Below are 55,126 nucleotides of genomic sequence, written 5' to 3'. Positions count from 1 at the left end.
GACTGCTCCATCCCGCGTCTGTGTGTCGGCATTCTACAGAGGAACGCCGGGGTGTCAACCTTCAATCCGGATAAAATCTGTTCTGGTTCAATTGGTTAGCGACTTTTTGGTAGGGCTGATGGGGCCGCGAGTCAGGCAGGGCAAGGGTTTCAGCTCTATTGGTGGGTTGATTTCGATTGAGAAAATAAATTCAAGGGAAGTTTCCTACCGCTGGAAAAGAAGCTTCATACCACTGGTGCTATATACAGGTGTCAGTGAGATACTGCCGATCCGGCTTGCCACGTTTCCTTTTCTGCCATGACTCAGCGAAAAATCATCCACGTCGACTGTGACTGTTTCTACGCCGCCATCGAGATGCGGGACGATCCGCGTCTGGCCGGCAAGCCGTTGGCGGTCGGTGGTTCGGCGGACCGACGCGGGGTGATCGCCACCTGTAACTATGAGGCGAGGGCTTACGGCGTTCGTTCGGCGATGTCTTCCGGGCATGCCTTGAAACTGTGCCCGGACCTGACCATCGTCAAGCCGCGGATGGATGCCTATCGCGAGGCGTCGAAGGAAATTCATACGATCTTTCGCGATTACACCGACCTGATCGAGCCGCTGTCGCTGGACGAGGCCTACCTGGATGTCTCGGACAGCGCGCATTTCGGTGGCAGCGCCACGCGAATCGCCCAGGACATTCGGCGCCGGGTTTCCAATCAATTGCACATCACGGTCTCGGCCGGCGTCGCGCCGAACAAGTTTCTGGCCAAGATCGCCAGTGACTGGAAAAAACCCAACGGCCTGTTTGTCATCACCCCGGACCAGGTCGAAGACTTCGTCAGCGGTCTGCCGGTGAGCAAGTTGCACGGTGTCGGCAAAGTCACCGCCGACAAGCTGGGCAAGCTCGGTATCAACGACTGTCTGCAATTGCGCGAGTGGGACAAGCTGGCGCTGGTGCGTGAATTCGGCAGTTTTGGCGAGCGGATGTGGAGCCTGGCGCGTGGGATAGATGACCGTCAGGTGCATAACGACAGTCGTCGTCAGTCGATCAGCGTCGAAAACACCTACGACGTGGACCTGCCGGATCTGCGCAGTTGCCTGGACAAGCTCCCTGAACTGCTGGAAACCCTGAAAACCCGTATGGCGCGGATCGACAGCAGTTACCGGCCGGGCAAGCCGTTCGTCAAAGTGAAGTTTCACGATTTCACCCAGACCACACTGGAACAGGCGGGGGCAGGGCGGGATCTGGGCAGTTACCAATTGATGCTGACGCAGGCATTCAATCGCGGTGGAAAACCGGTGCGGCTGCTTGGGGTGGGCGTGCGGCTGGAGGATTTGCGCGGCGGTTTTGAACAAATGGAGTTGTTTGAGCGGTAGCGCGCATAAAAAAGCCCGAAACAGGTTCGGGCTCCTTTAAAGCGGCTTTCAGTTCGGACCTGGATCCGCCACCAGTCGCCCGGCATCCTTGGTCAGAGACTTGAGAAACTCAGCCTGCAACTCGGGATCGTTACGCGTCAGTTCGATCAGGCTTTGCTCCAGCTCACTGGCTTCTTCTTCAAGACCCAGTTCCGACAGACGCTTGACCCGGTGAACCCACTGGCTCACTTCGTCGTCTTCCAGATCGTCGTAAATCAGCCCGTGTGCTTCCAGCAATTTGCCGCGCAGGTGACTGCTGATCGTCAGGGACGAGTCGGAATGCACGTCATCCTTGGCATCTTCGACGCTGATCTGCAGTTTGCCCACATGATTCAGATCGTTCTCGGCGAACGGACTGTCCAGCAGGTTCAGGCGCAACACACCGTTACGGTCGGTGGTCATGTCGAAGGTCTGCTTGCCGGCCTTGACCTGTACCGGGCGCTCGCTCCACGGCAGGCTCGAATACTCCATGCGCTTGTCGCGCTGGACTTCATCGATACCGGCCAGGTTCTGCTGTGCACGACCATGGGACTGCACGTTCATGAACGGATTGAGCCCGGCGAATCCGTAGCTCAGCCAGTCCTTGGTCACGCTGTCCGGCAGGGTGCCGAGGGCGAACACGTTGACCACATTCGCGCCGACACCGGCCACCACCGCCACTGCACCCAGCGGAATCTCGTAGATTTCGCGCCAGGGTTGGTAAGGCGTGTAGCGGTCATAACGACGGGTGACTTCGAACTCGGTGACTTCGAAGGTTTTCTGCTCGTTGATCTTCACGCGTCGTTGCGGCAGCTCAAGCACCTTAGGCTCACCGACATCGATCTGCAGGCTGTGATCGAGCAGCTTTCGCTCGACCCGCTCTTCGTGCTCGCTGCGCTGTGACATGTGATTGGCACAGCCGCTGACCAGCAGGGCGCCACACAAGGTGGCGCCTCCGAGGCCTAAGGTGTTTCGCTTGAACATGAGGTCTCTATCTGGTTTCAGCGGCGGATACGGGCCTGAAGGAAGGACAGCACGTCGGCAACCGGCAGCGCTTGCGCCTGGCCTTCGGTACGGCTCTTGTATTCCAGGTTGCCTTCGGCGAGACCGCGGTCGCTGACCACGATCCGGTGTGGAATGCCGATCAGCTCCATGTCCGCGAACTTGATGCCCGGGCTGGTCTTCTTGTCGCGATCGTCCAGCAGCACTTCGAAGCCGGCCGCGGTCAGTTCCGCGTACAGCTTGTCGGTGGCTTCGCGCACCTGCTCGGTTTCATAGCGCAGCGGTACCAGGGCGATCTGGAACGGCGCCAAGGTGTCGCTCCAGATGATGCCGTTTTCGTCGTTGTTCTGCTCGATGGCCGCCGCCACCACGCGGGACACGCCAATGCCGTAGCAACCCATTTCCAGGGTCACAGGCTTGCCGTTCTCGCCCAGCACTTCGCACTTCATCGCCTTGCTGTACTTGTTGCCCAGCTGGAAGATGTGCCCGACTTCGATGCCGCGCGCGATGTCCAGAGTGCCCTTGCCGTCCGGGCTCGGGTCGCCGGCCACGACGTTGCGCAGGTCGGCCACGGTCGGAACCGGCAGGTCACGCTCCCAGTTCACGCCGAAGTAGTGCTTGTCGTCGATGTTGGCACCGATGCCGAAGTCGCTCATCAGCTCGACCGAACGGTCGATGATGATTGGCAGCGGCAGGTTCAGCGGGCCGAGAGAACCGGCGCCGGCACCGATGGCGTCACGCAGTTCAGCGTCGGACGCCATGACCAGCGGGCTGGCGACGCCTGGTTGCTGGGCAGCCTTGATTTCGTTGAGTTCGTGGTCGCCACGGATCACCAGAGCGATCAGCTTGCCTTCTTCTTCGGCGTGCACGATCAGGGTCTTGATGGTCTTTTCAATCGGCAGATTGAATTTCTCCACCAGGGCCGCGATGGTCTTGGTGTCCGGGGTATCGACCAGACGCAGTTCTTCGGCCGGCGCCGCGCGGGAAGTTTCACGCGGTACGGCTTCGGCTTTCTCGATGTTCGCGGCGTAGTCGGAGCCGTTGCTGAAGGCGATATCGTCTTCACCGGACTCGGCCAGTACGTGGAATTCGTGGGAACCGGCACCACCGATGGAGCCGTTGTCGGCTTCAACCGGACGGAATTTCAGGCCAAGGCGTGTGAACACGTTGCAGTACGCTTCGTGCATGCGGTCATAAGTGACCTGCAGCGACGCCTGGTCGGCGTGGAACGAGTACGCGTCCTTCATGATGAATTCACGGCCGCGCATCAAACCGAAGCGTGGGCGGATTTCGTCACGGAACTTGGTCTGGATCTGGTACAGGTTGATTGGCAGCTGCTTGTAGCTGCTCAACTCATTGCGCATCAGATCGGTGATCACTTCTTCGTGGGTCGGGCCCGCGCAGAAATCGCGACCGTGACGGTCTTTGAAACGCAGCAGCTCAGGGCCGTATTCTTCCCAGCGACCCGATTCCTGCCACAGCTCGGCCGGTTGGGTGCTCGGCATCAACACTTCCAGAGAGCCGGCGGCGTTCATCTCTTCGCGAACGATGGCTTCTACCTTGCGCATAACCCGCAAGCCCATCGGCAGCCAGGTGTACAGGCCCGAGGCGAGTTTGCGGATCATGCCGGCGCGCAGCATCAGCTGATGGCTGATCACGACCGCGTCGGAAGGCGTTTCTTTCTGTGTGGCGAGCAAAAATTGACTGGTGCGCATGGTTGGCCGTTGTCGGTTGCTATGACTGGAAATGACGGAGCAGTGTACCGGCGAGAGCTGCCGACGTACAGAAGTGCAGGCCCGGCGGGAACCCTCCCGCCGGGTGCGAGATGTCTTACGATTCTTCGGCGACCGGCGTCGGCACGGGTTCCGGTGTCGGCGTCGGGCCTTCGCGGCGGCTCTCCTGGAACCAGTGCAAGGCGATCAGCACGAGCGTCGGGACACCCAGTAGTGCGGTGATCATGAAGAAGTTGTGATAGCCGAACTTCTCCACCATCACCCCGGAGTAGCCGCCGATGAGGCGAGGCAGCAACAGCATGATCGAGCTGAGCAGGGCGTACTGGGTGGCGGAGAATTTCAGGTTGGTCAGGCTGGACAGGTAAGCGACGAACGCCGACGTGGCCATGCCCGAACTGAAGTTGTCGAGGGAGATGGTCACGATCAGCATCTTCAGGTTCGGGCCCATGTCGGCCAGCATCACGAACAACAGGTTGGTGCCTGCCGACGCCGCGCCGCCAATGAACAGGATCGGCAGGATGCCGAAGCGCACGATCAAAAGTCCGCCCATACCTGCGCCGACCAGCGTCATGATCAGGCCGAAGATCTTGCTGACGCTGGCGATCTGGTCCTTGGTGAAACCCTGATCGATATAGAACACGTTGGCCATGACGCCCATGACCGTATCCGACATCCGATAGGTGGCGATCAAGCCCAGCAACAGCAGCGCCTGCCAGCGGTAGCGCAGGATGAAGTCGTTGACCGGGGTCAGCACCGGCGCCAGGCCACGGCGACCCATGGTCGAAAGGCACAGGCCGGTCAGCAGGGTATAGAGGATGGCGCGCAGGAAGGCCCGATCTTCCAGCAGCAGGTCCAGCGGGCTCATGGTGCCGAACAGCACGCTGGCGAAATCGGTGTTGTAGAGCTGGGTGAACATGGCCGGTACGGAGACCAGCAGGACGATCAGCACGAACACCGACATCAGTTGATGCATGAAGGTATAGCGCCCGGCCTGCAACTGGGTGCGCAACGGCACTGGCGGCTCGCGCATCAGCAGTGTGGTGAGCAGGGCAGGGACCATCAATGCGCCGAACAGCACGTAGGTGCCGGTCCAGGCGGAATGCTGATAGTTGAACCCGGTGGAGCCGAAGCCCTCAGCGAAGAACAGGGCGCCGGCGGTCGCGAGCAGGGCAGCGACCCGATAGCCGGACATATAACTGGCGGCCAGTGCGGCCTGGCGGTTGTCTTCGGCGATTTCCAGGCGATAGGCGTCGACGGCAATGTCCTGGGTGGCGGAGGCGAAGGCGACGATCACGGCGATGGCGATCAGCCAGGACAGATGTTTCTGCGGGTCGCAGAAGCCCATGCCGATCAAGCCGAGGATCACCAGCGATTGCGAAAGCACCAGCCACGAACGGCGTCGACCCAGCTTGCCGAGCAACGGCAGGCGCCATTGATCGAGCAGTGGTGACCAGACCCATTTGAAGGCATAAGCCAGACCGATCAGACTGGCATAGCCGATCGTCTCGCGGGCTACACCGGCTTCACGCAGCCAGACCGAAAGTGTCGAGAACACCAGCATGTACGGCAGGCCGGCGGCGAAACCCAGCAACAACAGCACGAGCGTCGAAGGACTGGCATAGGCGGCGAGCGCGGCGCGCCAGGTTTTACGGGGCATGGGCTGAAGTCTGCCTCAAGATTGCGAAAACAAAGCGCGCACTCTAACCGCTGTGCTCTACCGGACGCCAGCCATGACGCCGAATATCCACACGATTGTTCAGGATGGTAACGCCTTCCATACGCAATCGTGCCCGCTGCTCATCTCCGGAAGGGCTGCCCACCGGCAGGCTGATCCGACCGCCGGCACCGAGTACCCGGTGCCAGGGCAGCTTCGTGTCGCCGGGTAATTGGCTCAGGGTGCGGCCGACCCAGCGGGCGGCGCGCCCCAACCCGGCGAGTTCAGCCAACTGACCATAGCTGACGACCTTGCCCTCAGGTACTTGGGCAAGGGTCGAGTAGAGTGCCGTGCGTCGGATTTGCGGATCGTTTTCGCAGGCTTGTATCGGGTCTGTCACGTGCGCCGTTCCTGAACAGGGTCGATTCATGGATTAAAGGTTAATCCGTGATCGGGCAATTGAGAAATGAACTCAACAGAAATAGCCGAGTCATTCCTTGTCAGGGGATTATTCCTACGGATAATGCCGACCCTTTTTTCGCAAACTTGAGCTTCCGATTCGCTTATGTTGTCCAGAACCCTGCTGTGCCTTGCTGTCTTCAGTGCGTCCACGCCCTTGCTTGCCGATACCGTCTGGTTGAAGAACGGTGACAAGCTGAGTGGCAAAATCACCCTGTTCGACGGCGGCAAGTTGCTGGTCCAGACCCAGTACGCCGGCGCGGTCACCATCGACTGGAAGCAGGTGAAGACGCTGGAAAGTGATCAGGAGCTGCTGGTCAAGCAGGACGCCTACAGCGGCGAAAAAGCCAAATCGCTGACCGCCGCCGAAGACGGCAAGGTCACCCTGGCCAACGGTGAGGCGCCGAAAACCGTCGAGCTGGCGAGCATCCAGCAGATTCTCAAGCCCAAGCCCGTGGTCGAGGATCTCGTGTGGAAGGGCAATGTCGACCTGGCCCTGGATTATCAGCGCGCCGAAAAGGACACCGACGACTACGACATCGGCTTCAAGACCTCTGCACGTCACGGGCGCTGGCGACACACCGCCGAGGGGGAGTACAACCGCGAAGTCCAGGATGAGGTGGTGACCACCAACAACTGGCGTGCCGAATACGCACTGGACCGCTTCCTGACTGATAAGTGGTTCTGGCAGGGGCGCCTGAACTACAAACGCGATTACGTCGAAGAGCTGTCGCGCCAGCGGGTGGTCGGTACCGGTCCGGGCTATCAGTTCTGGGATGACGAACTGGGCGCGTTCTCGCTCGGCTCGCTGCTCAACCGCACCGACTACGAGTACAGCGATGGCGGCAAGGACAACTTCTACTCCGTCGCGATGAAGTGGGACTACAACCGCTACCTGATCGGCAAGAAGGTGCAGTTCTTCACCACCGGCGAGATTGGCAAGCCACTGTCGGACGTCGCCAACTATGCCCTGGATTCGGAAGTGGGCCTGCGCTACAAGGTGACGGACTGGGCCTCGCTCAATCTCAAGGCCGAGCGTGACATCATCAGTGGTACCAAGGATGCTGATCTGAACAAGACCCGCTACACCGCCGGGTTTGGCGTGGCCTGGTAAGGTCATCCAGGAAAAAGAATCGCAACCCTCATCAGGTTGCGATTTTTTTGTCGGTACAAAACAGACGCCCACAAAAAAGCCCCGCTTTTAAGGGCGGGGCTTTTTACTAAAGAAGCTACAAGTTAGATAACTTGTACTTCTTCAGCTTGCATGCCTTTCTGACCGCGGGTAGCGATGAAAGAAACCTGTTGGCCTTCTTTCAGGCTTTTGAAGCCGTCGGATTGGATAGCTTTGAAGTGAACGAACAGGTCGTCACCGGATTGTGGAGTGATGAAGCCGAAGCCTTTTTCATCGTTGAACCACTTAACGGTACCGGTTTGGCGATTAGACATGGTGTAACTCCTTGAACAAAGATAACTGCGACTCAGGAAGAACCCTGGCCGAGACTGAGTGCAAAGAGCAGGAAAAATTCTTGTAGATGGTTGGATCGAAATTCAACATATCGTGTAGAGATTCTCAGTGACACAAGCAGCACAGTGGCGCCACCTTAACCCTTTTTCCGGAACGTGCCAATGCTTCTTGCGAAGGTTTCTCCGTTTTAAGGATCGGCGGTGTGACGGTTCGTCGCCAGGCCGCGTAATTCCTGCATGTTCGGCGAGAATTGCAGCCCGGACTTTGAACCCGGCGGCGCGCCCGGTAAGATGCCGGACAGATTTTTTCCACCTCGCTATTCAGGACACCCCGCCATGAGCATCAAATCGGACAAGTGGATTCGCCGCATGGCGCAGGAACACGGCATGATCGAGCCGTTCGTCGAGCGCCAGGTGCGCGGCAGCGACGACAGCCGTGTGATCTCCTACGGTGTGTCGAGCTACGGCTACGATGTGCGTTGCACCAATCATTTCAAGGTGTTCACCAACATCAATTCGGCCATCGTCGATCCGAAAAACTTCGACGCCGGCAGCTTCGTCGACGTTCACAGTGACGTCTGCATCATCCCGCCGAACTCCTTCGCCCTGGCCACGACCGTTGAATACTTCCGTATTCCGCGCAATGTCCTGACCATCTGCCTGGGCAAAAGCACCTACGCCCGTTGCGGCATCATCGTCAACGTCACCCCGCTCGAGCCTGAGTGGGAAGGCCAGGTGACCCTGGAGTTCTCGAACACCACCAACCTGCCGGCGAAGATCTACGCCAACGAAGGTGTGGCGCAGATGCTGTTCCTCGAATCCGACGAGGAATGCGAAGTTTCCTACAAGGACCGCGCCGGCAAGTACCAGGGCCAGCGTGGCGTGACCCTGCCACGTACCTGAGCCGTCCATCCGGCAGTTACCGGGAATTCTTCGGCGGGTAGACACTCTATGGGGTGTACTGCCCGTTTCGCGAACAGCGGGACGGGCCTTCGCCGAGGAGTGCTCCATGAAGATCGATCCGCAAATCACTGCCGAACTGGCAAGGCTCGAGCCCAATCAGGTTGGCGTATTGGCCTGGTCGTTGCTGGCACACCCGCCCATCACCACGGCCGGCGGAATCCCTCACCAGCCTGATCCCGATACCCCCAACGAAGAGCCGACCGAACCCGGCGAGCCTACGTTGCCGGATAAACCGCCACCGGCGCCCGTTGCCTGATCCGTGAGTGAATGCATGGCCCGTCGGCTGATGTCCTGAAAGACTTCAGCCGACGGGCCATATTTCGTTATGGGGACCCTGCCGGCAGGGCTGCGGGCTTACTTGAGGTTGCCGCTGAGAAACTGCTTCAGGCGTTCGCTCTTCGGATTACCCAGCACTTCCTCCGGCGCGCCTTCTTCTTCCACCAGCCCTTGGTGCAGGAACAGCACCTGGCTCGACACCTTGCGCGCAAAACTCATCTCGTGGGTCACCATGATCATGGTCCGGCCTTCTTCGGCCAGGCCCTGAATCACCTTCAGCACTTCGCCGACCAGCTCCGGGTCGAGTGCCGAGGTCGGCTCGTCGAACAGCATGACCTCCGGCTCCATCGCCAACGCGCGGGCAATGGCCACCCGTTGCTGCTGGCCGCCGGACAGGAAGGCCGGGTACTGATCGGCCACCCGTGCCGGCAAGCCAACCTTGTCCAGATAACGACGGGCGCGGTCGTCGGCCTCCTGTTTGCTGCAGCCCAGCACCCGGCGCGGGGCCATGGTGATGTTCTCCAGCACGGTCATGTGGCTCCACAGGTTGAAGTGCTGGAACACCATCGCCAGCCGCGTGCGCAGGCGTTGCAGTTCATTGGCGTCGGCGACGTGCATGCCGTGGCGGTCGGTGACCATGCGGATCGCCTGGCCGTCGAGGCTCATCGCGCCGTCGTTGGGTTGTTCGAGAAAGTTGATGCAGCGCAAAAAGGTGCTTTTGCCCGAGCCGCTGGCGCCGATCAGACTGATCACGTCACCGGTCTTGGCCTTGAGCGAAACGCCTTTGAGCACCTGATGGTCGCCATAGCTTTTGTGCAGGCCTTCTACGGTCAGTTTGTACATGGGACAGGCATCCTCAAGGCGAAAGTAAGTAGCCGCTGCGATAGGCTTCGGCGCCCGCGACGTGGGCGATCACCATGCCGGCCGTCGCCATGCGCCGCAGCGAGCGGGCATAGAGCAGACCGGAAGCGGTGCAATGGACTGGCGTGACCCGGTCAGTGATCGGATCGATGATTTCGGCAATTTTCTGCCCGGCCTCCAGGTACTGGCCGGGCGTGGCGGTGTACACCAGCAGCCCGCCGAGCGGTGTCACGACCGGCTCCACACCCGCCAGCGGCGTGGCGGGGAATGGCAGGTGCGGCAGCGGTTTCGGCTCGCCGGCGATGGCGCCGAAGTGGATCAGGTAATCGAGCAAGGCTTCACAGTCACGGCTGGCCAGCGGATGGGTGACGTCCCCTTGACCACGCAACTCGACCGTTACCGAGAAACTGCCCAGCGGAATCTCGAAGTGTTCGCCGAAGCGCTCCTTCAATTGCCACCACAGCAGGGTGAAGCACTCATCGAACGACTGGCCGCCGGAGTCGGTCGCCAGCAGGCTGGCACGGGATTCGATGTAGCGCGCCAGCGGCTCGACCTGCGGCCAGGCCTCGGGCGTGGTGTAAAGGTGGACGACGGATTCGAAATCGCAGTGCAGGTCCAGCACCATGTCCGCGTCACAGGCCAGCCGTTGCAGGGTCAGGCGCTGGGATTGCAGCTGAGTCGTGGCGGTGTGGCGGGCGAGGGCGTTGCGCAGGCTGGTGCGGATCAGTTCGAGGTTGCGCTGCGGGTCGTCGCAGAGCTGCGATTCGATTTCGTTACCGATCTCTTCGCTGAGGTCGACGAACCAGCGGTTGAAGTTCTGCCCGCTCTCCAGTTCGTAGCGGCCCAGCGGCACGTCCATCAGCACCTGTTCGAGGCCGACCGGGTTGGCTACCGGCACCAGCACGATTTCACTGCGCAGGCGGCCGGCGGCTTCCAGCTCCGCCAGGCGCTGCTTGAGGTGCCAGGCCACGAGCATGCCGGGCAGTTCGTCGGCGTGCAGCGAGGACTGGATGTAGATTTTGCCTTTGGCCTTGTCCGGGCCGAAGTGGAAGCTGTGAATCTGTCGCGCGGTCCCCGGCAGCGGGGCCAGCAGGTCATGTATCTGGTGGCGCATTGCAGAGAGGTCCTAGTGAGTCGGCCCGAGGAAGGCCAGCCATCGGCGTTCGGCGAGGCGGAACAGGCCGACCAGCGCAAAGGTGATGGTCAGGTAGATCAGCGCGGCGATGCCGAACGACTGGAACGTCAGGAAGGTCGCCGAGTTGGCGTCCCGCGCGACTTTCAGAATGTCCGGGATGGTCGCGGTGAAGGCCACGGTGGTCGAGTGCAGCATCAGGATCACTTCGTTGCTGTAGTACGGCAACGAGCGACGCAGTGCCGACGGCATGATCACGTAGGCATACAGCTTCCAGCCGGTCAGGCCGTAGGCCTTGGCCGCTTCGACTTCGCCGTGGTTCATGCTGCGGATGGCCCCGGCGAAGATCTCCGTGGTGTAGGCGCAGGTGTTGAGGGCAAAGGCGAGGATCGTGCAGTTCATCGCATCGCGAAAGAAACTGTCGAGCAGCGGCTGGGCGCGCACGGCGGCCAGGCTGTAGATGCCGGTGTAGCAGATCAGCAGCTGGATATAGAGCGGCGTGCCACGGAACAGGTAGGTGTAGAACTGCACCGGCCAGCGGATGTAGAAGTGCGACGAGACACGGGCGATCGACAGCGGAATCGACACGATGAAACCGAAGAAGATCGAAGCGCTGAGCAACCACATCGTCATCGCCAGCCCGGTGATGTTCTGGCCGTCGGTATAAAGGAAGGCTTTCCAGTAGTCCTGCAGGAGTTCGATCATCGTACGGCCTCCCGGGCACCGGCGGCGTAGCGGCGTTCGAGCCAGCGCAGGATGACGTTGGAAACACTGGTGATCAGCAGGTAGATCAAGGCGGCGAGTACCAGAAAGAAGAACAGTTGATAGCTGCTTTTGCCGGCGTCCTGGGCAGCCTTGACCAGATCGGCCAGGCCGATGATCGAGACCAGCGCGGTGGCCTTGAGCATTACCATCCAGTTGTTGCCGATACCGGGCAGGGCGAAACGCATCATTTGCGGGAACACCACGTAGCGAAAACGCTGTCCGCGCTTGAGCCCGTACGCCGTGGCGGCTTCAACCTGGCCACGCGGTACGGCGAGGATCGCGCCACGGAAGGTTTCGGTGAAATACGCACCGTAGATAAAGCCCAGGGTCAGGACCCCGGCGCTGAACGGATTGATTTCGATGTATTCCCATTCCATGTAGTCGGTGAGCGTCGTCAGCCAGGTTTGCAGGCTGTAGAAGATCAACAACATCAGCACCAGGTCCGGCACCCCGCGAATCAGCGTGGTGTAGAGCTGGGCAGGCAGGCGCAGCAGTTTGACTTTTGACAGCTTGGCACTGGCACCGAGCAGGCCGAGCAACACGGCCACCAGCAGCGACAACGCCGATAATTTGATGGTCATCCAGGTGCCTTCCAACAGCAAAGGACCGAAGCCCTTGAGGCTGAAGGCGGAGAGCCCCAGATTTTGTAAGAGGTTTTCGAACATAAATCAGCAACCTGACTGAATGAAAAAGGCGCCCATCGAGGATGGGCGCCGGGGCATTATTTGCCGCTGTACAGATTCAGATCGCCAAAGTGTTTCTTTTGAATCTCGGCGTATTTGCCGTCGTCGTGTAACGCTTTGATACCTTTATCCAAAAGCGCTTTCAGCTCGGTGTTACCTTTCTTAATACCGACAGCGGTTTTGGCTGGCAGCAACGGTGCGTCAACCGGTTCGCTGACTGCGTATTCGGCGCCCTGCGGCGACTTCAGAAAGCCCAGTTCGGCCTGCAGCATGTCCTGAATACCCGCATCGAGACGGCCGGAAGTCAGGTCGGAATACACCTGATCCTGGTTGGCGTAGGCCTGGGTTTTCACGCCGGCCTTGTCCAGCACGGCTTTGGCATAGGCTTCCTGAATGGTGCCTTGCTCGTAGCCGACGGTTTTGCCTTTCAGGGAGGCCACGTCGTTGGTGATGCCCGAACCTTTCTTCGACACATACGCAGTCGGGCCGGAGAACAGCTCGCTGGAGAAGTCGATGACTTTTTCGCGGGCTTCGGTGACGGTCATCGACGAGATCACACCGTCGAATTTATTGGCCTTGAGGCCCGGAATCATGCCGTCGAAGTCGCTTTCGACCCATTTGCACTTGACCTTCAGCTCGGCGCAGATCGCGTTGCCCAGGTCGATGTCAAAGCCCACCAGACTGCCATCGGCCGCTTTCGACTCGAACGGTGCGTAGGAAGGGTCAACGCCAAAACGCAGCTCTTTGTATTCCTTGGCCAGTGCGGAACCGGCGGCCATGCACAACGCCAGTGCAGAAAGGGTCAGCAATGCTTTTTTCATTATTCAATCCCTAAGAACCAATATGAGCGCTTGTGGCGCAGAATTATTGTTACTGGAACGCTTACGACTTATAGAAAGTAGCAATTTCCGAACCAGAGTCCCGAACAAGTGTTTTAAAAGGTGTAGGAAGTGAGGGCGCAGCCGCAACAGTGCCCGAAAACGGGCACCGAAAAAGCGTTGCACCTTTTAAGCGCAGGAAGGGCTTTTACGGGACAGGAATCAGACCAGCAGATCCTGCAAGGTCGCCAGACTGTCCGCTTCGTCGACGGTCTTGTCCTGGCGCCAGCGCAGCATGCGCGGAAAGCGCACGGCGATGCCGCTCTTGTGCCGGCGCGACAGGGCGATGCCTTCGAAACCCAGCTCGAAGACCAGGCTGGGCGTCACGCTGCTGACCGGGCCGAATTTTTCCACGGTGGTCTTGCGCACGATGCTGTCGACTTCGCGCATTTCCGAGTCCGAGAGCCCGGAATAGGCCTTGGCGAAGGGCACCAGTGCGCGCGGGCTGGCGCCGGGCGGGCCGTCCCATACCGCGAAGGTGTAATCGCTATACAGGCTGGCGCGCCGGCCATGCCCGCGCTGGGCGTAGATCAGCACCGCGTCGACGCTGAACGGGTCGACTTTCCATTTCCACCACACGCCCATGTCCTTGGTGCGACCGACGCCGTACATCGCGTCCCGGGCCTTGAGCATCATGCCCTCGACGCCCAGTCGCCGGGAGGCTTCGCGTTGACGGGCGAGGTCGAACCAGTCGCTGCCGGTCAGCACCGGGGAGGGCAGCAGCACCGGGTTGTTGCACTGCGCGATGACGTGCTCCAGTTGTTCGCGGCGTCGGGATTGCGGTTGGTTGCGCCAGTCTTCGCCCTGCCATTCCAGCAAGTCGTAGGCGAGGACGACCACGGGCACGTCTTCGAGGATCTTTTTGTCCAGTGTCTTGCGACCGATCCGTTGCTGGAGCAGGGCAAAGGGTTGTACCGCCGGTGGCGCCGTCGATTGCGGGTCGAACACATCTTCGGTGGTGGGATGCGAGTTTTTCCAGACCACGATTTCGCCGTCGATCACCGTGCCGTCGGACAAACCGTGGACAAGGCTGTCGAGTTCGGGGAAGCGCTCGGTTACCAGTTCTTCGCCACGGGACCAGATCCACAGGCGTCCATCACGCTTGACCACTTGCGCGCGGATGCCGTCCCACTTCCATTCAACTTGCCAGTTGCTGGCCGGGCCGAGCAGGGCTTCGAACTGTTCGACCGGTTGCGACAGACCGTGGGCGAGAAAGAACGGATAAGGCTGACCGCCGCGTTGGGCGTGCTCGGTGCTGGATTCGGGGGCGATCAGTTTCAGGTAACTGGCGGCGTTCGGCCGGTTGGACAGATCGGTGTAACCCACCAATCGTTGCGCCACGCGTTTGCTGTCCAGTCCGGCCATCGACGCGAGGGCGCGGGTCACCAGCAGTTTGGACACGCCGACCCGAAAACTGCCGGTGATCAGTTTGATGCACAGCATCAGGCTCGACCGGTCGAGTTGCGCCCACAGTGCCGGCAACTGCCGAGCCAGGTACTCCGGGGTTTCACCGCGCAGGGGCAGCAGTTTCTGTTCGATCCATTCGGCGAGTCCGACCTCGGAGGTGTGCGGGTTTTCCGGCAGTACCAGCGAGATGGTTTCCGCCAGATCGCCGACGGCTTGATAGCTCTCTTCGAACAGCCACGGCTCGAGCCCGGACACCTCGACCGCCAGATCCCGCAGGATTCGCACCGGGATCAGTTGCCGTGGTCGTCCGCCCGACAAAAAGTACACCGCCCAGGCCGCATCCTCCGGTGCCGCCGTGGCGAAGAAGGTCTGCATGGCCGCGAGTTTCGCCTTGCTGGAGGTGGTGGCATCGAGTTCGGCGTACAACCCGGCGAAGTCTTTCATGGTTGCACCTCGGCAACGGCGGGTTCGACGGCGATGTTGTCTTGTTCGTCGTCACCGTATTCGGTGTTGAAGCCTTGGGCGTCCAGCCCTTGTTCGCGCAGGTGGCGGACCAGCACGCCGATCGATCCGTGGGTGACCATCACCCGTTCGGCGCCGGTCTGTTCGATGGCCCACAACAGGCCGGGCCAGTCGGCGTGATCCGAGAGCACGAAACCGCGATCCACGCCGCGCCGCCGACGGGTACCGCGCAGGCGCATCCAGCCGCTGGCGAAACCGTCGCTGTAGTCGCCGAAACGTCGTATCCAGCTGCTGCCACCGGCCGAGGGCGGGGCGATGACCAGCGCCTGACGTAGCAACGGATCGTTTTTCTTCACGTCGCCGGCGTAGATCGTCGGCGGCAGATACACACCGGCCTCGCGATAGACCCGGTTCAGCGGTTCGACCGCGCCGTGGCTAAGGATCGGGCCGAGGGTTTCGTCGATGCCGTGCAGGACTCGCTGGGCCTTGCCGAACGAATAGCAGAACAGCACGCTGGTCTTGCCGGCCTCGATATTCGCCTGCCACCACTGGTTTATTTCGCCAAACACCTGTGCCTGCGGCTGCCAGCGATAGATCGGCAGGCCGAAGGTCGATTCGGTGATGAAGGTGTGGCAACGCACTGGCTCGAAGGGCGCACAGGTGCCGTCGGGTTCGATCTTGTAGTCGCCGGACGCAACCCAGACTTCACCGCCGTATTCCAGACGTACCTGAGCCGAACCCAGAACGTGCCCGGCGGGGTGAAAACTCAAGGTGACGCCCTGGTGGCTCAGGCGCTGGCCGTACTCGAGCGTTTGCAGGTTGATGTCCTGACCCAGTCGCGCGCGCAGAATCCCTTCGCCGGCGCTGGCGGCCAGATAGTGTGCGTTGCCGGTGCGGGCGTGATCGCCATGGGCATGAGTGATCACCGCGCGTTCGACCGGGCGCCACGGATCAATGTAGAAATCCCCGGCGGGGCAGTACAGGCCTTCGGGGCGGGCGATAACAAGGTCCATGGCGTTACCGGAATGGAGGGACTTGTTAGCTATGAGGTTTGCGCGAAGTCAGAAGTTCGATTGATTTTGCGGATACCGCATGATCGTTCCCACGCGGAGCGTGGGAACGATCATGGGGGGTTACTTGCCGGGAGTGAGGGTCAACCGCGTCTTGCCATACACCCGATCAAAGTTCTGCGGCTGCATCGGCAACCCGATGTACTGGCCCTTGAGCCACGGATCGATGCCGTTCAGGTAGTTCGGGCTCACCGGGTTACCCGATTGCCCCGTACCGTTCTGGCCCATCAGCGGTTCGCTCTGACCGAAGTCGACGATAAAGCGCATCGATGGCGCACGGGTGGTGTTGAAGTCCTGACCCCAGGCAAACGCCGCCGTATTCAGCGTCGTGTGATCGCCACCGGCCGCGAGCGGGCCGCGAACGGTCTGGCCGTTGGCATTCTTCCACTCGTAGCGGTGCAGTTTGCCCCACTGCCAGGCTTTGTGATCGCCACCCAACTGACTGTCGCCGGCGCTGATCGCCGCTGCCAGACTGCGGGCGAGGATGGCCGGTTTGTCTTCTTTTTGCGGCGTGCGGGCGTCGTCCCAGAACGGACTGTCTTCGCGGCCCAGCAGGTGGTCGGCCTGGGCGGCGTAGGACAGATCGCCATTGGCGATAAACGCCTTCCACGCCGGGCTGCTTTGCGGGCCAAGCTCGTCGAGGAAGATCTGCTTCATGCTTTCCTGCAGGAACAGCTCGTAGATCGCCGCGTCAGCGGAAGTCGGGCTGAGCTTGCCGTCGAACGCCATCAGACGGGTGAAGGCCTCGCGGGCCTTGCTACGGTCCGCTTCCGGCAGGGCGTCGATCGCCTGTTTCAGCGGCTGCGCCATGCCCGGGGCTTCGAACATCTTCTTCAGCTTGGCGGCGAAGGTGGTGGTCTGGTCGTACTGCATGGCGATCATGCTGCGACCGTCATGCTTGGCGCCGCCGGCCAGTTCGGCCAGGCGCTCGCCACGTTCCGGCGCTGCCCAGGAGTTGGACAGTTGCATGCCGTAGCCGTGAGGAATGACGCGCTGGTTGGCGGTGCCGAGCCAGCCTTGGCTCGGGTCCTGATCGTACGGGTGCAGCATCGGGTCGGCGTAACCGTCCCAGTCGTAGCGACCTTCCCAGCCCGGCGATGGCAGCAGGCCTTCGCCTTCGCGGCGGTTCGGGAAACGTCCGGTGACTTGCCAGCCAATGTTGCTGGCATCGGCAAACACCAGGTTCAGCGCGATGGCGCGGATTTCCCGGCTGGCGTCGGAGGCGCGTTCAACGGTTTGCGCGCGACTCAGATCGAAAAACGCATCGAGGGATTTGTCGTCGGTGAAGCTCGGGGTCTGTAAGGCCAGGCCGAAACCTGCGCCTTGAGCTGCGGCCTGGGCGCTGTTGAGCAGCGCGCCGTGGCGGGTTTCGTACACCGCTTCGCGAATCGGCCGCTGGCCTTTGACGAAATAGGTTTCGTTGCGCACGCCCAGCGGCTGCCATTTGCCGTTGACCTCGTAGGTCAGGCTGCTGCCCTGGCGACGGATTTTTTCCAGGAACAGGTCCTGGTTGTCGCCGAACACGCTGGTCAGGCTCCACGCCACTTTGCCGTTGAATCCGCCCAGCACCATCGGCAGACCGGCGACGGTCACGCCGGCGGCCTGATATTTCGGTGCGTGAATCTGCACGAAACTCCACAGCGACGGCGCGGCCAGCGGCCCATGACTGTCGCTGGCCAGCAGGCTCTTGCCGCTGCGGCTGCGTTGCGGGGCAATCGCCCAGTTGTTCGCAGTGCTGGCGCCGAGCAGGTTCATCGCCGCCAGTTGTTCGCTGGCGTTGCTCAGTTCGCTCAGGCCGGGAATCTGCCCGTTGAGCTTGATGCCTTGCAACTTGTCGGCTTCGGCTACCGGCAGGTTTTCGTCAGGGGCGGACGGGGTCAGCCAGGCGAGTTTGTCGGTGGTGACGGTCTGCGCCAGCACCAGCGAAGCAATTTCTTCCGGCAGGTTGGCCGACTGGCTGAAGTTCAACAGGCAGAAAATAAGCGCCGAATCTTCCGGTTTCCAGTACTCCGGCTTGTAGCCACTGGAGGCCAGATCACCCGGCAACTTGTCGGCGTAGCGGAACAGGTAGGCGTTGACGCCCCGCGCATAGACCTCGAAGAAGCGCTTGAGCCGTGGCGACGAAGCCTTGTACAGCTCGCCGGCGCTTTTCTTCAGGTTGACGGCGCGCATGTAGCGGTCGGCGTCGAGCATCGACGCGCCGGACATTTCCGCCAGACGACCCTGGGCCAGCAGGCGCAGGGTGACCATCTGATTGATGCGGTCGCTGGCGTGCACATAGCCGAGGGCGAACAACGCGTCATGGAAGCTGTTGCTTTCGATCAGCGGCATGCCCATGGCATTGCGGCGTACCGAAACGTTCTGCGCCAGGCCCTTGAGCGGCTGCACGCCGGAGGTGGGCGGGAGGGTGTCCTGAGCGTTCCAGGTCTGGCAACCGGAGAGGCTCAAGACACCGGTCACTGCTGCGGCAACGCCGAACCGGGGAAGAAAATGTGAAAGGGCTGGCGAGGCCATGGCAAAGCTCCTGCGGGGGTGTAGAGGCTGGGGGCGCAATAAAGCCGCTACGTTAGTGAGCAGGAGGGGGCCGCGCAAGCGGGGCGAGCGGTTATTTCTTCCCGTTGATCGTTCCCGCGTACGGGAACGATCAGGCCGGGTGACTCAGGCCTTCGGCGGATTGATCTTCTGCACCAGCGCGTAGGCCTTCACGGTCGCCGGGCGATCCTTGATGTGGTTGAACCAGCGCTGCACATTCGGGAAGTCTTCCAGGTTCTGGCTCTGCCATTTGTGGGAGACGATCCACGGGTAGATCGCCATGTCGGCGATGCTGTATTCGCTGCCGGCGACGAACTCATTGTGGGCCAGTTGCTTGTCCAGCACCCCGTACAAACGGGCGGTTTCATCGATGTAGCGCTTGATCGCGTAGGGGATTTTTTCCGGGGCGAACTGGCTGAAGTGATGGTTCTGCCCGGCCATCGGCCCCAGCCCGCCCATCTGCCAGAACAGCCATTGCAGCGCCACCTGGCGACCACGCAGATCCTTGGGCAGGAACTTTCCGGTCTTTTCCGCGAGGTACAAAAGAATCGCCCCGGACTCGAACAGCGACAACGGCTCGCCGCCATCGGCCGGTTCAGGGTCGACGATGGCCGGGATGCGATTGTTCGGAGCGATCTTCAGGAAGTGTGGCTGAAACTGCTCGCCCTGGCTGATGTTGATCGGGTGCACGTTGTAGCGCAGGCCCGCTTCTTCGAGGAACAGGGAAATCTTGTGGCCGTTGGGCGTGGTCCAGTAATACAGGTCGATCATGGAAAGCTCCAAATCAGGAAAATGGCTTACGTGCGGACAGCAAACGCCGGCTTCAGGTTGTCCTGTGTGCGTTCGATAGCTTGCTTAGTGACAGGAAGTGATGCTCAAGTGCGGGAAATTCAATGACCCCGCGTGAGAAAAATCGCCATGGAGCTTAAGGCCAACGCTGCACTGATCATCATCGACCAGCAAAAAGGCATTCTGGAGCCGCGTCTGGGGCGGCGGAATAATCCGTTGGCCGAAGAGCGAATCCTCGACTTGCTGAACTTTTGGCGGCGCAGCGGCCGGCCGGTGATCCACGTGCAGCACTTGTCACACTCGCCGGAATCGGTGTTCTGGCCCGAGCAGTCAGGTGTGGAATTTCAGGAAAGGTTTTTGCCGCAGGACGGCGAATGGCTGATCCAGAAACAGGTGCCGGACGCGTTTTGTGCAACAAAGCTTGAAGCGAAGTTGCGTGAGGCGGGAATCGAGCAACTGGTGATCGTCGGCGTGGCCACCAACAATTCAGTGGAGTCCACGGCACGCACTGCGGGCAATCTGGGGTTTGATGCGTGGGTGGCGGAGGATGCGTGCTTTACCTTCGACAAGGCCGATTATTTCGGCACGCCGCGTTCGGCAGAAGAGGTGCACGGAATGTCGCTGGGGAATCTGCACGGGGAGTATGCGACGGTGGTCAGCAGCGGGCGAATTCTGGCGGCAGGCTGAAAGCCGCAGGTGACAGTGCTATCGCGAGCAGGCCCGCGATAGCGATCTAACGGGCGAAACGAATGTTCGCCCGAAACATCAAGCGCCGTGGCACTTCTTGAATTTCTTGCCGTTGCCGCATGGGCAAGGGTCGTTGCGGCCGACGTCTTTCAGGGCGTTGCGCACCGGTTCCTGGTGGGCGTGGCCGCAGTTCGGGCCGTGAACATGGCCATGGTCGTGATCATGGTGGTGATGGTCATGATCGTGGTTGCAGTCTGGGCCATGGACATGAGGTTGCTGGGTCATCGGGGTCACTCCGTAATCAAATCGGCGGGGATTATCACGCCATTGCGCTCCAGGTGCACGTAGTGGGCGATGAATAAACCGGTTTCCATCTCGCCCTGCAGGCGATAGGGAACCTGCTGGTGCGGATTCTTCAGCATTTTCACCACCTCTTTGACCTTCGGCCACAGGTTGGTGCGGATCGGCACTTTATAGAAAGCACTGCTTTTGGGACCGACCGTGATCCAGTGCTCATGCTCGCCCTCGGCCAACAACATGTCGGACAGATGCACGCGGTATTCCAGGCCGCGCACGGTCAGGTCACTGTCGTTGGGGTTGTCGATGCGAAAGTGCAGGATGAATTTCTGCTCCAGCAACTTGGCGCGCACCACTTCGACTTTCACCAGATGCACGGCAGGGTCGAGGGTCTCGTCGGCGAACCATGAAGTGCAGCCGCCGAGCCCCGAGAAGCTGATCCCCAGGAACATGAGCAGTGTGAAAGCCTTGAACGTGCGCCATTGACCGAGCATGGTTTAACTCCCTTTGATGCCCAGTCTAGCCTCAGCTGCCGAAATACCCCGCACAGCACTTCTTGAACTTCTGGCCGCTGGTGCACGGGCAGGCATCGTTGCGCCCCAGTTTGAGCTGCACGGTCGGGTCGATGAAGTACCAATGACCGGCGTTCTGCACGAACGAGGAGCGCTCGCGGTGGCTGTGCTCACCCTGGCTGTCATGCCAGCGTGCAGTGAAGGTGACGAAGGCGTGTTCCGGCTGACCGCCGAAGACTTCCGAGCTTTCGACGTCCAGCCCGAGCCACGTGCTCGAAGCGCTCCAGGCGCTGATCGACTGACGATCGAGCCCTGTCTGCTGGGCGGGCAGGGTGGTTGCCACCAGGTAATCGATCAGGCCCAGCACGTAGGCGCTGTAGCGCGAGCGCATCAGGGCTTCGGCGCACGGTGCCGGATGGCCCGCATGATAATGGCCGCAGCAGGCATCCAGCAGGTTGCCGCTGCCGCAAGGGCAAATGGCTGTACTCATTGCATTACCACCAGTATTTCCCGAAGTTTTCCGGATTGGCCCAGAATCGCGAGTTGAGCCAGTCGGGGACTTGTTTGTAGTCAAGCAGATCATAGGTGAACAGGGTCAGAACCTGCTCGTCGCGGGCAAAACGCTCGCTGGCTTGCAGGGCCAGTGAATAGAAGTCCGTTTCCTGCCAGCCGCTGGCCGCCAGGTCCGCCAGCACCGCGATGCGGCTGGCGTTGAGGTTGCGGATTCCGCCCAGCAGATTCAGGCCGTCGCGCTTGGGCAAATGTTCCAGGCAATCGACCACCAGCGCCAGGTCGAAACGGCGTGCCGCCAGTTCCGCCGGCAACGCGCCGGGCGCGGCGTGGGCGACGCAAGTGTCCGGGTGCGCGTCCTTGAACGCCGCCAGTGCGGGGAATTCGCTGGCGCCGATCAGCAGCAGACGGGCCGGGGCGTAGCGGTCCAGCAGGGCGGCCAGTGCCTGCTGTGGCGTGCGGGAAGACAGGGCGACGTTCATCGAAGTTCCTCAATCAGATCGCCAAGACTAGCCTGCCCGGGCGTCGAGGCCTAGATCTCTGTCCTGCGGGTTTGCGCCAAATGCGCCGAAGTCCTGTGAACACGCTCGCAAACAGCAGTGGCCTATTGCTGGCGGAGATTAAAACTCCGGTCTTTACTCCCTGAATCGGTTCTAAGCCGATCCCTCAGGAGAAAACTAGATGAGCATAGTTCGGACAGCATTACCCTTGGTTCTGCTAACCAGTGTGTTGACTGGTTGCGCAGGTTTGCAGAAAACCGACTGGCCGACCTGTGCGGCAGTCGGCGGTGTCGTCGGAGCGGGTCTCGGTGCGACGGAAAGCTCTGCATGGGCAGGCTATGGCGCATTACTCGTCGGCGGTACGGCAGCAGCCTATTGCTGGGTGCACGGTGATGGCGATGAAGACGGCGATGGTGTGCCGGACAGTCGCGACAAGTGCCCGCATACGCCTAAAGGCGTGCAGGTCGATGCTGACGGCTGCCCTCCACCAGCCCCTGCACCAGTGGTTGAAGAAGCTGTAGTGGTCAAGGAAGAAACCATCGTCATCCGCGATGTTCACTTCCAGTTCGACAAGGCCACCCTGACGCCTTCCGATAAACAGGTACTCGACAAGGTCGCCACGCGCCTGAAACAGGAATCGAGCACCGCGCGACTGACCGTGACCGGTCATACCGACAGCGTGGGCAGCGATGCCTACAACAAGAAACTGTCGGATCGTCGGGCGCACTCGGTGGTGGAATACCTGATCCATGATGGTGTGCCACGTTCCAGCTTCGTCTCGGTGACCGGTGCCGGTGAAAGCCAGCCAGTGGCGGATAACAAAACCGCCGATGGCCGTGCGCTGAACCGTCGCACGGAAATCAAAATCGAACGCTAGCCCCCCTCGCATCCGCGGCTTGTGCAGTCGCGGATGCGGGTCTTTACTCCTGTGTAACCGGTATGGGCCGGTGACACAGGAGCTTTCACAATGAGTGTATTCTCAAGGTCCGTCTTGCCGGTGCTGCTGCTTGGCAGCCTCTTGACCGGTTGCGCTACTCACAGCGATGGCACTGCCCCCCTCAATCAACGTACCTGGCCGATCTGCAGCCTCATTGGCGGACTGGTCGGCGGCGGTCTGGGCGCGATTGAAAGCGGTGGCTGGGCCGGTGGCGGCGCAGCGCTGGGGATCCTCACCGGCGGATTGATCTGTTACGCCCAGGATGGCGATGAGGACGGCGATGGCGTGTTCGACCGTCGCGACCGTTGCCCTGACACTCCGGCCAACACCCCGGTCGATCACCGTGGTTGTCCGCTGCCGCAATACCCGGTCGCCGAGAAACCGGCCGAACCGGCCCCGCAATCCGAAGTCATCACCCTGAGCGATGCCGGTAACGTGCTGTTCGACTTCGACAAATCCGACCTCAAACCTGCGGCGAAAAGTCAGCTGGATTCGCTGATGGACAAGTTGCGCAACGCCGATGTGGTGAGCATCAAGGTCATCGGTCACACCGACGGCAAGGGTTCGGACGCTTATAACCAGGCGTTGTCGGAACGTCGCGCGAGCAGCGTGGCGGCCTATCTGCTGAGCCAGGGGCTGGCGCCGGACAAACTCACCAGCGAAGGGCATGGCAAACGGGAACCGGTCGCCGACAACGAGACTGAAGAGGGACGTGCGCAGAATCGTCGTGTGGAACTGCACATCAATCGTTAGGACGTGTCTGTAGTCCGCAGGCTAGAGCTGTCGGGCGATGTTCATCGTCGCCCCGGCAGACATCCGACGAGTGCCCGGAACTTTTTTATTTCCCCCTCTGGCTTATCCCGTACGGAAGCCGTTACTGTGCGCCCAAAGAATAATTCGCAACACGGGGGAGCGTATGAAGGTGTTCTGTGGGCTGGGGCGGTTGTTGACCCTGGTGTTCTGCTGCGTGGTACTGGCCAATCAACTGGTGCCGTTTGTTCATCCGTTGCATCTGCTGGTCAATCTGGCCGCTGTTCTGCTGCTGGCGATCCATCTGCTGGAAGTGCTGCTGTGCAATCGCAGCCTCAAAGGTCGTCCGCACCCGTGGCGTGATCGCGGCCGTGTCCTGCTGTTCGGCGTTTTCCACCTGCAAACCATCCCGGCCCCGGCCGCTCCGGAGGCTTCCCATGCGTAAACTTTGCCTGCTCGCTGCATTCATCAGTCCTTTGGCTTGTGCCCAGGTGGTGAGTGTCGAACCCAATTCCCTGATGCGTTTGCCCAACACCGCCAGCACCTTGCAACTGGAAAAACTGGTGGTCGCCGATTACGGCACCTTGCTGGTGCCCTCCAACGTGACCGAGTTGAGCGTCGGCGAGTTGCAGTTGGGCCGCGAAGCGCGCATCGCCATCGTGCCGGGTGAACAGGCGCTGGATCTGAAAGTCACCCGCGCCGCACTTGCCGAAGGCAGCCGCATCACCGCTCGTGGCGCGCCGGGGACCTATGAAAAAGCGGCCCGTGCCGGACGTAACCTGAATCTGCAATTCAAGGCGCTGAATGCACCGCAGCTGATCGTCGATGCACGCGGCGGCACCGGTGCGCCGGGCTTCGTCGGGCTCGACGGTGCCAACGGTCAGGAACCGGGCTGCACCTGGGGCCAGGCCGGACACGGTTTCGATGGCAGTGACGGCAGCAATGGCCAGCCGGGCGCACCGGGTGCGCTGGTGCGCCTGGAAGTACCCCGTGAGTTTCCGGCCGAGTTGATCAAGGTTGAAGTCGCCGGTGGTGCCGGTGGCCCGGCGGGGCCTGGCGGCAAACCGGGGGCGGGCGGCAAGTCCAAGGGTTGCCTGGTGTATCGCGCCGATGGCGGCAAGAGCGGCAAACCTGGGGCTGACGGGCAGCCGGGGCCTGCGGGAGCGGCGGGGTCTGTCACCGTACAGCGCCTGTAAGCCATCCCCTGTCTGATCGTTCCCACTGAGTGGGAACGATCAGCCTCACTTCAGAACGACGGCCGCGCCGCGGCAATCGCCACCAGCGCCAAACCGACCAACAGATTGAACCCCACCACCTTGCGAATCCGCCCCAGCACTGCCGCACCCGCTGGCCAATCCTTCGCCTGCACCGCCGTGCGCAATTCGGGCAGCATCAATGCTTGAATCCGGATGAACAGCGCTGTCATCACGATGTACAAGCCCATCATCACCTGCACGTACTTCGGTGCCGTCTCGAAGCCGATGTGCTGCAGATGCAACATGCCCACCCCGGTCACCGGCAGCAGAATCACCGCGCCCCACACCCAGCGGAAAAAACCTTGAAACACTTCCACCCACAGGGTCAGTCGTCCGGGGCCGTCCAGAGCCTTCACAGCCGCCGGGCGCAGCACCATCCAGGCGAAAAACATGCCGCCGACCCACACCAGGGCGGCGAGGACATGCAGGGGGTAAACGAGGCTAAAAGGTGTCATTGGGGTACTCCGTTCTGCGCGGGACTGATTAGCGGGGTATGATAGCCGCCGAACCGAACCACTGAAAATTTATCCAGCGTTTTTGCGCCCGACAACACATGATCAGCACTGAACTCAAAACCACGATCCAGGGCGCCTATTCGCGTTTTCTAGAGGCCAAGAGCCTCAAGCCGCGTTACGGCCAGCGCCTGATGATCGCTGAAATTGCCAAGGTCCTCGGGGATATCGACACCGACGACGAAGGCCGGCGCAGTGGCGACCCCGCGATTGTCGCGGTGGAAGCCGGCACTGGTACCGGCAAGACTGTGGCCTACAGCCTCGCCGCAATTCCTACGGCGAAACTGGCCGGTAAACGCCTGGTGATCGCCACCGCGACAGTCGCCCTGCAAGAGCAGATCGTCTACAAGGATTTGCCCGACCTGATGCGCAACAGCGGGTTGAACTTCAGCTTCGCCCTGGCCAAGGGCCGTGGCCGCTACATGTGCCTGTCCAAGCTCGATATGCTGTTGCAGGAAGGCCACGCACAGACCGCCACGGCGCAGTTGTTCGAAGAAGAAGGCTTCAAGATCGAGGTCGATGAGGCCAGCCAGAAGCTGTTCACCAGCATGATCGAGAAACTCGCCGGCAATAAATGGGACGGCGACCGCGACAGCTGGCCCAACGCGCTGGAAGACGCCGACTGGGCGCGCCTGACCACCGATCACAGCCAGTGCACCAACCGTCATTGCCCGAACTTCGGCCAGTGCGCCTTCTACAAGGCCCGCGAAGGCATGGGCAAGGTCGACGTGATCGTCACCAACCACGACATGGTGCTGGCCGACCTGGCACTGGGCGGCGGGGCGGTGCTGCCCGATCCGCGCGACACCATTTATGTGTTCGACGAAGGTCATCACCTGCCGGACAAGGCCATCGGCCACTTCGCCCATTACACGCGTCTGCGTTCCACCGCCGACTGGCTGGAAACCACCGCCAAGAACCTCACCAAACTGTTGGCCCAGCATCCGCTGCCGGGTGACCTCGGCAAACTGATCGAGCAGGTGCCGGAGCTGGCGCGGGAGATCAAGACCCAGCAGCAATTCATGTTCACCGCTTGCGAGCAGATCGCCGATTTCAAGCCCGGCGAAGACGTCGAGGGCCGTGAGCGCCCGCGTCATCGCTTCATCGGCGGGGTGATTCCCGAGCACATGCGCGAGATGGGTATCGAGCTGAAAAAAGGCTACGCCCGTCTCAACGACCTGTTCACCCGCCTGACCGACCTGCTCAAGGAAGGCATGGATGGCGAGGTCAACATCGGCATCGCCAGCAACCAGGCCGAAGAATGGTACCCACTGTTCGGCAGCCTGTTGTCCCGTGCGTCCGGCAATTGGGAGCTGTGGACCGCGTTCACCGCCGAAGACCCGGAAGACAACCCGCCGATGGCCCGCTGGCTGACGCTGGCGGAAAGCGGTTCGCTGTTCGACATCGAGGTCAATGCCAGCCCGATCCTCGCCGCCGAAACCTTGCGTCGCAGCTTGTGGAACGTGGCTTATGGCTGTCTGGTGACTTCGGCGACGTTGACCGCGCTCGGCACGTTCGACCGTTTCCGCATGCGCGCCGGCCTGCCGAAAAAAGCCGTCACCGCCGTGGTGCCGAGCCCGTTCCATCACGCCGATGCCGGCGTGTTGCGGGTGCCGGACTTGAAAGCCGATCCGCGTGATGCTGCCGCTCACACCGCCGCGATCATCCGCGAGTTGCCGGAGCTGGTCGAAGGTTCGCGTGGCACGTTGGTGCTGTTCTCGTCGCGCAAACAGATGCAGGACGTGTTCGACGGCCTCGACCGCGACTGGCGCAAGCAAGTGTTCATTCAAGGCAACCTGTCGAAACAGGAAACCCTGAACAAGCACAAGGCGCGGGTCGATGGCGGTGATTCCAGCGTGCTGTTCGGCCTCGCCAGTTTCGCCGAAGGGGTGGACTTGCCGGGTGCCTATTGCGAGCACGTGGTCATCGCCAAGATTCCGTTCTCGGTGCCGGACGATCCGGTCGAAGCCGCACTGTCTGAGTGGATCGAAGCCCGGGGCGGCAATCCGTTCATGGAAATCTCGGTGCCCGACGCCTCGCTGAAGCTGGTTCAGGCCTGCGGCCGTCTGCTGCGTACCGAAGAAGACCGCGGCACCATCACCTTGCTGGATCGGCGGCTGGTCACCCAGCGCTACGGCAAGGCGATCCTCAATGCGTTGCCTCCTTTCCGTCGTGAAATATCCTGAGACATCGGTGGGCAGTTTTGCCCGCCGCGTTGTCTATCTCTGCGCCATCGCTTTTCCATTGGCCATTGTTGGTCGTTAGGGAGAAATCCGTTCTCATGATTCGTCGTTCGTTGCCTGCCGTTTTTGCCCTGGTTTTCGCTGCGCCTTTGCTGGCGGCACCTGCCGGGCAGCAGACCTTGTTCAACTTTGTCCGCCCCGCCGACGTGGTGAAAGTCGCGACCGAAAACGCCGACCTGCCGCAAGCCAACGCCGAGCAGACCCCCGAGGGCGAAGTGCTGCGCCGGGTGACCTTCAATCCGGTGGCGCGCCCGACCTTGCGCCTGAGCCCGCAGACCGGTGCCTGGGACTGGTCGCAGTCCGGCATGATGAGCCTGCGCATTCAGAGTGCGATGAACTGGGCCGTGACCGTTTACGTACAAATCCAGAGCAACGACGGCAAGACCCTGGTCAGCCGCGTTGATCTGCCAGCCGGCCCGGCGCAGACCTTGCTCGTACCGTTGACCGCGACCTCGCCGCTGAGCCAGGGCATGAAGGCCGGGCCGCTGATGCCAATGACCATCGACGGGCAGCGCGTGTTGCTGGCCAGCAGCAACGGTGAACTGGATCGCAGCCAGGTGGTGTCCGTCAGCCTGTCGATGGACCAGCCGAAAGCCGCGCAAAGCCTGTTGCTGGAGCGCTTTGGCGTGCAGGACGAGGGCGAGGTGATCAAAGCCGCCTACGGCAATCTGGTGGATGCCTACGGTCAGTCGACTCGCAGCAAATGGCCAGAGAAAGTCGCCAATGACGAACAACTGAAATCCGCCGCCGCCAAGGAACAGCAACAGCTGAAAACCTGGCTGGCCGAGCGCGAAAAATCGTCGCTGGACAAGTTTGGTGGCTGGAGCAAAGGCCCGGTATTCAAGGCCAGCGGCTTCTTCCGCACTGAAAAGCGTGATGGCCGCTGGTATCTGGTGACGCCGGAAGGCCATCCGTTCTATTCCCTGGGCGTGAACACCGTCAGCCCGGAGGTCAACCAGACCTACGTGGCCGGTCGCGAGTACATGTTCGAATCCCTGCCAAAACCTGACGAGCCACTGGCCAGTCACTTCGGCGAGGGCGACAACCGTGGTGGCAATGGTTCCGATCAGGGCCGTGGCTACGGCAACGGACGCTGGTACGACTTCTATGGCGCCAACCTGCAACGCCTTTACGGCGAACCTTGCGTGACTCCGGCGGCGACTGAGCAAGCGCCTGCCACCCCGTGCAAAGCCACCATCGACGAGCAGAAGTGGGCCAGCCACACCCTCGACCGTCTGCAGGCGTGGGGCTTCAACACCGTCGGCAACTGGAGCGCACCGCAACTGAGCGACGCCGAGCGTGTGCCGTACACCTTGCCGCTGTCGATCGTCGGCGACTACACCAGTATCAGCACCGGCAACGACTGGTGGGGCGGCATGCCTGACCCGTTCGACCCACGTTTCGCCATGGCCACCGAACGCGCCGTGGCGATTGCCGCCCGCGATCACCGTGACGATCCATGGCTGATCGGCTACTTCGCCGACAACGAACTGGCCTGGGCCGGTCCTGGTGATGATCCGAAGTCGCGTTACGCGCTGGCCTACGGCACGTTGAAAATGACCACTGACGTTCCGGCCAAGCGTGCGTTCCTCAAGCAGTTGCGCGACAAGTACCGCAATCAGGCGGGGCTGTCGAAGGCCTGGGGCATCGATCTGCCGGCCTGGGAATTGATGGAGGATCCGGGTTTCGAAGCGCCACTGCCGAATCCGGAGCATCCGGAAATCGAGGCCGACTTCAAATACTTCCAGAAAGTCTTCGCCGACACCTACTTCAAGACCATTTCCGATTCGCTGAAATGGCACGCGCCGAACCAGTTGCTGCTGGGCGGCCGGTTCGCCATCAGCACGCCGGAAGCCGTGGCCTCCTGCGCGCAGTATTGCGACGTGCTGAGCTTCAACATGTACACCCTGCAACCGCAGGACGGCTATGACTTCGCCGCGCTGCGCAGCCTCGACAAACCGGTGCTGATCACCGAGTTCAACTTCGGTTCGACCGATCGCGGCCCGTTCTGGGGCGGTGTGACGCCGTTGAACAAGGAAGAAGACCGTGGCCCGGCCTACGCCAACTTCCTCAAGCAGGCGCTGAGCGAACCGTCGATCGTCGGCGTGCACTGGTTCCAGTACCTCGACCAACCGGTGACCGGACGTCTGCTTGATGGTGAGAACGGCCACTTCGGTCTGGTCGGTGTGACCGACTTGCCGTACCAGGGATTTGTCGAAACCGTGCGCAAGAGCAATCTGGCGACGATCGATCAGCTTGGCAAAGAAGCTGCGAAGGCCGCTGCGGCGGCGGACAAGGCCGGTCACGAAACCGAAGGCGGACGCAAAGGCGAGGCCGGAAAAGGCCCGGGGCAGGGCGCCGGCCATACCGGCGGGCATTCCGGCAACGGCCACTAAGACAGAACCGCCCGGCCCGCCGCTGTTCCCAAAACCCTCAAGGGCTGGAACAATGCGGGCCACTTTGTAGAGCGTTTTCGCGGGGGAGTTGCGGGTGCAGATTCAGGGACATTACGAGCTTCAATTCGAAGCGGTGCGCGAAGCTTTCGCGGCACTGTTCGACGATCCCCAGGAACGTGGCGCCGCGTTGTGCATCCGGGTCGGCGGCGAAACCGTCCTCGATCTCTGGTCAGGTACCGCCGACAAGGACGGCGCCGAAGCCTGGCACAGCGACACCATCGCCAACCTGTTTTCCTGCACCAAGACTTTTACTGCCGTCACCGCGCTGCAACTGGTGGCCGAAGGCAAGTTACAACTCGATGTTCCGGTCGCCCGCTACTGGCCGGAATTCGCCGCCGCCGGCAAGGAATCCGTGACCCTGCGTCAACTGCTCTGCCATCAGGCCGGCCTGCCGGCCCTGCGCAAACTGTTGGCCCCCGAAGCCCTGTATGACTGGCAAACCATGGTCGACGCCCTCGCGACCGAAGCGCCGTGGTGGACGCCGGGCACCGGTCATGGTTATGCCGCGATCACTTACGGCTGGCTGATCGGCGAGTTGCTGCGGCGTGCCGACGGTCGCGGGCCGGGGGAATCCATCGTGGCGCGGGTCGCCAAACCGCTGGGGCTGGATTTCCATGTCGGCCTGGCCGACGAAGAATTCCATCGTGTGGCGCACATCGCACGGGGCAAGGGTAACGTCGGCGATGCCGCCGCCCAGCGCCTGTTGCAAGTCACCATGCGCGAGCCAACAGCCATGACCACTCGTGCCTTCACCAATCCGCCGTCGGTGCTTACCAGCACCAACAAACCGGAATGGCGCCGCATGCAGCAACCGGCGGCCAACGGCCATGGCAATGCACGCAGCCTGGCCGGGTTCTACGCCGGTCTGCTCGACGGCAGCCTGCTGGAAAGCGAAATGCTTGATGAGCTGACCCGCGAACACAGCCTCGGCGAGGACAAGACCTTGCTGACCCGCACCCGTTTCGGTCTCGGTTGCATGCTCGATCAACCTGACGTGCCAAACGCCACCTACGGCCTCGGCCCGCGGGCGTTCGGGCATCCGGGGGCGGGCGGTTCCATCGGTTTTGCTGATCCGGAGCACGATGTGGCCTTCGGATTTGTGACAAATACCCTGGGGCCGTACGTCTTGATGGATCCGCGCGCGCAGAAGCTGGCGCGGGTACTTGCCACTTGTCTGTAAAGCGTTACCAGAGGTTCCAGGGCCGGAACCTCGACCGGTTTTTCGATTCAAAGCGTCTGTTTATCCGGGCGAAAGTCCTCTGATTGTCCATTACTTATTTTGTGGGTTTCCAATGTCGTCCAAACAAACTCTCGCCCTGGCCCTGTGTTTCGCGATTACCGGTTGTGCACAGACTCCGAAGAATGACGCCGATGGCGGCAGCTGGTGGCCGTTCGGTTCTTCCGACAAAGTCGCGGCCAAGGAGCCGGCTCCGGCCCCTGCACCGTTGAAACCGGCCGCCACCGCGCCGGTCGCCAAGACCGAGAGCAGCAGCCATTGGTACTGGCCGTTCGGTTCCGATGACTCGGCGGACAAGGCCAAGACCGACGTGAAGCCCGAAGTAAAACCTCAAGCCAAACCGGCTGTTGTCGCCAAGGCTGATGCCGACACGGGCAGCAAGTGGTGGTGGCCGTTCGGCGGCAAGTCGCAGGACACCGCCAAAGTCGTGCCTATGCCGGATCCAAAGGTCACTCAGGCCTGGCTGGATGACTACGAGCCACGCCTGCGCACCGCGATCAAGGACAGCAATCTGCAACTTGAGCGCCGTGAAAACGTGCTGGTCGTGATCGCGCCGGTTGAAGGCTCGTTTAACCCGGATCGTCCGGCGATGCTGCTGCCGGTCACCCTTGGCCCGTTCACACGTGTGGCAAAAATTCTCGAAGCCGACCCGAAAACCGCCGTGCTGGTGCTCGGTCACAGCGACACCACTGGCGCAGCCCCGGCGAACACCAAACTGAGCCAGGAACGCGCTCAGGCCGTGGCAGCGATCTTCCGTCTCAGCGGCTTGCAGCGTGATCGCCTGATGCTGCGCGGCATGGGCTCCGAAGCGCCGCGTGCGGCCAACGACAGCGTTGAAGGCCGTGCCCTGAACCGTCGTGTCGAACTGCTGGTGACCCCGCAAAACACCATGGTTGCGCTGCTGAGCAAGTACAACATGCCGGCTCCGGCACCAGTGACCATGGTCGCTGCCCAGGACGTCAAGCCTGTCGCCAAACCGGTCACCCCGGCGCCGGCGGCGAAGAAAGCCGCAGTACCGGCGACCAAAAAGGCTCCGGCCAAGAAAGCGGCTGCCAAGGCGCCAGCGAAGAAGGCACCAGCGAAGACTCCGGCCAAGAAAACCGCTCCAGCCAAAGCCGCCGCAAGCGACAAGAAAGTCGTTGCGACCGACGCGGCAAAACAGTAATCCGCTAACGAAAAGGAATGCGCCATGACCCAGGCTCTGGCAGATATGCGTCGTGATTACACCCGGGATGGCCTGACCGAGGCGCAAGCCCCGGCCGAGCCTTTCGCGCTGTTCCACCAGTGGTTTGCCGATGCGGTGAAAACCGAGCAGGCCCCGGTGGAAGCCAACGCCATGACCCTGGCCACGGTCGATGCGGACGGTCGACCGCACTGCCGCATTCTGCTGCTCAAGGGCCTGGACGAGCAGGGCTTCACCTTCTTCACCAACTACGAAAGCGCCAAGGGCCAGCATCTGGCCGCGAATCCGTTCGCGGCCATGACGTTCTTCTGGCCGACCCTGGAGCGCCAGGTGCGTATCGAAGGGCGGGTGGTGAAGGTCACGCCCGAGGAGTCCGACGCGTACTATCAAGTGCGCCCGCTGGGCAGCCGGTTGGGTGCCTGGGCGTCACCGCAGAGCCGGGTGATCAACGGCCGGGGTGAACTGGAAGATTTGCTCAAGGCTACCGAGCAACGCTTCACCGACACCCAGCCCGACTGCCCGGAACACTGGGGCGGCTATCGCTTGCTCCCCGATCGCATCGAATTCTGGCAGGGCCGCGCGAGCCGTCTGCACGATCGCCTCAACTACCGTTTGCAGGGCGCCGACTGGATTCTTGAACGTCTGGCACCTTAAGCAGTCTACCGAGCGGGATAGCCTGCCGCAGCGGCCTCAAGCCACTTCGGCAGGTCCCGACGCCTGATCTTCTGCGATCGGGCTTGCGCCAGCCGTTCGAGCATGAAGGCGCGTTTGCCTTCATCCTTGCCGGCCAGTGACAATGCCAGATCGCGGTCCATCCAGCGTTTGATCCGCACGTACAACCACCAGTGGAAGTACAAACCGGCGACGGTTGTGACGACAATGATGAAGTAATCCATGAAAATCCTTGGGGTCGGCGGCGCAAGCTATGTATTTTGGCGCTACTGTTGGGTGAGTTCGTGGAGGCCCTGTACCGGGCCTGAATGAAACCAAATTTATCCGGGCGGCGCCGTGACAGGCGTCAAGCTGCGGAGTTTAATGAATACCTGTCCTTTGGAGTTGATCCTATGCGTAAGTCTGTTCTGCTGGTTGCTTCCTTTTCCACGATGGCGATGTTGCTTACCGGCTGCCAATCGAGCCTGACCGGTGACTCCTACTCCCGTGACGAAGCGCGTCGCGTGCAGACGATTCGCATGGGCACCATCGAATCCCTGCGTCCAGTGAAAATCGAAGGCACCAAGACCCCGATCGGCGGCCTCGCCGGTGCAGCGGTGGGCGGTGTCGGCGGCAGCGCCATCGGCGGCGGTAAAGGCAGCATCGTTGCAGCCGTTATCGGTGCCGTGGCCGGCGGCCTGATCGGTTCGGCCACCGAAGAAGGCCTGACCCGTACCCAAGGCGTTGAAATCACCGTGCGCGAAGACGACGGCAGCATGCGCGCCTACGTGCAGCAAGTGCAGGAGAATGAAGTGTTCCGCGTCGGTGAGCGGGTACGGATTTCGACTGTCGGCGGGACCAGCCGCGTTTCGCACTAAACGGGAACGAGCGGTAAAAGAAAACCCCGATCAGGTGACTGGTTGGGGTTTTTTGTTTGGCGTTTACCAGTGATCTCGATAGACGAATGCGATTTGATAGTCATAAGAAGATGAATCAATGACGTGCTTAAAGTACGGTTGAAGAATACTCACCCAGTGTGAGAGCACATCGAATCCGCCGTTGTTTATATTGTTTTCAATTGGCATGCCGAGTGATTCGATTACAGAGCCGTCGTCACCGAAGTCCTTCGTTAATTCCTCTCCTACGCCCAGTTCGGTTTCCTTGTCATACCATTCGAGTCTGGCTTTCAGTCCCATAAAAACCTCATAAATATTTTTTGATGCTTCGCTTTTTCTTTTTGGGTGGATCTAGTTGCTTGCCGGTTCTATGGTCGTACGATCCCAAATGAGTACCGTCACTTGACCGGTACGTCTCAAGCTCACCGTGAAGAAAGTCCCATTCATATATTGTTCTCCCTTTCGCGTCTGTCCAGCGATCCCGGAGCCCACCCGAGTACGGGGTTTTCTTTTTTGCTCTCTTTAATCCCGGAAATGCAGTGATTTCGTCTGTCTCAGGAGCCGGGTGGTAGGTGTGACCAGCCTTGGCTGTGCCATGCCCGCGTACATTTAGAACAATATAAAGCGGCTTAACTCCAGAATCCGCCGGAAACACCAATATGAAATCCCGATAATCCGGAGGATAAACCGGATTCACCAGAATCCCGTCCGCCGCTTTCGTCGGCGGATACACCCAGATATGCGGCGCTTGCGGAGCAGCCTCCAGTGCCGGAATACCGAGGATGTCGGAACCGTCCACGGCGGGCGTCCAGATCAGTTCGATGCCTTCGCCGAGGTCTGCGACAAAGCGGTTACCGCGTGCGGTGAACTGCGCGACATCAACCATTTCCCAGTCGCGATTCTTGCCGGTGTAGAAACCGTAACCCTTGAGGCTGCCATCCGCCTGCTGTTCGACACGCAAGCGCACGCGGGTTCGAGCCTGTTTGAGGGCTAGCAACTGGTCTTCGGTGTAGAGGGCGCTGTCGCCCAGGTTCGATGGCATGAGCAACGCCACCAGCCCGACCAAAGGTGTCACAACGGCGGCGGAAGCCATGGCGGGCAATGCCTTGAACGCCTTACCCGCAAGGGCGAAGGTGCCCAGGCCTGCCGGGATGGCAGTGCCGCTGATTTTCTTGAGCGCAACACCACCGCTGTCATCGGCTTCACGGCCACCGAGCAGGATCAGGTCGCCGTAATCTTTCAGGCTGTCAGTCGGCACCATCCCCGAAGGATTCGAGTAATCGATGATCGCGTCCGGCAACTTGCAGGACTTGGCGAACACGCAGCCGGCACGCACCGGCTCAGGCCTGTTCGACGCGACCTCACGGCTGCGTTCGAAAGCGTCCTGTCGCGCCAGCATGGCGTCGTACTTGTTTTGTCGTTCGTCCTGATCGGCCAGCTCGGTGGCCGTCATGTAGCGGTAGGTGACGTGATGCCCGTCGCCTGCCGGTGGGTTGGGAACCCGGGGAATGTCCTTTTGACCAGCCACTGATTGTCCTTTCGTTCATGCATCGGCAGCCCCTCGAAAGGGGCTGCACGACGTTAACGAAGCAGGAAAATCGTGGCTGTAGGACGCGTCTCTAAAGACGTGGGGATTGTTCGACGTGAATCAGGGCCGACGCTAAGAGAAGTCGAGAGGACTTGTAATCTAGATCAGTTTATCCAGTACAAACTCTTTAAACCAAGGTGGCTGAACGTCTGACTTGATTTCAATCAGCTCTCCGTCTGTGATCTCTGCTACTTGTGTCAGCCCTTCGCTACCTTCGTCGGAGTTATCAAAGATATAGGCTCTGTTCGAGGTGAGGATTGCGTCCGATAGAAGCGCCAGAGACCTCCAATAACGCTTTCGTATCTTTTCAGGAGGAACGTTGTGCCCACCCTGTGATACGCGATAGGCAACCCTGGCAACATTGATTTCCGGGTCGGCTGTTGCAACGTAATAGACGTAAACCCTATAGCCGGATCTCTGGGCTTCGTAGAGCAAGTCGACTTTATCTGATGAGGACATGACGGTTTCGAACGTAAAACTGATTTTCTCTTTGATCAGAGAGCGCCGTATGAAGTCGGAAAGAGCGGAGGCTACATAGGAGTCGATCTGAGTATCCGAGAAGCTGAGCCTGTCACCTTCAATCGTAATCGAATCCAATTTTGCCAATGACTCTGGAGCTTTTTTTAGCAGGGCGTGGTTGCGGAAAAAATCGAAAATGTCATTTTTGTGAGATTCGATGCGATAGGTGGTGAAATCAAAATAACCAGTGTCTTTGATTGCACGCTCTATATCATCTGGGTTTATGTAATTTCCCAATAGATGGGCAGGAACCAGCCGATTAAAGGTGCTTTTTCCTGAGCCATTTGGTCCGGCGAATATACGTACCCTCGGTGTGCTCAAGAAACGACCTGTTTAGACAGTTTGCTGATTTGCAGGCGAGTCCCGCTTTTCAGGTTTCCATATGTGCCGATCGAGCGCAGTGCAACCGAAGATTTTTCTGTCACTTCAAACAGCTGACCATCTTTGGCGACAAGCACAGCAGCCCCATTGGCAAGCGCCATTTTGTAGGCGTTGTTGAACGCTTTCAGGGCAATGTCCGGAATATAAGACTCCTGCACGGCAATCTGACTGTCCGTCATTGGGCGCTTTTCTGCTTTGCGTGACATGGAAGGCTCCGAAAAAACGTTCTGAGGTGACGCTGCTGTCAACAGAAGATATAGCACACTTGAAAGGCTCAGGTTAAGCGCTGCGAGCAGCACCAACGGGAGATTTACCATGTCTTTGCAAGGTTCTGGAGCCCAATCATGTGTGTGGATCTTTCATTGAGTCTTGGCCCCTCCAGAGAGAGGGCCGTAATGTGCGACTTAACTGCCTTGCATGGATCCTTTTCTGCTCGCGGCCAATGTCACCGCATAACCGATCAATGCAGCGAACACTGAGCCGGTGAGAATGCCCATCCGGTCCATCCCGGCGTATTCACTGGCACCCGGCACGAACGCCAGCGAGCCGACAAACAGACTCATGGTGAAGCCGATCCCGCAGAGGATCGCCACGCCAAGCACCTGGCCCCAATTGGCGCCCTGAGGCAGGGCGGCGATGCCGGTCTTGACCGAAAGCCAGGTCAGGCCGAACACGCCAACGGTCTTGCCCAGCAGCAGGCCGACGGCGATGCCCATCGGTACATGGTGCGTGAAGCTTTCGGCGGTCACACCGGTCAGCGACAGACCGGCGTTGGCGAAGGCGAACAGCGGCAGAATGCCGTAGGCGACCCACGGGTGCAGCGCGTGTTCCAGGGTCAGCAGCGGCGAAGGCTCGGCGTTTTTGGTGCGCAGCGGGATGCAGAACGCGAGGGTCACGCCGGCCAGCGTCGCATGGACACCGCTCTTGAGGACGCAGACCCACAGGATCAGACCAATGATCATGTACGGCCCGAGCTTGACCACCCCGAGTCGGTTCATCGCCACCAGAGCCGCGATGCACGCCGCCGCCAGACCCAGCGACAGGGTCGAGAGTTCGCCGGAATAGAAGATCGCGATGATCACGATGGCGCCCAGGTCATCGATGATCGCCAGGGTCATCAGGAACAGCTTCAGCGACACCGGCACTCGCTTGCCGAGCAAGGCCAGCACGCCGAGGGCGAAGGCGATGTCGGTGGCGGTCGGAATCGCCCAGCCGTCGAGGGCAGCCGGGTTGTCGCGGTTGAGGAACCAGTAGATCAGCGCCGGCACCAGCATGCCGCCAATCGCGGCCGCGCCGGGCAGGACGATCTGCGACGGTTTCGACAGCTGACCGTCGAGGACTTCGCGCTTCACTTCCAGGCCGATCAGCAGGAAGAACAGCGCCATCAGGCCGTCGTTGATCCACAGCAGCAAGGGCTTGGCGATTTTCAACGCGCCGATCTGCGCCACCACGGGGGTATCGAGCAGGCCGTTGTACAACCACGACAGCGGCGAGTTGTTGATGATTAAAGCCAGGATGGCCGCGGCGATCAGTAACAGACCGCTGGCAGCTTCCAACTGAAAGAAACGCGTGAAAGTGCTACGCAGAGGCAAGGTCGCTCTCCATCGATAAAGTCAAAAGGTGGGACACCCTAACCCGTACCGTTAGTTGTTAAAACAAAAGTTATATTCTTTTTTGTTATATGTGGTTACAGAGCGCCCAGTCGACGTGCAGCAGAGCCTAGCAGTTGCCCAAGGGATTGAAGCTCAGCTGTATCTGTCGGTGCCGTAGGTTTTTTCCTAAGCTTGGGGGCTGAGCCTGTGAAGGCACTTCTGCCCGATTCAACGAGATCAACAGCCATGAGCGACAACCGACAGTGGGCCCGCGAAGCCATCCGGATCATCGAAGCTGACTTCCAGCGCAGCGCCGACACGCACCTGATCCCCTTGCCGCTGCCGGGGTTCCCGGGCATCGAGTTGTACTTCAAGGACGAGTCCAGCCACCCCACCGGCAGCCTCAAGCACCGTCTGGCCCGTTCGCTGTTTCTCTACGCCTTGTGTAACGGCTGGCTCAAGCCAGGCGCGCCGGTGATCGAAGCATCCAGTGGTTCGACGGCGATTTCCGAAGCGTACTTCGCGCGGATGCTGGGGCTGCCGTTCATTGCGGTGATGCCGGCGACCACGTCCAAGGAGAAGATCGCCCAGATCGCGTTCTATGGCGGCAAGAGTCACCTGGTGGACGATCCGACCCAGATCTACGCCGAATCCGAACGTCTGGCCCGCGAACACGATGGGCACTTCATCGACCAGTTCACCTACGCCGAACGCGCCACCGACTGGCGGGCGAACAACAACATCGCCGAGTCGATCTTCCAGCAGATGCGCTACGAGCAGCACCCGTGCCCGGCCTGGCTGATTTCCAGCCCCGGCACCGGCGGCACCACCGCAACCCTTGGCCGTTACGTGCGCTATCGCCAACATTGCACCCGCGTGCTGTGTGCCGATGCCGAGCGTTCGGTGTTCTTCGACTTTTACCAGACCGGCGATGCCAGCTTGCGTCTGGATCACGGTTCGCGGATCGAAGGCATCGGCCGGCCACGGGTGGAAGCGTCGTTCCTGCCCAAGGTGATCGATGCGATGGTCAAGGTGCCGGATGCCTTGTCGCTGGCGGCCATGCATTACCTGGCGCAGCGTCTGGGCCGGCATGTGGGCGGGTCGAGCGGCACCAATCTGATCGGCGCGCTGATGGCGGCGCAGCAGATGAAAGCGGCGGGGGAGTCGGGGTCGATCGTGGCGATTCTGTGCGATGGCGGCGAGCGCTACGCAGACACCTATTACGATCAGGCGTGGCTCAAGGCGCAGGGCTATGAGCTGGATGGATTGATGGCCGCTGTTGCGGCGAGTGCCGAGAAGGGTGAAGCGCTGCCGGCCTCGGTTCTGCGCGCCAATATCTGACGCCGAATACGACTGTGGGAGCGAATTCGCTCCCACAGGTTTTTGCATTGTTTCAGGTATTGCAGATCAGTCTTTCAGGCCGAGGATGTCGCGTGCGACAGCTTCCGCGATACGAATCCCGTCAACACCCGCCGACAGAATCCCGCCCGCATAACCCGCGCCTTCACCGGCCGGGAACAGACCTTTGACGTTCATGCTCTGCAGCGTCTCATCACGAGTGATGCGCAGCGGCGACGAGGTGCGCGTCTCGATCCCGGTCAGTACCGCATCGTGCAACGAATAACCGCGAATCTGCTTCTCGAACGCCGGCAGTGCTTCACGAATCGCTTCGATGGCGAAATCCGGCAACGCCAGGGCCAGATCACCCAGCGCTACCCCCGGTTTGTACGACGGTTCGACTTCGCCCAGTTCGGTCGAAGGAATGTCGTTGATGAAGTCGCCGACCAGTTGCGCCGGCGCCTTGTAGTCGCTGCCGCCGAGGATGAAGGCGTGGGACTCCAGACGCTCCTGCAACTCGATCCCGGCCAGCGGGCCGCCCGGATAATCGACTTCCGGGGTGATGCCGACGACGATGCCGGAGTTGGCGTTGCGCTCGTTACGCGAGTACTGGCTCATACCGTTGGTGACCACGCGATTCGGCTCGGAGGTCGCGGCGACCACGGTGCCACCCGGGCACATGCAGAAGCTGTAGACCGAACGGCCGTTCTTGGCGTGGTGCACCAGTTTGTAGTCGGCGGCTCCCAACTTGGGGTGACCGGCGTACTTGCCCAGTCGCGCACGGTCGATCAGCGATTGCGGGTGCTCGATGCGGAAACCCACCGAGAACGGCTTGGCTTCCATGAACACGCCACGGCTGTGGAGCATGCGGAAGGTGTCGCGGGCACTGTGGCCGAGGGCCAGGACCACGTGTTTCGAATGCAGGGTTTCGCCGCTGGCCAGCTCGACGCCGACCAGTTGGCCGTCTTCGATCAGCACGTCGGTGACGCGCTCCTGGAAGCGCACTTCGCCGCCCAGGGCGCGGATCTCTTCACGCATGGTCTCGACCATGCCGGTCAGACGGAACGTACCGATGTGCGGCTTGCTGACGTAAAGAATCTCTTCCGGGGCGCCGGCCTTGACGAACTCGTGCAAGACTTTGCGGCCGAGGAATTTCGGATCCTTGATCTGGCTGTACAGCTTGCCGTCGGAGAACGTGCCCGCGCCGCCTTCGCCGAACTGCACGTTGGACTCGGGGTTGAGCACACTTTTGCGCCACAGGCCCCAGGTGTCCTTGGTGCGCTGGCGCACTTCGGTGCCGCGTTCGAGGATGATCGGCTTGAAGCCCATCTGGGCCAGCAGCAGGCCGGCGAAGATTCCGCACGGGCCGAAACCGACCACGATCGGACGCAGGCTCAGGTCGCTCGGCGCCTGGCCGACGAATTTGTAGCTGACATCCGGCGCCACGTTGACGTTGCGGTCATCGGCGAACTTGCCCAGCACTTTCGCCTCGTCGCGCACTTCGAGGTCGATGGTGTAGATGAAGCACAGTTCGGAGGACTTTTTGCGCGCATCGTAGCTGCGCTTGAACAAGGTGAAATCGAGCAGGTCATCGCTGGCGATGCCCAGGCGTTGCACGATGGCAGCGCGCAGGTCTTCGTCGGGATGGTCGATCGGCAGCTTGAGTTCAGTGATTCGTAACATGACAGGATCCGGTTCGCGGGGCGCACAACTGCGCCAGGGCGTTTGAAGGCGGCGATTATAAGCCGCAACGGCCGGATCCCGTGAGGGTAAAACGATCAGTCGTTGCGCGAACCGCCGAAATACCCGCAACCACGCTGCACCTTGCCGTCGATCCGCAGCTCGGCACTCATGTGCTGCACGCTGCCGGTGTTGCTGTCGACGCAACGCTGCGGCGCCACCCACAACTCGATGCGCTGGTTGTTGGCTTCGCTGCTGAGGTTGAAACGACCGTCGCCCAGTTGCTCTTCGACGTAAGGCACGGCGAGCGGTGGCTGGCCTTCGCGGTCGATGACCATGCCTTTGCCGCTGACCTTGACGTTCCATTCCGGGCCATGGCCGGCAGCGCGCAGGATCAGTTGCTTGAAGTTCGGATCATCGCAGGCAGTGCCGGAACGTTCGACGCGATACAACTGGGTCAGGTCGAGGCGGTCACCGGCGATCTTCCCGCGCACGTCGGCGAACAGCTTGCCCTGTTGATCGGCCAGCGTGGCGGCCTCTTGCAGGACGCTGGTACCGCCGATGTCGTTGACCACGTATTGGCGCTGCTCGCCGCAAGCCTGGAACACCAGTTTGCCGTCGGCAGCGGTCAGTTGCCCCTGCATCCGCGTCTGGCCGACGTGGGAGGCGCTTTCCCGCGCGCCATCGAACAACTGGCACGCGGCAAACAGAGGGAGCAGGGCAACAACGATCAAGGAACGGGCAACACGCATCTTTGGCTCTCCAGACAAGTGCCGCCACGTTACGCAGGCTGACCGTTCATCACAAGGGTTTAGCCCACGTGAAATGTCTGACCTGTCTGCAAGCCTTCGACACTTTTGGCGTAGGCCAATGCCACATCCGCCGCAGGAACTGGCTTGTAGCCGCGGAAGTACGGGGCGTAGCTGCCCATGGCTTCCACCAGCACGGTCGGGCTGATCGAGTTCACGCGCAGGCCGCGTGGCAGCTCGATGGCGGCGGCGCGGACGAAGCTGTCGAGCGCGCCGTTGACCAGTGCAGCCGAAGCACCGCTGCGGATCGGGTCGTGGCTCAGTACGCCGGTGGTAAAGGTGAACGACGCGCCATCGTTGGCGAACTCGCGGCCGATCAGCAGCAGGTTGACCTGGCCCATCAGTTTGTCTTTCAGGCCGAGGGCGAAGCTGTCTTCGTTCATTTCACCCAGTGGGGCGAAGGTCACGTTGCCGGCGGCGCACACCAGGGCGTCGAACTTGCCGGTCTTTTCGAACAGCTTGCGGATCGATGCGCTGTCGCTGATATCCACCTGGAAATCGCCGCTGCTGCGGCCGATGCGAATGACTTCGTGACGCTGCGACAGTTCTTTGTCCACGGCCGAACCGATGGTGCCGCCTGCGCCGATCAACAGAATTTTCATCGTGCTTGCCTCAAGTGATTGAACGAGGTTTCAGTCTAGAGTGGTTTTTTCCGCTGATAAGCGCGCTAATGGGCAACCTTTGGTTTTCAAATGGAAACAATCCATGAGCGAGATGGATGATCTGGCGGCGTTCGCGGTGTTGATCGAGGCGGGCAGTTTTACCTTGGCGGCGCAGCAACTGGGGTGCAGCAAGGGGCAGTTGTCCAAGCGCATCAGTCAGCTGGAAACGCGGTTTTCCGTGGTGTTGTTGCAGCGCACGACGCGTCGGTTGAGCCTGACAGCGGCGGGGGCGGCGCTGTTACCGCAGGCCCAGGCGCTTGTAGTCCAGGTCGAAAGGGCGCGTCAGGCATTGGCGCGATTGAAGGACGACATGGCCGGTCCCGTGCGTATGACGGTGCCGGTGTCGCTGGGGGAAACGTTCTTTGATGGACTGTTGCTGGAGTTTTCCCAGAAATACCCGGAAGTGCAGATCGAGCTGGAGTTGAACAACAGCTACCGCGATCTCTCCCGCGATGGCTTCGATCTGGCTATTCGCACGGAAGTCGCCAACGACGAGCGACTGGTAGCCAGGCCCTTGCTTGCCTGGCAGGAAATGACCTGTGCCAGTCCGGCGTATCTTGAGCGTTTCGGCGAGCCGCTGACGCCGCAGGCACTGGTCGAACACCGTTGCCTGCTCAACAGTCATTACAGCGGTCGCGAAGAGTGGCTGTATCACCAGCAGCACGAATTGTTGCGGGTGCGGGTATCGGGGCCGTTCGCCAGCAATCACTACAACCTGTTGAAGAAAGCCGCACTGGCCGGCGCCGGCATCGCACGCTTGCCGTCCTATCTGCTGCAGGCGGAATTGGCTGACGGCCGATTGCGCTGGCTCCTTCGTGATTTTCAGACCCGGCGCATGCCTATGTACCTGGTGCATCCGTATCAGGGCGGGTTACCGAAACGTACCCAAGTGCTGGCGGACTACCTGATCGGCTGGTTCAAGCGCAGCGGCGAGGCGCTGGACCGGCTTCAGCGGTAACGGCGGGCGATCAGATGATCGATCGACAGTTTGCCCGGCCCGGTGGTCATCAGGTACAGCAGAACGGCGGCCCAGGTGCCGTGAGTCGGGTAGGCGTCGGGGTACACGAACAACTCGATGACCAACGTCATGCCCAGCAATGCCAGCGCCGAAAACCGAGTGGCGAAGCCGACGAGGATCAGGATCGGGAAAAAGTGTTCGGCGAACGCGGCCAGGTGAGCGGCAATTTCCGGTGACACCAGCGGCACGTGGTATTCGCTCTGGAACAACGGAATCGTCGAGTCGGCCAAGTGCGGCCAGCCGATCTGGAAGGTGCCGTCGATCAGGTCGATGGCCAGACCCTCGACCTTGGTCTGCCCGGATTTCCAGAACACCGCCGCGATGGAAAAACGTGCGATGAAGGCGATCAGGCTGTGTGGGATTTTTTCCAGCAGTGCAATGGCACGGGCAACGAGGCTGTTCATGGCGAAACCTTTGGGTGGAAATGAGTGAGGGCATGGCGGCTGATCAACAGGGCCAGGGTCTGGCTGAGATCGAAGGCTTCTGCAGATTCCAGCGCCTGAGTGAGTGACCGGCCGGCCTTGAGCTGACGAATGAACTGGCTGGCGCCGTGATCCACGGCGAATACCTCGACCTCCAGGCCGTTGCGCAGGACCAGCGCCTGTTGGGCCTGATTCAGATCGATCCCGGCCAGCGTGTTGTCGTGCTGGTGCGCGGCCCAGATATCCACCACGGCAAAGGCTGAATCGAGCACATGCAGCGAAGGATGCAGACCGATTCGCAGATTGCTCAGAGCCTCTTGATCAGCGAATGCAGCAGCAATCTGTTCCTGGCTCAACGGCGATGCATCGGCGGCGTGATAGGCCAGCGTACGCAGGCGCTCCAGCCGTGCAACATCTGCCAGGTAAGGAACGATCGATGCCGGTTCGAATCCGATGATGAAGTCCGCCAGATCACTGCCGTAGTCGCTCATCAACGGACTGTGTGGTGGATGGTTTTGAATGAAAACTCCGGCCATGGCGCGGAAGAATTCCTCTCCTACCAACTGCATTACCACGGGATAACTGTCGGCCAGTGCATTGCTCAACGAACCCTGCACGTTGTTGCGGTACACCGCGAATCGACTGGCTGGATCGGCCCCATTGGCGCTGCACAAACCGTCGGGGCAGGGCTGGCTAATGTCGAGGAGTGCTGCGCTGAAAGTGGCTTGGATACTCATGGCCGACCTCCTGCGCAAAGCAGAAGCTCATCGGCCTGTTGCGCTTCGGCCAACAGCACGTTGAAGGCCGGCACCTGATTGTCCCGCTCGATCAGCGTCGCCACCGGGCCGACGCGTTCCAGCGCTTGCCGGTACAACGACCAGACGGCCTGATCGATCGGTGCGCCGTGATCGTCGATCAGCAAGCGATCACCGAGGCTGTCGGAATCTTCGGCAAAACCCGCGAGATGAATCTCGCCGACGGCGTGCAATGGCAGTGCGTCGAGGTAGGCCAGGGGATCGCGCTGATGGTTGATGCACGAGACATAGACGTTGTTCACGTCCAGCAACAAACCACAGCCGCTGCGCCGGATGACTTCACGGATGAAGTCCGCTTCGTCGATCGTCGAGCGCTGGAATGCCAGATACGTCGCCGGGTTTTCCAGCAGCATCGGGCGCTTGAGAGTGTTCTGCACCTGGTCGATGTGATCGCAGACGCGATTCAGCGTCGGCGTGTCGTAAGCCAGGGGCAATAGATCATTGAGAAACACCGGGCCGTGGCTCGACCAGGCCAGGTGTTCGGAAAAGGATTGGGGTTGATAACGCTCGATCAGCGCGCTCAGGCGTTTGAGGTGTTGAACATCCAGCGGGCCTTCGGCACCGATGGACAAGCCGACGCCATGCAGCGACAGCGGATACGCCTCGCGGATCAAACCCAGAAAGTGATGAAAGGGGCCGCCGGCCACCATGTAGTTTTCGGCGTGGACTTCGAAGAAACCGATGTCCGGTAAAGAACCGAGCACTTCACGAAAGTGCCCGGTCTTGAGCCCCAGCCCGGCACGGGGCGGGAGCCCGGGGAGGGCTGCCCGAGTGCGGGTGGAGGCATGGTCGCAGGAAGTGATCATGGTCGACACTCGGACAGCCGCCGGATCAGGACTTGGCCTTGAAGGCTTCCATCTGACCGAAACCGGTCGGCGAGGTTTTGCTTTCGGTGGTGGCGCAGGTACCTTTCGGAACGAACTTCCAGGAGTTGGCCTGGTAATCCATTTTCGCCGTGCCTGCGCAGGTGGTGCCGGCGCCGGCGGCGCAATCGTTATGACCTTTCATGGCCACGCCGAAGCATTTTTCCATGTTGGTGTTGTCGGCAGCCTGGACGGTCGAAACGGCGGCCATGCTCAGGGCGGAACCGAGGGCCAAAACCAGGGCGGTGGCGGACAGGGTGCGGGTGGTAGCAGTCATGATGTTTCTCCGGTTTCAACTTGGGTTGGAACAAGCGATGTGCGCTTGCTTACCCCACTAGAGAAACGACCTGGCGATGCGTTACAGCGATCGCGAAAATAATTTTCAAAGCGCAAAAAAAACGGCCCGAAGGCCGTTTTTTGCTTAACGCAATCGATCAACCGCCGAGATACGCCTCGCGCACTTTCGGGTCGGTCAGCAGCGCTTCACCGGTGCCTTGCATCACCACCCGGCCGTTCTCAAGAACGTACGCACGGTCAGCGATTTTCAGCGCCTGGTTGGCGTTCTGCTCAACCAGGAACACCGTCACACCGTCCTTGCGCAGCTGTTCGATGATGTCGAAGATCTGCTGGATGATGATCGGTGCCAGGCCCAGCGACGGCTCGTCAAGCAGCAGCAGTTTCGGCTTGCTCATCAGCGCACGGCCGATGGCGAGCATTTGCTGTTCACCGCCGGACATGGTGCCGCCGCGCTGGTTGAAGCGTTCTTTCAGGCGTGGGAAAAGTCCGAGAACCTTGTCCATCTGTTCCTGATAGTCGCCCTTGTCGGTGAAGAATCCGCCCATGGACAGGTTCTCTTCGACGGTCAGTCGGGCAAACACCCGACGGCCTTCGGGCACCACGGCAATGCTCTTGCGCATGATCTGCGACGATTCCTGGCCGACCAGTTCCTCACCCATGTAGCGGATGCTGCCGCTGTGCGCCTGCGGCGAACCGCACAGCGTCATCAGCAGGGTGGACTTGCCGGCACCGTTGGCGCCGATCAGGGTCACGATCTCGCCCTGACGGACTTCGACGTTGACGCTGTGCAGGGCCTGGATCTTGCCGTAGAAGGTGGAAACGTTTTCGAACTGCAGCATTTACGCTTCCCCCAGGTAGGCTTTGATCACTTCAGGATTGTCGCGGATCTGTTCCGGCGTGCCGTTGGCCAGAGGCGTGCCCTGGTTGATCACGACGATGTGGTCGGAAATGCTCATGACCAGTTTCATGTCGTGTTCGATCAGCAGCACGGTCACGTTGTGCTCTTCACGCAGCACGCTGATCAGCGCCTTGAGGTCTTCGGTTTCCTTCGGGTTCAGGCCGGCGGCCGGTTCGTCGAGCATGAGGATCCGCGGACGGGTCATCATGCAGCGGGCGATTTCCAGACGACGTTGCTGACCGTAGGCCAAGGTGCCGGCCGGACGGTTGGCGAATTCCTTGAGGTTGACCTTGTCCAGCCAGTATTCGGCGTATTCCATGGCCTCGCGCTCGCTTTTGCGAAACGCCGGGGTCTTGAACAGACCGGCCAGGAAGTTGGTGTTCAAGTGACGATGCTGGGCGATCAACAGGTTCTCGACCGCTGTCATGTCCTTGAACAACCGCACGTTCTGGAAGGTACGCACTACGCCTTTGAGGGCGATCTTGTGGCCCGGCAGGCCTTCGATCGACTCGCCGTCGAGCACGATGCTGCCGCCGCTCGGCTTGTAGAAACCGGTCAGGCAGTTGAACACGGTGGTCTTGCCCGCGCCGTTCGGCCCGATCAGTGCAACCACCTCTTTTTCCTTCACGGTCAGGGCCACGCCGTTGACCGCCAGCAGGCCGCCGAAGCGCATGCTCAGATTTTCGACTTTCAGGATCTCGCGGCTCATTTGCGCAGCTCCATGTGAGGACGTTGCATGGGCAGCAGACCTTGAGGTCGCCAGATCATCATCAGCACCATCAGGGCGCCGAACATCAGCATGCGGTACTCACTGAACTCACGCATCATTTCCGGCAACAGGATCATCACGACCGCGGCCAGTACGACGCCCAGCTGCGAGCCCATGCCGCCGAGCACCACGATGGCGAGAATGGTCGCCGACTCGATGAAGGTGAACGACTCCGGCGTCACCAGACCCTGACGGGCAGCGAAGAAGCTGCCGGCGAAACCGGCGAAGCAGGCACCCAGGGTAAACGCCGAGAGCTTGATGATCGTCGGATTCAGGCCCAGCGCGCGGCAAGCGATTTCGTCCTCGCGCAACGCTTCCCAGGCACGACCCAGGGGCATGCGCAGCAAGCGGTTGATGACGAACAGCGCGAACAGCGACAACAACACCGCGATCAGGTAAAGGAAGATCACCTTGTTCACCGGGTTGTAGGTCAGGCCGAAATACTCGTGGAAGGTCTGCATCCCCTCTGCGGCCGTCTTGTCGAAGGTCAACCCGAAGAGGGATGGCTTCGGAATGTTGCTGATGCCGTTCGGGCCGCCGGTGATGTCGGTGAGGTTACGCAGGAACAGACGGATGATTTCACCGAAGCCCAGCGTCACGATCGCCAGATAGTCACCGCGCAGACGCAGTACCGGGAAACCGAGCAGGAAGCCGAAGGTGGCCGCCATCAGTCCGGCGATCGGCAGGCAGATCCAGAAGCTCAGGCCGTAGTAGTGCGACAGCAGCGCATAACTGTAGGCGCCGACGGCATAGAAGCCGACGTAACCGAGGTCGAGCAGGCCTGCCAGGCCGACCACGATGTTCAGGCCGAGGCCGAGCATCACGTAGATCAGCACCAGCGTGGCGATATCCACCGCGCCGCGAGAGCCGAAGAACGGCCAGACCAGTGCACCGATGATCAGCGCAATGATGATCCAGCGCTGGGTGGTCGGCAGGGTCAGGAAGCTGCTGGCCTTGGCCGGCATCTTGGGCAGGTTCGGTGAGGATTTCCACGCCGCACCGATCTGCTGGTCGAACAACACTCGCAGGAACATCAGTACCGAGCAGACGGCAATGGTGATCAATGTCGAGGTACTGGTGCCATGCACTTCGAGGTTGATGCCGACGATGGTCAGCTTCAGACCGAGTACCGGGTAGGCCACCGCCCACACCAGCAGGGCGCTGAACAGCGCCTGTTTAAGATTCCTAGTCATACTTTCTCAACCTCCGGACGACCCAACAGGCCGGTTGGCCGGAACAACAGCACCAGAACCAGCAGGCCGAACGCCACGACGTCCTTGTACTGGTCGCCGAAGATATCGGCACCAAAGGCTTCCGCCACACCGAGCACCAGCCCGCCGAGCATGGCGCCGGGGATGCTGCCGATGCCGCCCAGTACCGCGGCGGTGAAGGCCTTGAGGCCGACGAGGAAACCGGCGTTCGGGTTGATCACGCCGTATTGCATGCTCAGCAGCACGGCCGCGATGGCCGCCAGCGCAGCACCGATGACGAAGGTCAGGGCGATGATGTTGTTGGTGTTGATGCCCAGCAGGTTGGCCATCTTGATGTCTTCGGCACAGGCACGGCAGGCGCGACCCAGGCGAGAGCGGGAGATGAACAGCGTCAGGCCGAGCATGGCGACCAGGGTCACCACGAACACCACGATTTGCATGTAGGAAATCAGCACTTCATGTGCGCCACCTGGCCCGATGGAGAAGTTGCCGGGGATCAGGTTGGGGATGGATTTGTCCTTGGAGTCTTGCGCCAGCAGAACCGTGTTCTGCAGGAAGATCGACATGCCGATGGCGGAAATCAGCGGGATCAGACGGTTGCTGCCGCGCAAGGGACGGTAGGCGACGCGTTCGATGCTGTAACCGTAGGCACTGGTCACGACGATGGTTGCGAGAAAAGCGGCGGTCATCAACAGTGGAACACTGTCGAGTCCCATCATGGACAGCCCGGCGATGGCGATGAAGGCCACGTAGGAGCCGATCATGTAAACCTCGCCGTGGGCGAAGTTGATCATTCCAATGATGCCGTAGACCATCGTATAGCCGATGGCGATCAGGGCATACGTGCTGCCAATGGTCATGCCATTAACCAGCTGTTGGAAGAAGTGATAGATGTCAGGCATTACAGCGCTCCTAAAAACCTGATACGCATTTCACTGGTGGAGTCATTTTCCCGCCCGGCCCCGTGGATCTTTATCCACTTCGAATCCGGGTTTTGCCAGCGAACCGCTGATGACGGTTTTGAGATTTTCAGGTGGGGAGACTGGCGGATCACGCCAGCGCGGCCCAATACATTCGTAAAACAAAGCCCACGGCACGCCGTGGGCTTTATTGGCAGTCAGTCAGGCAGCGCCTTACTGAGGCGAAACTTCGGTTTTAGGTTTGCCGAAGTGCCACTCGTAGACCACGAATTTGAAGTCCTTCAGGTCGCCCTTGGCATCGAAGCTCAGGTCGCCGGTCGGGGTCTTGAAGGTGCCGGCGTGAATGGCAGCCGCCACTTTCGCAGGGTCTTCGGATTTGGCAGCGGCGATACCGCCGGCAATCACTTCAACCGCCGAGTAGGAAGGGAACACGAACGGGCCGCTCGGGTCTTCTTTCTTCGCCTTGAATGCATCCGCCAGGGCAACGTTGGCCGGATCCTGGTCGAAGGACTTCGGCAGGGTCACCAGCAGGCCTTCGGACGCGTCCTTGGCGATCTGCGAGATGGAGTCGTTACCCACGCCTTCCGGACCCATGAACTTGGCTTTCAGGCCTTTTTCCTGGGACTGACGCAGGATCAGGCCCAGCTCTGGGTGGTAGCCGCCGTAGTAGACGAAGTCGACGTTGGCTTGCTTGAGCTTGGAGATCATCGAGGAGAAGTCTTTGTCGCCGGCGTTGACGCCTTCGAACACGGCAACCTTGACGCCTTTGCCTTCCAGGGTTTTCTTCACGGCGGTGGCGATGCCTTCACCGTATTGCTGTTTGTCGTGCAGAACAGCAACGATTTTCGGTTTCACGTGATCGGCAATGTAGTTACCGGCGGCAGGGCCCTGGGCGCTGTCCAGACCGATGGTGCGGAACACCATTTTGTAACCACGGCTGGTGATGTCCGGGCTGGTGGCAGCCGGGGTGATCATGATCACGCCTTCGTCTTCGTAAACGTCCGAAGCAGGCTGAGTGGAGCTGGAGCACAGGTGACCGACCACGAACTTGACGCCGTCGTTGACGACCTTGTTCGCAACGGCTACCGCTTGTTTCGGGTCGCAAGCGTCATCGTATTCAACGGCTTCGAGCTTCTTGCCGTCGACGCCGCCCTTGGCGTTGATCTGTTCGATGGCCATTTTGGCGCCACTGAACTGCATGTCGCCGTACTGGGCTACCGGGCCGGTTTTAGGGCCGGCGATACCGATCTTGATGGTGTCAGCTGCGAACGAATGGCTGGCAACCCCGGCCAGTACCATAGCGGCAAACAGTTTGGAAATCTGCTTAGTAGCCTTAGTCATAGTGCTCCACTCTTACTGTTGTATTTTTTTAGAGTCCTGACGCCGTAGCAGCAGAACCGGGCCAGATATCATCGCGATATCGTCCGGAAATGCCCCCGGCAACTGTACCGGTACAGTGTAGAGCGCCGGTTGTTGGCCTGGGAAGCTGGCGCCCAGGGGCAAATTCTGGAGATGTCGCTTTAATGAAAGAAAAAGACAGAATTGCGGCGGGACGTTCAGAGGGCTTATACCCCAATCATCAGCATTCCCTGGCCTTCCTGCTCTTTTCGTTCGGTACAGCCTTTTGCTACCGGGTTTTTCTGCCGGACCACCGACGTTATCATTCGCGTCGATTTCTTTTCCGGACAGTCCCATGAATCAAGAACCTAGCACCCTCTATGCCAAGCTGCTTGGTGAAACCGCATCTATTACCTGGAAGGAGCTGGAGCGCTTCTACGCCCAGGGTGCCCTATTGTGGGTCGACGCTGACCTGGATTTGATCGCCGTGGCCGAGGCCGTGGCATCGGATCAAGGCGAGAAAGTCGCTGCCTGGCTGGCCGAAGACAAAGTCGCCAAGCTGTCTGAAACGCGGGCGCTGGATATTTTTGAACGTGATCCGCAGATGTGGGCGGTCGTGGTTCGGCCATGGATTCTGGTCCAGGAAAGGGCGTCCGCCTGAGGATGTGCACCTTGTTGGTGCGTGTGCTCGCCGAGGAAAAGTGTGTAGCCGAGTAGCGTGATGGCACGTTGCCGTAGAGAAATGCCACAAGCGGGGGTGGCATAACGGTGACGTAAACGTAACGGGCACAGTTTAGTAAGCAGCCTAACGGCTGCTTAATTGTTTCTGGATGTTGGAAAGGCTGAATAAATCGGGGAAATCGAGGGCCTCATCGCAAGCAGGCTCGATCCCACAGGGAATGTTTTCCAATGTGGGAGCGAGCCTGCTCTCGATGGGAGAACCTCGGTCTGGTGTCAGACCGAGTAAGTCTTGCCAGTATGGTTATTCAGCGAGATGACCTTGGTCTTGCCGATCCGGTGACGGTAGATCTCGCGCAGGTACTTGATCGACTTCTTCACGCAATCGCGCGACAGGCGGATGTCGTTGATCGAGACAAACTTCTCTTTGTCGTTGATCAGCTCGCGGTACTTCTTCTCGTACATCGGTTTGATCGCGTACCAGTTGGTATCGAGGATCTTCGCCGGGTTCTCGAATTCGTTGAGCAGTTCGTCGATACGGTCTTCGTCGAATTCTTCATTGATGATGAAGTCGAGGATCGAGTTGTCCAGCGTCTCGTCGAAACGGTACGGGTTCTTCGCGAAGCAACGCTTGATGAACGCTACGATCAGGGTCAGGAAGTCGTCCGACAGACACGGGCTCTTGGCGATCAGGGTGGTCAACGACAGGTTGGCCGAGGCGCCAATCACCAGTGCGTAACGCTTGAGCGTGGTGTTGGGGAACAGGCTGTTGAGGTGGGTCTTCAACCGGTTCAGGTCCATGTACGACAGTTTGTAGTCTTTCGGCAGCGAAACGATCGAGACCACCGACGAGCAGTTCTTGAAGAAGTGCAGGTCATGCAGCGCAGCGGCGTCGTAGCCGGAGTTCTTGTACTGCTCAAGCGAGGCGCGATAACGCTTGGATTCGATCGGCAGCAGGCTGATGCCTTCGATGGCCTGGGTGACCTTGTTGAAGTGCGGCAGGTCGATCGAGCGGAAGAACAGGTCGTCGATGTTCAGGCGCTGTGGCTCTTTGTCGAACACCTTGAACTTGTCGCTGCTCGGCGGCGGGGTTTCCGGCACTACCGATTCTGCGTAGGCAATCGCCACCGGGCCGGCCAGACTCATGAACAGGTCGTTGGCGTCCAGGCGAATGGTCTCGCCGATGTCGATGCCGGCACGACGGAAATAGTTCTGGTCGTAGTCGGTCGTGACTGCCTGGGCCGTCAGAATGTTGAAGATCTGCTGCGAGATGTACTGGTTGGCGTGCTTCTCCATCGCATTGACATCAATGTTCTGGATGTTGCCGTCATCGCTTTCTTCGGCGTAACGCATGATGTCGTTGGAGATCAGCATCATCGCGTTCCATGGGCGGATACGGCCCATGACGCTGGCTTCGCTGCTGTCTTCGTTGGCGAAGTTGTACGAGAAATCCCATTCTTCCGAGAGGTATTTGCACAGCAGGCGACCGGCGTTGATGTGCAGCGCCTCGGACATTTCGCTGCGGTGGTCGGAAATGTTCGGCAGGACGCAGATGCCGCTGGTGAAGATCGGCTCGAACACGAACGAATGACCGCTCTTGCCGTCATGTTCGTCCATCGGCTTGGTGTCGAACGTCTTGTTCATGTACGAGTGCTGCTGGGCCAGGCCGAATTCCGAGGCCATGCCCGAACCGGTACCGCCGCCGGCACTGAAGATCGAGAAATACAGGCGCGACTGGTTGGCCTTGATGCCGCAGCTGTCGATCAGGTACGAGTGAATCATTTTCCAGTCAGGGCTGGAGAAGCGCTGGGTGTCCTTGTTCAGGATGATCTTCGCCAGGTACTGGCCGAGGATCGGCGCGTTACCGGCGCCGCCGGCGTGGACTTCGGACAAGTCCATGATCTTCATCTTGCTGTAGTCGCGCAGGAAGCCGCTCTTTTCACCCTTGCGCGAGAAACGGATGCGCCCGGCAATGTCTTTGTCCAGGTCGCCGAGCATCACCAATGGTTCCACCAGGAACACCGGTTTGGTCGACTTGTTCGGGCCGATCCGCAGGTTCTGCTTGATCCACTGGGCCGGGCTGTAGCCTTTGTCGGTCGCCAGACGCCGGTCAGCCGCGCGATCTTCGTTGTTGAACTCGTTGAGGTAGAACTTGCGCGCGTTGTACACCAGCTCCGCCACGTCGAGGGCGATGTTGGAGCCGCAGCGACCGAGGCCGATCAGGCACACCGACGGGAATTCCTGATCGTTGTGCTGCTCGTTGTCGCCTTCCAGGTGCGGCGGGCGCGGGAACACCAAGTCACGCAGGCCATCGAGGTTGTCGAGGATGCGGTCGGTGTTGGTTTCGGTGAAGTACAGGTATTGCTGGGTGCCCAACGGGCGCGAAGGAGGCAATGGCTTCATCGGGGCAGGGCTGTTCGCTGCTGGGCTCAGGGTCAGATCGGATACCGCAGTGGCCGGATTGTTTTTAGAAGTCATTGTGCGCCATATACCTGGACTGGTTGGTTCGGCGACCGGTGTCGTCGAGCCTCACGGAATGGGAATCTCGCGTCTTTTTACTGCGCGTATTTGGCCCGTGCGTCAGGGGTCTGGCCTGAGTGCCGCGCGGGGGAATCCTTTCCTGATTGATGATGGATCGGCCATTATTCGGCGATCTTTAATCAAAAGGAGGCTAAATGATGTCAACGCTACCTTCGTTGGGGTTTGCCGGAATCGGTCTGATGGGCCTGCCGATGTGCCGGCGTCTGCTGGCAGCGGGTTATCCGCTGACCGTGTGGAACCGCAACCCGGACAAATGCGCGCCGCTGGTCGAGGCCGGTGCCCGGCAGGTGGCGACGCCCGCCGAGCTGTGTCGGCACGCCGATGTGGTGATGCTGTGCCTGGCTGACACGGCGGTGGTGCGTGAGGTGGTGTTTGGCACGGCCGGAGTCGCCGAGGGTGCGAAGCGCGGTCAGTTGCTGGTGGATTTTTCCAGCCTGGAACCGACGGCGACTCGCGAGATGGCGGCTGAGTTGGCCGATAAGGCCGGCATGACATGGCTCGATTCACCGGTGTCCGGCGGCGTGGTCGGGGCCGAGGCTGGCAGTCTGGCGATCATGGTGGGCGGCGATGCAGCGGATCTTGATCGCGTACGCCCGGTGTTGCTCGCCCTCGGTCAGCGCGTCACGCACATGGGCGGCGTCGGCGCCGGCCAG

General features: G+C 60.6%; 58 protein-coding genes and 1 tRNA gene (2 of these 59 only partly in view). 20 read left to right on the top strand and 39 right to left on the bottom strand.

Features of this window, described 5'->3' with window-relative positions; translation table 11 throughout:
* Positions 1-17, bottom strand: a tRNA-Met gene (locus tag AC3WRD_RS13315); it reaches 160 nt to the left of the window's first position.
* Here AC3WRD_RS13315 and AC3WRD_RS13310 point away from each other — a divergent pair.
* Both AC3WRD_RS13310 and dinB read left to right on the top strand, forming a co-directional pair.
* The coding region (locus tag AC3WRD_RS13310; protein WP_492604505.1) for a hypothetical protein at positions 1-301 on the top strand (301 nt) is incomplete at its 5' end. The genes AC3WRD_RS13315 and AC3WRD_RS13310 overlap by 17 nt on opposite strands.
* On the top strand, positions 298-1,359 hold the full coding sequence (dinB, locus tag AC3WRD_RS13305) for a DNA polymerase IV (RefSeq protein ID WP_096819554.1): 1,062 nt from the start codon (positions 298-300) through the stop codon (positions 1,357-1,359). The genes AC3WRD_RS13310 and dinB, both read left to right, overlap by 4 nt.
* A 48-nt stretch (positions 1,360-1,407) precedes the next feature.
* On the opposite strand, the gene AC3WRD_RS13300 is transcribed toward dinB, so the two are convergent.
* The 4 genes from AC3WRD_RS13300 to AC3WRD_RS13285 all read right to left on the bottom strand — a co-directional run bounded on the left by AC3WRD_RS13300 (position 1,408) and on the right by AC3WRD_RS13285 (position 6,196).
* The gene (locus tag AC3WRD_RS13300; RefSeq protein ID WP_096819553.1) at positions 1,408-2,361 is read right to left on the bottom strand and encodes a hypothetical protein; all 954 of its coding nucleotides are present in this window, start codon (positions 2,359-2,361) and stop codon (positions 1,408-1,410) included.
* A gap of 17 nt (positions 2,362-2,378) precedes the next feature.
* Entirely contained in the window at positions 2,379-4,094 is a 1,716-nt protein-coding gene (locus AC3WRD_RS13295; RefSeq protein ID WP_102621515.1) for a proline--tRNA ligase, read from the bottom strand.
* 115 nt (positions 4,095-4,209) lie between these two features.
* Positions 4,210-5,769 carry an AmpG family muropeptide MFS transporter gene (locus AC3WRD_RS13290; RefSeq protein ID WP_096819551.1) on the bottom strand — a complete coding sequence of 520 codons (1,560 nt, stop codon included), beginning with the start codon at positions 5,767-5,769 and terminating at the stop codon, positions 4,210-4,212.
* Positions 5,770-5,812: 43 nt separating this feature from the next.
* Positions 5,813-6,196 (bottom strand): MGMT family protein, encoded by a 384-nt coding sequence (locus AC3WRD_RS13285; protein ID WP_170929612.1) that lies wholly within the window; start codon positions 6,194-6,196, stop codon positions 5,813-5,815.
* A gap of 135 nt (positions 6,197-6,331) precedes the next feature.
* On the opposite strand from AC3WRD_RS13285, the gene AC3WRD_RS13280 reads away from it, so the two are divergent.
* The gene (locus tag AC3WRD_RS13280) at positions 6,332-7,339 is read left to right on the top strand and encodes a DUF481 domain-containing protein (protein ID WP_102621514.1); all 1,008 of its coding nucleotides are present in this window, start codon (positions 6,332-6,334) and stop codon (positions 7,337-7,339) included.
* 122 nt (positions 7,340-7,461) lie between these two features.
* Here the strand turns inward: AC3WRD_RS13280 and AC3WRD_RS13275 are convergent, their stop codons facing one another.
* Positions 7,462-7,671, bottom strand: coding sequence for a cold-shock protein (locus AC3WRD_RS13275; RefSeq protein WP_002554837.1), 210 nt, complete (start codon positions 7,669-7,671; stop codon positions 7,462-7,464).
* Between the two features lie 354 nt (positions 7,672-8,025).
* Here AC3WRD_RS13275 and dcd point away from each other — a divergent pair, with 354 nt between their 5' ends.
* Together dcd and AC3WRD_RS13265 are read left to right on the top strand one after the other, a co-directional pair.
* Positions 8,026-8,592 (top strand): dCTP deaminase, encoded by a 567-nt coding sequence (gene dcd / locus AC3WRD_RS13270; RefSeq protein WP_007954988.1) that lies wholly within the window; start codon positions 8,026-8,028, stop codon positions 8,590-8,592.
* Positions 8,593-8,698: 106 nt separating this feature from the next.
* Entirely contained in the window at positions 8,699-8,908 is a 210-nt protein-coding gene (locus tag AC3WRD_RS13265; RefSeq protein ID WP_096819548.1) for a hypothetical protein, read from the top strand.
* Between the two features lie 98 nt (positions 8,909-9,006).
* Here the strand turns inward: AC3WRD_RS13265 and AC3WRD_RS13260 are convergent, their stop codons facing one another.
* The 9 genes from AC3WRD_RS13260 to AC3WRD_RS13220 form a co-directional block, all read right to left on the bottom strand.
* Complete coding sequence (locus tag AC3WRD_RS13260) at positions 9,007-9,771, bottom strand: ABC transporter ATP-binding protein (RefSeq protein WP_096819547.1); 765 nt, start codon at positions 9,769-9,771, stop codon at positions 9,007-9,009.
* A gap of 13 nt (positions 9,772-9,784) precedes the next feature.
* Positions 9,785-10,903: a succinylglutamate desuccinylase/aspartoacylase family protein gene (locus tag AC3WRD_RS13255; RefSeq protein ID WP_102621513.1), complete on the bottom strand. Its 1,119-nt coding sequence runs from the start codon at positions 10,901-10,903 to the stop codon at positions 9,785-9,787.
* A gap of 12 nt (positions 10,904-10,915) precedes the next feature.
* Positions 10,916-11,626 carry an ABC transporter permease gene (locus AC3WRD_RS13250; RefSeq protein ID WP_096819545.1) on the bottom strand — a complete coding sequence of 237 codons (711 nt, stop codon included), beginning with the start codon at positions 11,624-11,626 and terminating at the stop codon, positions 10,916-10,918.
* Positions 11,623-12,351: an ABC transporter permease gene (locus AC3WRD_RS13245; RefSeq protein WP_096819544.1), complete on the bottom strand. Its 729-nt coding sequence runs from the start codon at positions 12,349-12,351 to the stop codon at positions 11,623-11,625. The genes AC3WRD_RS13250 and AC3WRD_RS13245 overlap by 4 nt, the downstream gene beginning before the upstream one ends.
* Positions 12,352-12,407: 56 nt before the next feature.
* Positions 12,408-13,190 carry a transporter substrate-binding domain-containing protein gene (locus AC3WRD_RS13240; protein ID WP_096819543.1) on the bottom strand — a complete coding sequence of 261 codons (783 nt, stop codon included), beginning with the start codon at positions 13,188-13,190 and terminating at the stop codon, positions 12,408-12,410.
* A 219-nt stretch (positions 13,191-13,409) separates the two neighbouring features.
* On the bottom strand, positions 13,410-15,098 hold the full coding sequence (locus tag AC3WRD_RS13235; protein WP_102621512.1) for an ATP-dependent DNA ligase: 1,689 nt from the start codon (positions 15,096-15,098) through the stop codon (positions 13,410-13,412).
* On the bottom strand, positions 15,095-16,129 hold the full coding sequence (locus AC3WRD_RS13230) for a ligase-associated DNA damage response exonuclease (protein ID WP_102621511.1): 1,035 nt from the start codon (positions 16,127-16,129) through the stop codon (positions 15,095-15,097). Before AC3WRD_RS13230 ends, AC3WRD_RS13235 begins: the two co-directional genes overlap by 4 nt.
* A gap of 120 nt (positions 16,130-16,249) precedes the next feature.
* Complete coding sequence (locus tag AC3WRD_RS13225; protein ID WP_102621510.1) at positions 16,250-18,700, bottom strand: penicillin acylase family protein; 2,451 nt, start codon at positions 18,698-18,700, stop codon at positions 16,250-16,252.
* A gap of 144 nt (positions 18,701-18,844) precedes the next feature.
* Positions 18,845-19,489, bottom strand: a complete 645-nt coding sequence (locus AC3WRD_RS13220; RefSeq protein ID WP_102621509.1) for a glutathione binding-like protein — start codon at positions 19,487-19,489, stop codon at positions 18,845-18,847.
* Positions 19,490-19,636: 147 nt separating this feature from the next.
* Here AC3WRD_RS13220 and AC3WRD_RS13215 point away from each other — a divergent pair, with 147 nt between their 5' ends.
* On the top strand, positions 19,637-20,194 hold the full coding sequence (locus AC3WRD_RS13215) for a cysteine hydrolase family protein (RefSeq protein ID WP_102621508.1): 558 nt from the start codon (positions 19,637-19,639) through the stop codon (positions 20,192-20,194).
* A gap of 78 nt (positions 20,195-20,272) precedes the next feature.
* Here the strand turns inward: AC3WRD_RS13215 and AC3WRD_RS13210 are convergent, their stop codons facing one another.
* From AC3WRD_RS13210 to AC3WRD_RS13195, 4 genes are read right to left on the bottom strand one after another with little or no spacing between them, the layout of a single operon-like run.
* Entirely contained in the window at positions 20,273-20,479 is a 207-nt protein-coding gene (locus tag AC3WRD_RS13210) for an SEC-C metal-binding domain-containing protein (RefSeq protein ID WP_007955014.1), read from the bottom strand.
* Positions 20,480-20,484: 5 nt separating this feature from the next.
* Entirely contained in the window at positions 20,485-20,985 is a 501-nt protein-coding gene (locus AC3WRD_RS13205) for an LEA/WHy family protein (protein ID WP_102621507.1), read from the bottom strand.
* A 31-nt stretch (positions 20,986-21,016) separates the two neighbouring features.
* Entirely contained in the window at positions 21,017-21,493 is a 477-nt protein-coding gene (locus AC3WRD_RS13200) for a YchJ family protein (protein ID WP_096819536.1), read from the bottom strand.
* 4 nt (positions 21,494-21,497) lie between these two features.
* A complete protein-coding gene (locus tag AC3WRD_RS13195; RefSeq protein WP_102621506.1) occupies positions 21,498-21,995 on the bottom strand; it encodes a DUF6231 family protein in 498 nt (165 codons plus the stop codon).
* 199 nt (positions 21,996-22,194) lie between these two features.
* Between AC3WRD_RS13195 and AC3WRD_RS13190 the strand changes: the two genes are divergently transcribed.
* The 4 genes from AC3WRD_RS13190 (at position 22,195) to AC3WRD_RS13175 (ending at position 24,896) form a co-directional block, all read left to right on the top strand.
* Complete coding sequence (locus AC3WRD_RS13190; RefSeq protein WP_096819534.1) at positions 22,195-22,890, top strand: PA1041 family peptidoglycan-binding anchor lipoprotein; 696 nt, start codon at positions 22,195-22,197, stop codon at positions 22,888-22,890.
* A gap of 90 nt (positions 22,891-22,980) precedes the next feature.
* Entirely contained in the window at positions 22,981-23,703 is a 723-nt protein-coding gene (locus AC3WRD_RS13185) for a PA1041 family peptidoglycan-binding anchor lipoprotein (protein ID WP_102621505.1), read from the top strand.
* A 163-nt stretch (positions 23,704-23,866) separates the two neighbouring features.
* The gene (locus AC3WRD_RS13180) at positions 23,867-24,145 is read left to right on the top strand and encodes a DUF1145 domain-containing protein (RefSeq protein WP_096819532.1); all 279 of its coding nucleotides are present in this window, start codon (positions 23,867-23,869) and stop codon (positions 24,143-24,145) included.
* Positions 24,138-24,896, top strand: coding sequence for a hypothetical protein (locus tag AC3WRD_RS13175; protein WP_096819531.1), 759 nt, complete (start codon positions 24,138-24,140; stop codon positions 24,894-24,896). Before AC3WRD_RS13180 ends, AC3WRD_RS13175 begins: the two co-directional genes overlap by 8 nt.
* A gap of 50 nt (positions 24,897-24,946) precedes the next feature.
* On the opposite strand, the gene AC3WRD_RS13170 is transcribed toward AC3WRD_RS13175, so the two are convergent.
* Positions 24,947-25,411 carry a CopD family protein gene (locus AC3WRD_RS13170; RefSeq protein WP_102621504.1) on the bottom strand — a complete coding sequence of 155 codons (465 nt, stop codon included), beginning with the start codon at positions 25,409-25,411 and terminating at the stop codon, positions 24,947-24,949.
* Positions 25,412-25,509: 98 nt separating this feature from the next.
* On the opposite strand from AC3WRD_RS13170, the gene dinG reads away from it, so the two are divergent.
* The 5 genes from dinG to pdxH all read left to right on the top strand — a co-directional run bounded on the left by dinG (position 25,510) and on the right by pdxH (position 33,241).
* Positions 25,510-27,654, top strand: coding sequence for an ATP-dependent DNA helicase DinG (gene dinG / locus AC3WRD_RS13165; protein WP_102621503.1), 2,145 nt, complete (start codon positions 25,510-25,512; stop codon positions 27,652-27,654).
* Positions 27,655-27,749: 95 nt separating this feature from the next.
* On the top strand, positions 27,750-30,107 hold the full coding sequence (locus AC3WRD_RS13160; RefSeq protein ID WP_102621502.1) for a beta-galactosidase: 2,358 nt from the start codon (positions 27,750-27,752) through the stop codon (positions 30,105-30,107).
* Between the two features lie 94 nt (positions 30,108-30,201).
* On the top strand, positions 30,202-31,347 hold the full coding sequence (locus tag AC3WRD_RS13155) for a serine hydrolase domain-containing protein (RefSeq protein ID WP_102621501.1): 1,146 nt from the start codon (positions 30,202-30,204) through the stop codon (positions 31,345-31,347).
* Between the two features lie 112 nt (positions 31,348-31,459).
* Complete coding sequence (locus tag AC3WRD_RS13150; protein WP_102621500.1) at positions 31,460-32,569, top strand: OmpA family protein; 1,110 nt, start codon at positions 31,460-31,462, stop codon at positions 32,567-32,569.
* Positions 32,570-32,593: 24 nt separating this feature from the next.
* Positions 32,594-33,241: a pyridoxamine 5'-phosphate oxidase gene (pdxH, locus tag AC3WRD_RS13145; protein ID WP_102621499.1), complete on the top strand. Its 648-nt coding sequence runs from the start codon at positions 32,594-32,596 to the stop codon at positions 33,239-33,241.
* Between the two features lie 5 nt (positions 33,242-33,246).
* Here pdxH and AC3WRD_RS13140 read toward each other — a convergent pair whose 3' ends face one another.
* Positions 33,247-33,483 carry a hypothetical protein gene (locus AC3WRD_RS13140; protein ID WP_096819524.1) on the bottom strand — a complete coding sequence of 79 codons (237 nt, stop codon included), beginning with the start codon at positions 33,481-33,483 and terminating at the stop codon, positions 33,247-33,249.
* A gap of 168 nt (positions 33,484-33,651) precedes the next feature.
* Between AC3WRD_RS13140 and AC3WRD_RS13135 the strand changes: the two genes are divergently transcribed.
* The gene (locus AC3WRD_RS13135) at positions 33,652-34,116 is read left to right on the top strand and encodes an outer membrane lipoprotein (protein ID WP_007918566.1); all 465 of its coding nucleotides are present in this window, start codon (positions 33,652-33,654) and stop codon (positions 34,114-34,116) included.
* A 63-nt stretch (positions 34,117-34,179) separates the two neighbouring features.
* Here the strand turns inward: AC3WRD_RS13135 and AC3WRD_RS13130 are convergent, their stop codons facing one another.
* From AC3WRD_RS13130 to nhaA, 5 genes are all read right to left on the bottom strand, one after another.
* Positions 34,180-34,434: a colicin E3-like toxin immunity protein gene (locus tag AC3WRD_RS13130; protein WP_102621498.1), complete on the bottom strand. Its 255-nt coding sequence runs from the start codon at positions 34,432-34,434 to the stop codon at positions 34,180-34,182.
* 7 nt (positions 34,435-34,441) lie between these two features.
* On the bottom strand, positions 34,442-35,662 hold the full coding sequence (locus AC3WRD_RS13125; protein ID WP_102621497.1) for an S-type pyocin domain-containing protein: 1,221 nt from the start codon (positions 35,660-35,662) through the stop codon (positions 34,442-34,444).
* A gap of 159 nt (positions 35,663-35,821) precedes the next feature.
* Positions 35,822-36,562, bottom strand: a complete 741-nt coding sequence (locus AC3WRD_RS13120) for an ATPase (protein ID WP_102621496.1) — start codon at positions 36,560-36,562, stop codon at positions 35,822-35,824.
* Positions 36,559-36,828: a hypothetical protein gene (locus tag AC3WRD_RS13115; protein WP_102621495.1), complete on the bottom strand. Its 270-nt coding sequence runs from the start codon at positions 36,826-36,828 to the stop codon at positions 36,559-36,561. The genes AC3WRD_RS13120 and AC3WRD_RS13115 overlap by 4 nt, the downstream gene beginning before the upstream one ends.
* A gap of 198 nt (positions 36,829-37,026) precedes the next feature.
* A complete protein-coding gene (gene nhaA, locus AC3WRD_RS13110) occupies positions 37,027-38,214 on the bottom strand; it encodes a Na+/H+ antiporter NhaA (protein WP_102621494.1) in 1,188 nt (395 codons plus the stop codon).
* 246 nt (positions 38,215-38,460) lie between these two features.
* Here nhaA and AC3WRD_RS13105 point away from each other — a divergent pair, with 246 nt between their 5' ends.
* Complete coding sequence (locus AC3WRD_RS13105; protein ID WP_096819518.1) at positions 38,461-39,555, top strand: PLP-dependent cysteine synthase family protein; 1,095 nt, start codon at positions 38,461-38,463, stop codon at positions 39,553-39,555.
* 66 nt (positions 39,556-39,621) lie between these two features.
* On the opposite strand, the gene AC3WRD_RS13100 is transcribed toward AC3WRD_RS13105, so the two are convergent.
* From AC3WRD_RS13100 to AC3WRD_RS13090, 3 genes are all read right to left on the bottom strand, one after another.
* Positions 39,622-41,235 carry an NAD(P)/FAD-dependent oxidoreductase gene (locus AC3WRD_RS13100; RefSeq protein WP_102621493.1) on the bottom strand — a complete coding sequence of 538 codons (1,614 nt, stop codon included), beginning with the start codon at positions 41,233-41,235 and terminating at the stop codon, positions 39,622-39,624.
* Positions 41,236-41,330: 95 nt separating this feature from the next.
* Positions 41,331-41,984, bottom strand: a complete 654-nt coding sequence (locus tag AC3WRD_RS13095; protein ID WP_102621492.1) for a COG3650 family protein — start codon at positions 41,982-41,984, stop codon at positions 41,331-41,333.
* A gap of 59 nt (positions 41,985-42,043) precedes the next feature.
* Entirely contained in the window at positions 42,044-42,643 is a 600-nt protein-coding gene (locus AC3WRD_RS13090) for a short chain dehydrogenase (RefSeq protein ID WP_102621491.1), read from the bottom strand.
* A 103-nt stretch (positions 42,644-42,746) separates the two neighbouring features.
* Between AC3WRD_RS13090 and AC3WRD_RS13085 the strand changes: the two genes are divergently transcribed.
* Positions 42,747-43,661, top strand: a complete 915-nt coding sequence (locus tag AC3WRD_RS13085) for a LysR family transcriptional regulator (RefSeq protein WP_102621490.1) — start codon at positions 42,747-42,749, stop codon at positions 43,659-43,661.
* Here AC3WRD_RS13085 and AC3WRD_RS13080 read toward each other — a convergent pair.
* From AC3WRD_RS13080 to AC3WRD_RS13040, 9 genes are all read right to left on the bottom strand, one after another.
* Complete coding sequence (locus tag AC3WRD_RS13080; protein ID WP_102621489.1) at positions 43,652-44,125, bottom strand: DoxX family protein; 474 nt, start codon at positions 44,123-44,125, stop codon at positions 43,652-43,654. The genes AC3WRD_RS13085 and AC3WRD_RS13080 overlap by 10 nt on opposite strands.
* Positions 44,122-44,880 (bottom strand): HvfC/BufC N-terminal domain-containing protein, encoded by a 759-nt coding sequence (locus AC3WRD_RS13075; RefSeq protein WP_102621488.1) that lies wholly within the window; start codon positions 44,878-44,880, stop codon positions 44,122-44,124. Before AC3WRD_RS13075 ends, AC3WRD_RS13080 begins: the two co-directional genes overlap by 4 nt.
* Positions 44,877-45,764: an MNIO family bufferin maturase gene (gene bufB, locus AC3WRD_RS13070; RefSeq protein ID WP_102621487.1), complete on the bottom strand. Its 888-nt coding sequence runs from the start codon at positions 45,762-45,764 to the stop codon at positions 44,877-44,879. Before bufB ends, AC3WRD_RS13075 begins: the two co-directional genes overlap by 4 nt.
* Before the next feature lie 25 nt (positions 45,765-45,789).
* Positions 45,790-46,098 (bottom strand): BufA1 family periplasmic bufferin-type metallophore, encoded by a 309-nt coding sequence (locus AC3WRD_RS13065; RefSeq protein WP_096819509.1) that lies wholly within the window; start codon positions 46,096-46,098, stop codon positions 45,790-45,792.
* Positions 46,099-46,255: 157 nt separating this feature from the next.
* Positions 46,256-46,957: an ABC transporter ATP-binding protein gene (locus AC3WRD_RS13060; protein ID WP_096819507.1), complete on the bottom strand. Its 702-nt coding sequence runs from the start codon at positions 46,955-46,957 to the stop codon at positions 46,256-46,258.
* Positions 46,958-47,725: a high-affinity branched-chain amino acid ABC transporter ATP-binding protein LivG gene (gene livG / locus AC3WRD_RS13055; protein WP_096819506.1), complete on the bottom strand. Its 768-nt coding sequence runs from the start codon at positions 47,723-47,725 to the stop codon at positions 46,958-46,960. It lies immediately after the preceding gene.
* Complete coding sequence (locus AC3WRD_RS13050; RefSeq protein ID WP_096819505.1) at positions 47,722-48,978, bottom strand: high-affinity branched-chain amino acid ABC transporter permease LivM; 1,257 nt, start codon at positions 48,976-48,978, stop codon at positions 47,722-47,724. Before AC3WRD_RS13050 ends, livG begins: the two co-directional genes overlap by 4 nt.
* A complete protein-coding gene (gene livH, locus AC3WRD_RS13045; protein ID WP_085729918.1) occupies positions 48,975-49,898 on the bottom strand; it encodes a high-affinity branched-chain amino acid ABC transporter permease LivH in 924 nt (307 codons plus the stop codon). Before livH ends, AC3WRD_RS13050 begins: the two co-directional genes overlap by 4 nt.
* Positions 49,899-50,129: 231 nt before the next feature.
* The gene (locus tag AC3WRD_RS13040) at positions 50,130-51,257 is read right to left on the bottom strand and encodes a branched-chain amino acid ABC transporter substrate-binding protein (RefSeq protein WP_096819504.1); all 1,128 of its coding nucleotides are present in this window, start codon (positions 51,255-51,257) and stop codon (positions 50,130-50,132) included.
* 352 nt (positions 51,258-51,609) lie between these two features.
* Here AC3WRD_RS13040 and AC3WRD_RS13035 point away from each other — a divergent pair, with 352 nt between their 5' ends.
* Positions 51,610-51,915 (top strand): DUF2288 domain-containing protein, encoded by a 306-nt coding sequence (locus AC3WRD_RS13035; protein WP_096819503.1) that lies wholly within the window; start codon positions 51,610-51,612, stop codon positions 51,913-51,915.
* A 293-nt stretch (positions 51,916-52,208) separates the two neighbouring features.
* Here the strand turns inward: AC3WRD_RS13035 and AC3WRD_RS13030 are convergent, their stop codons facing one another.
* Positions 52,209-54,410 carry a hypothetical protein gene (locus tag AC3WRD_RS13030; protein WP_102621486.1) on the bottom strand — a complete coding sequence of 734 codons (2,202 nt, stop codon included), beginning with the start codon at positions 54,408-54,410 and terminating at the stop codon, positions 52,209-52,211.
* Positions 54,411-54,607: 197 nt separating this feature from the next.
* Here AC3WRD_RS13030 and AC3WRD_RS13025 point away from each other — a divergent pair, with 197 nt between their 5' ends.
* Positions 54,608-55,126: the 5' portion of an NAD(P)-dependent oxidoreductase gene (locus AC3WRD_RS13025; RefSeq protein WP_173861368.1), read on the top strand. The gene runs 378 nt beyond the window's last position; the window shows 519 of its 897 coding nt (coding positions 1-519); it begins with the start codon at positions 54,608-54,610; its stop codon lies off the right edge, out of view.

It is taken from the genome of Pseudomonas sp. FW215-R2 (assembly GCF_058789255.1).
Note: the sequence above shows the minus strand (reverse complement) of the source record. Positions and strands in the feature narration are given on the sequence as shown.

Coding starts and splice junctions, on each gene's coding strand:
- AC3WRD_RS13140 (WP_096819524.1), bottom strand. CDS start 33,483: ATGGATTACTTCATCATTGTCGTCACAACCGTCGCCGGTTTGTACTTC.
- AC3WRD_RS13160 (WP_102621502.1), top strand. CDS start 27,750: ATGATTCGTCGTTCGTTGCCTGCCGTTTTTGCCCTGGTTTTCGCTGCG.
- AC3WRD_RS13060 (WP_096819507.1), bottom strand. CDS start 46,957: ATGCTGCAGTTCGAAAACGTTTCCACCTTCTACGGCAAGATCCAGGCC.
- AC3WRD_RS13035 (WP_096819503.1), top strand. CDS start 51,610: ATGAATCAAGAACCTAGCACCCTCTATGCCAAGCTGCTTGGTGAAACC.
- AC3WRD_RS13075 (WP_102621488.1), bottom strand. CDS start 44,880: ATGAGTATCCAAGCCACTTTCAGCGCAGCACTCCTCGACATTAGCCAG.
- AC3WRD_RS13235 (WP_102621512.1), bottom strand. CDS start 15,098: ATGAAAGACTTCGCCGGGTTGTACGCCGAACTCGATGCCACCACCTCC.
- AC3WRD_RS13255 (WP_102621513.1), bottom strand. CDS start 10,903: ATGCGCCACCAGATACATGACCTGCTGGCCCCGCTGCCGGGGACCGCG.
- AC3WRD_RS13195 (WP_102621506.1), bottom strand. CDS start 21,995: ATGAACGTCGCCCTGTCTTCCCGCACGCCACAGCAGGCACTGGCCGCC.
- AC3WRD_RS13240 (WP_096819543.1), bottom strand. CDS start 13,190: ATGAAAAAAGCATTGCTGACCCTTTCTGCACTGGCGTTGTGCATGGCC.
- AC3WRD_RS13080 (WP_102621489.1), bottom strand. CDS start 44,125: ATGAACAGCCTCGTTGCCCGTGCCATTGCACTGCTGGAAAAAATCCCA.
- bufB (WP_102621487.1), bottom strand. CDS start 45,764: ATGATCACTTCCTGCGACCATGCCTCCACCCGCACTCGGGCAGCCCTC.
- AC3WRD_RS13100 (WP_102621493.1), bottom strand. CDS start 41,235: ATGTTACGAATCACTGAACTCAAGCTGCCGATCGACCATCCCGACGAA.
- AC3WRD_RS13050 (WP_096819505.1), bottom strand. CDS start 48,978: ATGACTAGGAATCTTAAACAGGCGCTGTTCAGCGCCCTGCTGGTGTGG.
- AC3WRD_RS13215 (WP_102621508.1), top strand. CDS start 19,637: ATGGAGCTTAAGGCCAACGCTGCACTGATCATCATCGACCAGCAAAAA.
- dinB (WP_096819554.1), top strand. CDS start 298: ATGACTCAGCGAAAAATCATCCACGTCGACTGTGACTGTTTCTACGCC.
- AC3WRD_RS13190 (WP_096819534.1), top strand. CDS start 22,195: ATGAGCATAGTTCGGACAGCATTACCCTTGGTTCTGCTAACCAGTGTG.
- AC3WRD_RS13090 (WP_102621491.1), bottom strand. CDS start 42,643: ATGAAAATTCTGTTGATCGGCGCAGGCGGCACCATCGGTTCGGCCGTG.
- AC3WRD_RS13115 (WP_102621495.1), bottom strand. CDS start 36,828: ATGTCACGCAAAGCAGAAAAGCGCCCAATGACGGACAGTCAGATTGCC.
- AC3WRD_RS13225 (WP_102621510.1), bottom strand. CDS start 18,700: ATGGCCTCGCCAGCCCTTTCACATTTTCTTCCCCGGTTCGGCGTTGCC.
- AC3WRD_RS13105 (WP_096819518.1), top strand. CDS start 38,461: ATGAGCGACAACCGACAGTGGGCCCGCGAAGCCATCCGGATCATCGAA.
- AC3WRD_RS13130 (WP_102621498.1), bottom strand. CDS start 34,434: ATGGGACTGAAAGCCAGACTCGAATGGTATGACAAGGAAACCGAACTG.
- AC3WRD_RS13275 (WP_002554837.1), bottom strand. CDS start 7,671: ATGTCTAATCGCCAAACCGGTACCGTTAAGTGGTTCAACGATGAAAAA.
- AC3WRD_RS13230 (WP_102621511.1), bottom strand. CDS start 16,129: ATGGACCTTGTTATCGCCCGCCCCGAAGGCCTGTACTGCCCCGCCGGG.
- dcd (WP_007954988.1), top strand. CDS start 8,026: ATGAGCATCAAATCGGACAAGTGGATTCGCCGCATGGCGCAGGAACAC.
- AC3WRD_RS13260 (WP_096819547.1), bottom strand. CDS start 9,771: ATGTACAAACTGACCGTAGAAGGCCTGCACAAAAGCTATGGCGACCAT.
- AC3WRD_RS13180 (WP_096819532.1), top strand. CDS start 23,867: ATGAAGGTGTTCTGTGGGCTGGGGCGGTTGTTGACCCTGGTGTTCTGC.
- AC3WRD_RS13205 (WP_102621507.1), bottom strand. CDS start 20,985: ATGCTCGGTCAATGGCGCACGTTCAAGGCTTTCACACTGCTCATGTTC.
- AC3WRD_RS13265 (WP_096819548.1), top strand. CDS start 8,699: ATGAAGATCGATCCGCAAATCACTGCCGAACTGGCAAGGCTCGAGCCC.
- AC3WRD_RS13095 (WP_102621492.1), bottom strand. CDS start 41,984: ATGCGTGTTGCCCGTTCCTTGATCGTTGTTGCCCTGCTCCCTCTGTTT.
- AC3WRD_RS13200 (WP_096819536.1), bottom strand. CDS start 21,493: ATGAGTACAGCCATTTGCCCTTGCGGCAGCGGCAACCTGCTGGATGCC.
- AC3WRD_RS13290 (WP_096819551.1), bottom strand. CDS start 5,769: ATGCCCCGTAAAACCTGGCGCGCCGCGCTCGCCGCCTATGCCAGTCCT.
- AC3WRD_RS13250 (WP_096819545.1), bottom strand. CDS start 11,626: ATGATCGAACTCCTGCAGGACTACTGGAAAGCCTTCCTTTATACCGAC.
- AC3WRD_RS13085 (WP_102621490.1), top strand. CDS start 42,747: ATGAGCGAGATGGATGATCTGGCGGCGTTCGCGGTGTTGATCGAGGCG.
- AC3WRD_RS13175 (WP_096819531.1), top strand. CDS start 24,138: ATGCGTAAACTTTGCCTGCTCGCTGCATTCATCAGTCCTTTGGCTTGT.
- AC3WRD_RS13220 (WP_102621509.1), bottom strand. CDS start 19,489: ATGATCGACCTGTATTACTGGACCACGCCCAACGGCCACAAGATTTCC.
- livG (WP_096819506.1), bottom strand. CDS start 47,725: ATGAGCCGCGAGATCCTGAAAGTCGAAAATCTGAGCATGCGCTTCGGC.
- AC3WRD_RS13135 (WP_007918566.1), top strand. CDS start 33,652: ATGCGTAAGTCTGTTCTGCTGGTTGCTTCCTTTTCCACGATGGCGATG.
- AC3WRD_RS13280 (WP_102621514.1), top strand. CDS start 6,332: ATGTTGTCCAGAACCCTGCTGTGCCTTGCTGTCTTCAGTGCGTCCACG.
- AC3WRD_RS13185 (WP_102621505.1), top strand. CDS start 22,981: ATGAGTGTATTCTCAAGGTCCGTCTTGCCGGTGCTGCTGCTTGGCAGC.
- dinG (WP_102621503.1), top strand. CDS start 25,510: ATGATCAGCACTGAACTCAAAACCACGATCCAGGGCGCCTATTCGCGT.
- AC3WRD_RS13245 (WP_096819544.1), bottom strand. CDS start 12,351: ATGTTCGAAAACCTCTTACAAAATCTGGGGCTCTCCGCCTTCAGCCTC.
- livH (WP_085729918.1), bottom strand. CDS start 49,898: ATGCCTGACATCTATCACTTCTTCCAACAGCTGGTTAATGGCATGACC.
- pdxH (WP_102621499.1), top strand. CDS start 32,594: ATGACCCAGGCTCTGGCAGATATGCGTCGTGATTACACCCGGGATGGC.
- AC3WRD_RS13065 (WP_096819509.1), bottom strand. CDS start 46,098: ATGACTGCTACCACCCGCACCCTGTCCGCCACCGCCCTGGTTTTGGCC.
- AC3WRD_RS13170 (WP_102621504.1), bottom strand. CDS start 25,411: ATGACACCTTTTAGCCTCGTTTACCCCCTGCATGTCCTCGCCGCCCTG.
- AC3WRD_RS13295 (WP_102621515.1), bottom strand. CDS start 4,094: ATGCGCACCAGTCAATTTTTGCTCGCCACACAGAAAGAAACGCCTTCC.
- AC3WRD_RS13040 (WP_096819504.1), bottom strand. CDS start 51,257: ATGACTAAGGCTACTAAGCAGATTTCCAAACTGTTTGCCGCTATGGTA.
- AC3WRD_RS13285 (WP_170929612.1), bottom strand. CDS start 6,196: ATGAATCGACCCTGTTCAGGAACGGCGCACGTGACAGACCCGATACAA.
- AC3WRD_RS13300 (WP_096819553.1), bottom strand. CDS start 2,361: ATGTTCAAGCGAAACACCTTAGGCCTCGGAGGCGCCACCTTGTGTGGC.
- AC3WRD_RS13030 (WP_102621486.1), bottom strand. CDS start 54,410: ATGACTTCTAAAAACAATCCGGCCACTGCGGTATCCGATCTGACCCTG.
- AC3WRD_RS13210 (WP_007955014.1), bottom strand. CDS start 20,479: ATGACCCAGCAACCTCATGTCCATGGCCCAGACTGCAACCACGATCAT.
- AC3WRD_RS13150 (WP_102621500.1), top strand. CDS start 31,460: ATGTCGTCCAAACAAACTCTCGCCCTGGCCCTGTGTTTCGCGATTACC.